This window comes from Streptomyces sp. NPDC004539 (genome assembly GCF_040610055.1).
Lineage (GTDB): Bacteria > Actinomycetota > Actinomycetes > Streptomycetales > Streptomycetaceae > Streptomyces.
Genome location: NZ_JBEXLS010000026.1, coordinates 113,147 through 161,215 on the forward strand (window position 1 = coordinate 113,147; position 48,069 = coordinate 161,215).

At 69.6% G+C, this 48,069-nt stretch carries 43 protein-coding genes (1 of these 43 running past the window's edge); 23 read left to right on the forward strand and 20 right to left on the reverse strand.

Going from position 1 to position 48,069, the window contains the following annotated elements:
- The 4 genes from ABZX85_RS39030 to ABZX85_RS39045 all read left to right on the forward strand — a co-directional run.
- A protein-coding gene (locus ABZX85_RS39030) for a low molecular weight protein-tyrosine-phosphatase (RefSeq protein ID WP_355880062.1) crosses the window boundary here: on the forward strand, window positions 1–180 show its final stretch. Its footprint begins 315 nt before the window's first position; the window shows 180 of its 495 coding nt (coding positions 316–495); its start codon lies off the left edge, out of view; its stop codon occupies window positions 178–180.
- A complete protein-coding gene (locus tag ABZX85_RS39035) occupies window positions 177–1,322 on the forward strand; it encodes a cystathionine gamma-lyase (protein ID WP_355880064.1) in 1,146 nt (381 codons plus the stop codon). The genes ABZX85_RS39030 and ABZX85_RS39035 overlap by 4 nt, the downstream gene beginning before the upstream one ends.
- A 189-nt stretch (window positions 1,323–1,511) precedes the next feature.
- Window positions 1,512–2,417 carry a LysR family transcriptional regulator gene (locus ABZX85_RS39040; RefSeq protein WP_355880067.1) on the forward strand — a complete coding sequence of 302 codons (906 nt, stop codon included), beginning with the start codon at window positions 1,512–1,514 and terminating at the stop codon, window positions 2,415–2,417.
- 132 nt (window positions 2,418–2,549) lie between these two features.
- Entirely contained in the window at window positions 2,550–3,032 is a 483-nt protein-coding gene (locus ABZX85_RS39045; RefSeq protein WP_355880070.1) for an NUDIX hydrolase, read from the forward strand.
- Window positions 3,033–3,038: 6 nt separating this feature from the next.
- Here ABZX85_RS39045 and ABZX85_RS39050 read toward each other — a convergent pair whose 3' ends face one another.
- A complete protein-coding gene (locus ABZX85_RS39050; protein WP_355880182.1) occupies window positions 3,039–5,006 on the reverse strand; it encodes a globin domain-containing protein in 1,968 nt (655 codons plus the stop codon).
- 555 nt (window positions 5,007–5,561) lie between these two features.
- Between ABZX85_RS39050 and ABZX85_RS39055 the strand changes: the two genes are divergently transcribed.
- On the forward strand, window positions 5,562–6,428 hold the full coding sequence (locus ABZX85_RS39055; RefSeq protein WP_355880072.1) for a GNAT family N-acetyltransferase: 867 nt from the start codon (window positions 5,562–5,564) through the stop codon (window positions 6,426–6,428).
- A 71-nt stretch (window positions 6,429–6,499) separates the two neighbouring features.
- Here ABZX85_RS39055 and ABZX85_RS39060 read toward each other — a convergent pair whose 3' ends face one another.
- Window positions 6,500–7,714, reverse strand: a complete 1,215-nt coding sequence (locus ABZX85_RS39060; RefSeq protein ID WP_355880075.1) for an MFS transporter — start codon at window positions 7,712–7,714, stop codon at window positions 6,500–6,502.
- A gap of 155 nt (window positions 7,715–7,869) precedes the next feature.
- Between ABZX85_RS39060 and ABZX85_RS39065 the strand changes: the two genes are divergently transcribed.
- A complete protein-coding gene (locus tag ABZX85_RS39065; RefSeq protein WP_355880078.1) occupies window positions 7,870–8,334 on the forward strand; it encodes a MarR family transcriptional regulator in 465 nt (154 codons plus the stop codon).
- Window positions 8,335–8,357: 23 nt separating this feature from the next.
- Window positions 8,358–8,825, forward strand: a complete 468-nt coding sequence (locus ABZX85_RS39070) for a GNAT family N-acetyltransferase (protein WP_355880081.1) — start codon at window positions 8,358–8,360, stop codon at window positions 8,823–8,825.
- Window positions 8,826–8,881: 56 nt separating this feature from the next.
- On the opposite strand, the gene ABZX85_RS39075 is transcribed toward ABZX85_RS39070, so the two are convergent.
- Window positions 8,882–10,267: a serine hydrolase domain-containing protein gene (locus tag ABZX85_RS39075; RefSeq protein WP_355880083.1), complete on the reverse strand. Its 1,386-nt coding sequence runs from the start codon at window positions 10,265–10,267 to the stop codon at window positions 8,882–8,884.
- Window positions 10,268–10,280: 13 nt separating this feature from the next.
- Entirely contained in the window at window positions 10,281–11,771 is a 1,491-nt protein-coding gene (gene dnaB / locus ABZX85_RS39080) for a replicative DNA helicase (protein WP_355880086.1), read from the reverse strand.
- Window positions 11,772–12,232: 461 nt separating this feature from the next.
- Here dnaB and ABZX85_RS39085 point away from each other — a divergent pair, with 461 nt between their 5' ends.
- On the forward strand, window positions 12,233–13,570 hold the full coding sequence (locus tag ABZX85_RS39085; RefSeq protein WP_355880088.1) for an MATE family efflux transporter: 1,338 nt from the start codon (window positions 12,233–12,235) through the stop codon (window positions 13,568–13,570).
- Between the two features lie 156 nt (window positions 13,571–13,726).
- Here the strand turns inward: ABZX85_RS39085 and rplI are convergent, their stop codons facing one another.
- From rplI to rpsF, 4 genes are all read right to left on the reverse strand, one after another.
- Complete coding sequence (gene rplI, locus ABZX85_RS39090) at window positions 13,727–14,173, reverse strand: 50S ribosomal protein L9 (protein WP_355880091.1); 447 nt, start codon at window positions 14,171–14,173, stop codon at window positions 13,727–13,729.
- An 18-nt stretch (window positions 14,174–14,191) separates the two neighbouring features.
- Entirely contained in the window at window positions 14,192–14,428 is a 237-nt protein-coding gene (gene rpsR, locus ABZX85_RS39095) for a 30S ribosomal protein S18 (protein ID WP_010354088.1), read from the reverse strand.
- 60 nt (window positions 14,429–14,488) lie between these two features.
- Window positions 14,489–15,097: a single-stranded DNA-binding protein gene (locus tag ABZX85_RS39100; RefSeq protein WP_355880094.1), complete on the reverse strand. Its 609-nt coding sequence runs from the start codon at window positions 15,095–15,097 to the stop codon at window positions 14,489–14,491.
- A 76-nt stretch (window positions 15,098–15,173) separates the two neighbouring features.
- Window positions 15,174–15,464 (reverse strand): 30S ribosomal protein S6, encoded by a 291-nt coding sequence (gene rpsF / locus ABZX85_RS39105; protein WP_007383258.1) that lies wholly within the window; start codon window positions 15,462–15,464, stop codon window positions 15,174–15,176.
- A 226-nt stretch (window positions 15,465–15,690) separates the two neighbouring features.
- Here rpsF and ABZX85_RS39110 point away from each other — a divergent pair, with 226 nt between their 5' ends.
- From ABZX85_RS39110 to ABZX85_RS39120, 3 genes are all read left to right on the forward strand, one after another.
- A complete protein-coding gene (locus ABZX85_RS39110; protein WP_355880097.1) occupies window positions 15,691–16,008 on the forward strand; it encodes a hypothetical protein in 318 nt (105 codons plus the stop codon).
- A 191-nt stretch (window positions 16,009–16,199) separates the two neighbouring features.
- The gene (locus tag ABZX85_RS39115; protein ID WP_355880100.1) at window positions 16,200–17,318 is read left to right on the forward strand and encodes a peptidoglycan bridge formation glycyltransferase FemA/FemB family protein; all 1,119 of its coding nucleotides are present in this window, start codon (window positions 16,200–16,202) and stop codon (window positions 17,316–17,318) included.
- 66 nt (window positions 17,319–17,384) lie between these two features.
- Window positions 17,385–18,416 (forward strand): alanine racemase, encoded by a 1,032-nt coding sequence (locus ABZX85_RS39120; RefSeq protein ID WP_355880103.1) that lies wholly within the window; start codon window positions 17,385–17,387, stop codon window positions 18,414–18,416.
- Window positions 18,417–18,534: 118 nt separating this feature from the next.
- On the opposite strand, the gene ABZX85_RS39125 is transcribed toward ABZX85_RS39120, so the two are convergent.
- Together ABZX85_RS39125 and ABZX85_RS39130 are read right to left on the reverse strand one after the other, a co-directional pair.
- Window positions 18,535–20,016 (reverse strand): glycosyltransferase 87 family protein, encoded by a 1,482-nt coding sequence (locus ABZX85_RS39125; protein WP_355880106.1) that lies wholly within the window; start codon window positions 20,014–20,016, stop codon window positions 18,535–18,537.
- A 151-nt stretch (window positions 20,017–20,167) separates the two neighbouring features.
- Window positions 20,168–22,831 (reverse strand): transglycosylase domain-containing protein, encoded by a 2,664-nt coding sequence (locus ABZX85_RS39130; RefSeq protein WP_355880109.1) that lies wholly within the window; start codon window positions 22,829–22,831, stop codon window positions 20,168–20,170.
- Between the two features lie 363 nt (window positions 22,832–23,194).
- Here ABZX85_RS39130 and ABZX85_RS39135 point away from each other — a divergent pair, with 363 nt between their 5' ends.
- The 4 genes from ABZX85_RS39135 (at window position 23,195) to ABZX85_RS39150 (ending at window position 26,998) form a co-directional block, all read left to right on the forward strand.
- Window positions 23,195–23,875 carry a PadR family transcriptional regulator gene (locus tag ABZX85_RS39135; RefSeq protein ID WP_355880112.1) on the forward strand — a complete coding sequence of 227 codons (681 nt, stop codon included), beginning with the start codon at window positions 23,195–23,197 and terminating at the stop codon, window positions 23,873–23,875.
- 45 nt (window positions 23,876–23,920) lie between these two features.
- Window positions 23,921–25,003 (forward strand): inositol-3-phosphate synthase, encoded by a 1,083-nt coding sequence (locus ABZX85_RS39140; RefSeq protein WP_355880115.1) that lies wholly within the window; start codon window positions 23,921–23,923, stop codon window positions 25,001–25,003.
- A gap of 155 nt (window positions 25,004–25,158) precedes the next feature.
- Window positions 25,159–26,421: an MFS transporter gene (locus tag ABZX85_RS39145; RefSeq protein WP_355880118.1), complete on the forward strand. Its 1,263-nt coding sequence runs from the start codon at window positions 25,159–25,161 to the stop codon at window positions 26,419–26,421.
- 118 nt (window positions 26,422–26,539) lie between these two features.
- Entirely contained in the window at window positions 26,540–26,998 is a 459-nt protein-coding gene (locus tag ABZX85_RS39150; RefSeq protein WP_355880120.1) for a hypothetical protein, read from the forward strand.
- Between the two features lie 148 nt (window positions 26,999–27,146).
- On the opposite strand, the gene ABZX85_RS39155 is transcribed toward ABZX85_RS39150, so the two are convergent.
- The gene (locus ABZX85_RS39155; protein WP_355880122.1) at window positions 27,147–28,544 is read right to left on the reverse strand and encodes a CCA tRNA nucleotidyltransferase; all 1,398 of its coding nucleotides are present in this window, start codon (window positions 28,542–28,544) and stop codon (window positions 27,147–27,149) included.
- 282 nt (window positions 28,545–28,826) lie between these two features.
- Between ABZX85_RS39155 and ABZX85_RS39160 the strand changes: the two genes are divergently transcribed.
- The 7 genes from ABZX85_RS39160 (at window position 28,827) to trxA (ending at window position 38,475) form a co-directional block, all read left to right on the forward strand.
- Window positions 28,827–31,211, forward strand: a complete 2,385-nt coding sequence (locus ABZX85_RS39160; RefSeq protein WP_355880125.1) for a DUF6049 family protein — start codon at window positions 28,827–28,829, stop codon at window positions 31,209–31,211.
- A 44-nt stretch (window positions 31,212–31,255) separates the two neighbouring features.
- Window positions 31,256–33,535: a murein biosynthesis integral membrane protein MurJ gene (gene murJ / locus ABZX85_RS39165; protein WP_355880128.1), complete on the forward strand. Its 2,280-nt coding sequence runs from the start codon at window positions 31,256–31,258 to the stop codon at window positions 33,533–33,535.
- 138 nt (window positions 33,536–33,673) lie between these two features.
- Window positions 33,674–35,383 carry a protein kinase family protein gene (locus tag ABZX85_RS39170; protein WP_355880130.1) on the forward strand — a complete coding sequence of 570 codons (1,710 nt, stop codon included), beginning with the start codon at window positions 33,674–33,676 and terminating at the stop codon, window positions 35,381–35,383.
- A gap of 26 nt (window positions 35,384–35,409) precedes the next feature.
- A complete protein-coding gene (gene sigM, locus ABZX85_RS39175) occupies window positions 35,410–36,135 on the forward strand; it encodes an RNA polymerase sigma factor SigM (protein WP_355880132.1) in 726 nt (241 codons plus the stop codon).
- Window positions 36,132–36,989, forward strand: a complete 858-nt coding sequence (locus ABZX85_RS39180) for a hypothetical protein (protein WP_355880134.1) — start codon at window positions 36,132–36,134, stop codon at window positions 36,987–36,989. Before sigM ends, ABZX85_RS39180 begins: the two co-directional genes overlap by 4 nt.
- 147 nt (window positions 36,990–37,136) lie before the next feature.
- Window positions 37,137–38,102 carry a thioredoxin-disulfide reductase gene (gene trxB / locus ABZX85_RS39185; RefSeq protein ID WP_355880136.1) on the forward strand — a complete coding sequence of 322 codons (966 nt, stop codon included), beginning with the start codon at window positions 37,137–37,139 and terminating at the stop codon, window positions 38,100–38,102.
- Window positions 38,103–38,142: 40 nt separating this feature from the next.
- Window positions 38,143–38,475, forward strand: coding sequence for a thioredoxin (gene trxA / locus ABZX85_RS39190; RefSeq protein ID WP_355880138.1), 333 nt, complete (start codon window positions 38,143–38,145; stop codon window positions 38,473–38,475).
- Between the two features lie 56 nt (window positions 38,476–38,531).
- Here trxA and ABZX85_RS39195 read toward each other — a convergent pair whose 3' ends face one another.
- The 9 genes from ABZX85_RS39195 to rpmH form a co-directional block, all read right to left on the reverse strand.
- On the reverse strand, window positions 38,532–39,149 hold the full coding sequence (locus tag ABZX85_RS39195) for a GNAT family N-acetyltransferase (RefSeq protein ID WP_355880140.1): 618 nt from the start codon (window positions 39,147–39,149) through the stop codon (window positions 38,532–38,534).
- Window positions 39,150–39,475: 326 nt separating this feature from the next.
- Entirely contained in the window at window positions 39,476–40,576 is a 1,101-nt protein-coding gene (locus ABZX85_RS39200) for a ParB/RepB/Spo0J family partition protein (RefSeq protein ID WP_355880141.1), read from the reverse strand.
- Complete coding sequence (locus tag ABZX85_RS39205; RefSeq protein WP_355880144.1) at window positions 40,573–41,643, reverse strand: ParA family protein; 1,071 nt, start codon at window positions 41,641–41,643, stop codon at window positions 40,573–40,575. Before ABZX85_RS39205 ends, ABZX85_RS39200 begins: the two co-directional genes overlap by 4 nt.
- Window positions 41,644–41,936: 293 nt before the next feature.
- The gene (rsmG, locus tag ABZX85_RS39210; protein ID WP_355880146.1) at window positions 41,937–42,653 is read right to left on the reverse strand and encodes a 16S rRNA (guanine(527)-N(7))-methyltransferase RsmG; all 717 of its coding nucleotides are present in this window, start codon (window positions 42,651–42,653) and stop codon (window positions 41,937–41,939) included.
- A 139-nt stretch (window positions 42,654–42,792) separates the two neighbouring features.
- Complete coding sequence (locus tag ABZX85_RS39215) at window positions 42,793–43,305, reverse strand: R3H domain-containing nucleic acid-binding protein (protein ID WP_355880149.1); 513 nt, start codon at window positions 43,303–43,305, stop codon at window positions 42,793–42,795.
- A 15-nt stretch (window positions 43,306–43,320) separates the two neighbouring features.
- Window positions 43,321–44,598: a membrane protein insertase YidC gene (gene yidC / locus ABZX85_RS39220; RefSeq protein WP_355880151.1), complete on the reverse strand. Its 1,278-nt coding sequence runs from the start codon at window positions 44,596–44,598 to the stop codon at window positions 43,321–43,323.
- Between the two features lie 3 nt (window positions 44,599–44,601).
- Window positions 44,602–44,955: a membrane protein insertion efficiency factor YidD gene (gene yidD / locus ABZX85_RS39225; RefSeq protein ID WP_355880154.1), complete on the reverse strand. Its 354-nt coding sequence runs from the start codon at window positions 44,953–44,955 to the stop codon at window positions 44,602–44,604.
- Window positions 44,952–45,323, reverse strand: a complete 372-nt coding sequence (gene rnpA, locus ABZX85_RS39230) for a ribonuclease P protein component (RefSeq protein ID WP_355880157.1) — start codon at window positions 45,321–45,323, stop codon at window positions 44,952–44,954. Before rnpA ends, yidD begins: the two co-directional genes overlap by 4 nt.
- A gap of 21 nt (window positions 45,324–45,344) precedes the next feature.
- Window positions 45,345–45,482: a 50S ribosomal protein L34 gene (gene rpmH, locus ABZX85_RS39235; RefSeq protein WP_003975051.1), complete on the reverse strand. Its 138-nt coding sequence runs from the start codon at window positions 45,480–45,482 to the stop codon at window positions 45,345–45,347.
- 377 nt (window positions 45,483–45,859) lie between these two features.
- On the opposite strand from rpmH, the gene dnaA reads away from it, so the two are divergent.
- Window positions 45,860–47,803, forward strand: coding sequence for a chromosomal replication initiator protein DnaA (gene dnaA / locus ABZX85_RS39240; protein WP_355880161.1), 1,944 nt, complete (start codon window positions 45,860–45,862; stop codon window positions 47,801–47,803).
- Window positions 47,804–48,069 lie beyond the last annotated feature (266 nt).

Genomic DNA, 48,069 nt, shown 5'->3' on the forward strand with positions numbered 1-48,069 from the left:
GCCCGCAAGGTACGTCTCCTGCGCTCCTACGACCCCGCGGCGGACCCGGACGACCTGGACGTCCCCGACCCGTACTACGGGGGCCTGGAGGGCTTCGAGGAATGCCTTGAGATGGTGGAGGCGGCGAGCGACGGTCTGCTCGCCGCCGTACGGCAGGACCTGGAAGGACGGACGACATGAGCGACGCAGGAGCCCCCGGGGCGATAGGAGACGGCACGCGCGCGGTGCGTGCCGGGCTGCCCGAGCCCGTCAAGTACGAGCCGTCGCTGCCCGGTCCGGTGTTCGCCGCCCACTACCACCTCCCCGGCGAGCCGACGGGCCCGTACACCTACGGCCGCGACGACAACCCCACCTGGACGCTCCTGGAGCGTGCCGTGGCCGAGCTGGAGGCGCCCGGCGAGGACGGCGTCGAGACCCTCGCGTTCGCCTCCGGGATGGCGGCGATCTCGGCCGTCCTCTTCTCCCAGCTGCGCTCCGGGGACGCCGTCGTCCTCCCCGACGACGGCTATCAGGCGCTGCCCCTGGTCCGCGCCCAGCTGGAGGCGTACGGCATCGAGGTGCGCACCGCGCCGACCGGCGGGGACGCGCAGCTGGAGGTGCTGGACGGGGCGAGGCTGCTGTGGATCGAGACGCCGTCGAACCCGGAGCTGGACGTGTGCGACATCCGGCGGCTGGCCGCCGAGGCGCACGCGCGGGGCGCCCTGGTCGCCGTCGACAACACGCTCGCCACGCCGCTCGGACAGCGCCCCTTGGAGCTCGGCGCGGACTTCTCGGTGGCGAGCGGCACGAAGCAGCTCAACGGGCACGGTGACGTGCTCCTCGGGTACGTCACGGGCCGCGCGGGGGAGGCCCTGACGGCCGTACGCCGCTGGCGCAAGATCGTCGGGGCGATCCCGGGGCCGATGGAGGCGTGGCTGGGGCACCGGTCGCTCGCGACGCTCGCGCTGCGGGTGGAGCGGCAGAGCGCGACCGCGCTGGCCGTCGCCGAGGCGCTGAAGGGGCGTCCGGAGGTGGTCGCGCTGCGGTATCCGGGGCTGCCGGACGACCCCTCGCACGAGGTCGCCTCACGGCAGATGCGCCGCTTCGGGTGCGTCGTGTCGTTCACGCTGGACTCCCGCGAGCGGGCGGAGCGCTTCCTGGAGGCGCTGCGGATCGTGGACGACGCGACGAGCTTCGGCGGGGTGCGCTCCTCGGCCGAGCGGCGCGGGCGCTGGGGCGGCGACGCCGTCCCGGAGGGCTTCGTCCGGCTCTCGGTCGGCGCCGAGGACACCGAGGACCTGGTGGCGGACGTGCTGCGGGCCCTGGAGGAGTCGGCGGGCTGAGTCACGGTGTTCGGCGGACGGTCCGAGCCTCCCCCCTCGTGGTTCGGACCGTCCTCGGTTCCGCGCCGCCCCCCAGCTTTCGCGCGAATAACCGCGCGAACAAGGCTAGTTGACTCTGTGTCAGTGTCCAATCACAGTAGCGGCAGAGACCTATCGGCGTACTTATGGTTGGGCGGGAGGGGGCCGGCCGTGGATCTGGCTTTGCTGCGCACCTTCGTGACGGTGCACCGGGCCGGTTCCTTCACCCGTGCCGCCGCGCTCCTCGGCCTCTCCCAGCCCGCCGTCACCTCGCAGATCCGGACGCTGGAGCGGCAGGTGGGCCGCCCGCTGTTCCTGCGCCAGGCCCGGGGCGTCACCCCGACGACGATCGGCGACGAACTCGCCCACAAGGCCGCCCCGCACCTCGACGCGCTGGTGGAGATCGCCGAGACCGGCCTCGACGAGGACTCCTCGCTGCGCACCCTGCACCTCGCCGGGCCGCCCGAGTTCACCGCCGAACAGGCCCTGCCCGCGCTCACCGAACTCACCGGCGAGGACGGCCAGGGCCTCGCTCTGCGCGCCTCCTTCGGTACCGCCGAGGAGGTCCTGGAGGGGCTCGCGGCCGGGCACCACGACCTCGCGATCAGTACGGCCCGCCCGCGCGGCACGCTGCTGACCGCGACCCCGCTGTGCGACGAGGAGCACGTCCTGGTCGCCGCCCCGCGCTGGGCCGCGCGCGTCGACGCCGGGGAGCCGCACCTCGTCGGCGCCTCCGCGCTGGAGAACCTCCCCGTCGTCGAGGTCCACGAGTCGCTGCCCCTCGTCGCCCGCTACTGGGCCTCCGTCTTCGACTCCCTCCCGGCCGCCGCCGGCACGGTGATCGTCCCCGATCTGCGGGCGGTCCTGGCCTGCGCGGTCGCGGGCGCCGGGCTCGCGGTACTGCCCCGCTATCTCTGCGCGGGCGCCCTGGAGCGCGGGGAGGTCGTCGCCCTGCACGATCCGCCGGTGCCGCCGCTGCGGACGTACTTCCTGGTCGTGCGCACGGGGACGCTGGCGATGCCGCACATAGTGCGGGCGTACGAAAGGCTGCTGCGGGCGGCGGTGGAGTGGCGGTGAAGTCCGCGGTTGGCGAGGGGTGAGGTCTACGGTCGGCGAGGGGTGAGGTCTGCGGCAAATGTCCCGTACCGATGTTTCACGTGAAACCACGAGGGATGTTTCACGTGGAACCAAGCGGGCCACATTCCTCCCATGACCGTCCGACCCGTGGTCAAACGCACCGCCCGCGCCGTCCTGCTGGACGGCGACGACCTGGTCTTGATCAAGCGCACCAAGCCCGGCATGGACCCCTACTGGCTCACCCCCGGAGGGGGCGTCGAACCCTACGACGAGACCGTCGTGGAGGCCCTGCACCGCGAGGTGTACGAGGAACTCGGCGCGAAGATCACCGATGTGGTCCCCTGCTTCGTCGACACCGTCGAGCACATCGGCGCGGACGGCGGCGCCACCGGGGTGAAGGTGCAGCACTTCTTCGTCTGCCACCTCGCCTCCATGGACCCCGCCCTGCGGCACGGCCCCGAGGTCGACGAGCCCATCGGGGAGTACGAGATCGTCCGGGTCCCGTTCACCCGGGTCGGGATCGCCTCCGTGCACCTCGTCCCGCTGTCGCTGCGGCACTACCTGGACGGCAACATCGAGGGCGTCCGCGCGATGCACGCACCCGACCTGGGCTGACAGTCCCTAGCCGACGGCGACCAGTTCGGCCACCGAGTCGTGCCGTATCCGCTCCTTCGGGATGCCCACGCCGCGCAGGGCGTCCACACCGCTGCGGATCATGCCGACCGGGCCGGAGAGATACGCGTCGTACTCGTCCCAGGGGCCGAACGTGCGGATCGCGTCCGGGAGTTGGAGCAGGCCGTGTTTGTCGACGACCGGGCGGACCTCCAGCCAGGAGTGGGACTGCTTGAGCCGGAGCATCGTGTCGATGTCGTAGAGGTCGTGGTCGGTGCGGGCGCCGTAGAAGACCTCCATACGGCGCCGGGTGCCGTGTTCGGCGACGTCCTCGACCAGGGCCTTGATGGGCGCGATGCCGGTGCCGCCGCCGAGGCAGAGCAGTCCGGTGTCGCGGGTGTGGTCGACCGTCATCGATCCGGCCGGCGGGCCCAGCCGGACCACATCGCCGGGCTGGGCGCGGTGCACGAGCGCGTTGGAGACCCACCCCGCCGGGACCGCCTTCACGTGGAACGAGAGCAGTCCGTCGGAGCGGGGTGCCGAGGCGAAGGAGTAGTGCCGCCAGATCCGCGGCCACCACGGCGTCTCCAGGCTCGCGTACTGCCCGGCGAGGAACGGGTACGGCTGGTTGGGCCGGACGGTGAGGACCGCGATGTCCTGCGTCCTCAGCTCGTGGGAGACGACCTCCGCCTGCCACCAGGCCGGGGCGCGCAGTTCGTCGACGGCCGCCGCGTCGATCATCACCTGGGAGATCGTCGTGTACGTCCGCACCCAGGCGGCCTCCGTCTCCGGCTCCCACACGGACTCGGCGTACTTGGCGAGGGCCTCGATGAGGCACTCGCCGACCGCCGGATAGTGCTCGGGCCGGGTGCCGTACTTGCGGTGCCCCCGGCCGAGGTTCTGGAGGTATTCGACGAGCACCGGCGTGTTGTCGACGTGCTCGGCGGCCGTCAGCAGCGCCTTCAGCAGCCGGTCGCGCTGGGCGTCCATGGCGGGCGGGAAGAGCGGGCGCAGGTCCGGGTGGCGGACGAAGAGCAACGCGTAGAAGTACGAGGTGACCTTGTCGGACACCTCGCCGATGGCGGCCATGGTCCGGCGGATCAGCACGGCGTCCGGGGAGCCCTCGGCGACGAGCTGCGGTTCGGCGGCGGGCAGGCTGTCGGAGCCGAACGCCCGGAACGGCTCGGAAGCGGACGGGGGCGGCTCAGGCGCGGACCGGGGTGCTTCGTCTTCGTACGTCCCCGAGGGCTCCGTCGCGAGCGGGTCCGCGGTGGACGGCCGGGGGAAGTCGGCCGCGGGCCGGAAGGCGTCCGGGACGAACGAACCGGCGGCTTCGGGCTGGAGGGGGTTCTGCGGGACGTCCTGGAGGTACCCGGCCTCGGGCCGCGAGGCGTCCTGGGCGGGCACCTGAAGCGCCTCGGCGTCGGACGGGAGGTTCTCCAGGGTCTCCGGGACGGATGCCTGGAAGGGGGCGGCATCAGGGTGCGGGTACGGCTGCGAGGTCGGCTGCGGGGCCTCCGTGAAGGCCGGGCGGGGTTCCTCGGCGGGCGGGGGGCCGCTCGGGGCCGTGCGCTGGGCCGGTACCTGGAGGGGCTCGGACGCGGTGTGCGGAGCGTCGGAGTACGAGCGGGACGGTACGGGGGAGACCAGGGGCGGTACCGCCGTCGCGGGCGACGGTATGAGCTTGGGGAGCACGGTCGTTGCCGTGGGTTCGGAGGGTGCCGGGGTCTGCGGCGCGCCTATTCGGGCCTCGGCAGCGGCCTGGCCGGCGTGCTGCTGGGGGGCGGCCTCGGCGTGCGCTGTCGTGCCGCGGCCCACGGGACGCAGGCCGGCCAGCCGCCTGCCTTCGGTGCCCTGTGGTTCGGCGCCTTGCGGCTCGGTACCGGGGGCCGACGACGGCTGCTTGCGCGGCTTGAACCAACCGTCCCCGCCGCCGGACGTGCCGTTGTCGGCCGACGTGGTGGCCGGAGCATCCATGGTGTGCCTCGCCTCGAACATCTTTCGGTCGGTCCGCACTCCCTACCTCGGGAAGTGCCTGCTCCCCCACAAACGGTCTTGCCCATCGGTCGGGTTCCCCGGCCGCTTCGCCCATAAGGCAGCATCCCACCCCCACCCGGATGCTCTGGCCGTATCACCGCGAATGCGGGTCCTCGATCTCTCCGTCCCTCTAAGCTTCGTCGCCCCAATCGGAGTCGACCATACCGGCCGCAGTGGACCACACAACCCCCGACTTCCCCTCACCGGGGTCTTACCGGGGGGCGATTCGCCGTATCGCTCAACTACCGGGCGCGGCAGGCCAATTCGTAGACATCCTCCAGATCCCTCCCGCCGTCTGCATCGCGATTCCGCCGTCCTGCGGCCCTTCGGCCACCGATGTTTCACGTGAAACGCCCGCTTCCATTGCCGGTTTCACGTGAAACAACAAGTGTCCCTCCTAGTCGCTTGGCACGTTCCCATGGCATGGCCAAAACCGCGTATGCCTCCCGGGAAACAGGTGGACGGCGGACCCGCCGGTCGGACAGCCTGACCTGCGTGTCGACTCCTTCCCCCACCGCTCTTCCCATCCGGCGTCTGACGCGCCGTGACCTTTCCGCGTGCGCGGACTTGTCCGAGGATCGGGGGTGGCCACGCGAGGAACACAAGTGGGGCCTCCTCCTCGCCGCCGGAAAGGGGTACGGCATCGACGCCCCCGACGGCGGACTGCTGGCCGCGTGCGTCGTCACCGAGTACGGCCCTCAGGAGCGCCCCGATCTGGCGGCGATCGGCATGGTGCTGGTCGCCGAGCGGTACGCCCGGCAGGGCATCGGGCGCCGGTTGATGCGGCACGTGGTCTCAGCGTCGGGCACGACTCCTCTGACCCTGCACGCGACACCGAACGGCCGCCCGCTGTACGAGGAGTTGGGCTTCAAGGTGACCGGCCGGGCCGAGATGCTGGTCGGCGACTTCACCCCGGCCGGTCCCCTGCCCTCGGTGGCCACCAGGGCGGCGACGGCCGAGGACCTCGCGGAGATCCTGCGGCTCGACGAGGAGGTGTTCGGCGCCGACCGGACCCACATGATCACCCGACTGCCCGCCTTCGCCGACCGGTTGAGGGTCGCCGTGGCCGACGGCCGGATCACCGGCTACACGGCCGTCTGGCCGAACACGCGCACTCATGTCGTCGGCCCGCTGGTCGCCCACGACACGGAGACCGCGAAGGCCCTCGTCGCCTCCCTCGCCGCCCGCACCGACCGCCCGCTGCGCACAGACATCGACGTACGGCACGAGGAACTGCTGGCCTGGCTGAAGGAACAGGGCCTGGCGTCGGTCGCCTTCAACTCCGTGATGACGTACGGGATCGCGGAACTCCCGGGCGACTGGACCCGGCGGTTCGCTCCGCTGACGGTGGCCGCGGGGTGAGGTGAGACGACGGTGCCGGTCCCCTGTTCTCCGAGGGGACCGGCACCGGTGGTGCGGCGATGCCGCAGGGGTCAGTGGTGGACGGCGGGGCGCTGCGGCGCCTGGTCCGTCGCCGACCCCGCGACCACGGCGCTCGGGGTGCCGTCACGGCGCTCCAGGGCGGCCGAGAGGAGCGCGAGCAGGAGAGCGGACCCGGCGAGGGCGGCGCCGACCCAGTTCGGGGAGGTGTAGCCGTGGCCCGCGTCGATGACGAGGCCGCCGAGCCAGGCCGCGAGGGCGTTGCCGAGGTTGAAGGCGCCGATGTTCACGGCCGAGGCGAGCGTCGGGGCGCCGTGGGCCTGGTCGAGGACGCGCTTCTGGAGCGGCGGCACGGTCGCGAAGCCCAGGGCGCCGATCAGGACGACGGTGACGGCCGTGAGCGCCTTGTGGTGGGCGGTGAGGGTGAAGAGGGCCAGGACGACCGCCAGGGCGCCCAGGGAGACGTACAGCATCGGCATGAGGGCGCGGTCGGCGTACCGGCCGCCGACGAGGTTGCCGGCGACCATGCCGAGGCCGAAGAGGACGAGCAGCCAGGTGACGGAGCCGTCGGCGAAACCGGTGACGTGGGTCGTCATCGGCGCGATGTAGGTGATGGCCGCGAAGACGCCGCCGAAGCCGAGGACGGTCATCGCCATGGCGAGCAGCACCTGGGTGTTGCGGAAGACGGCGAGTTCGTGCCGGAGGCGGACCCCCTCGGGCTTGGGCAGGTCGGGGACGAGCCGGGCGACGCCGGCCAGCCCGATGACGCCCAGGGCGGCGACGAGCGCGAAGGTGGCGCGCCAGCTGACGTGCTGGCCGACGAGCGTGCCGAGCGGGACGCCGACGACGTTGGCGACGGTCAGGCCGGTGAACATCATCGCGATGGCGCCGGCCTTCTTGTCCGGGGCGACCAGGTCGGCCGCGACGACCGCGCCGATGCCGAAGAAGGCGCCGTGGGCGAGCGAGGCGACCACGCGGCCGACGAGCATCACGGAGAAGACGGGGGCGACGGCGGAGAGCACGTTGCCCACGATGAACAGTCCCATCAGCAGCATCAGCATCCGCTTGCGGGAGATCCTGGTGCCGAGGGCGGTCATCAGCGGGGCGCCGATCATCACGCCGAGGGCGTAGCCGGTCACGAGGTAGCCCGCGGTGGGGATGGAGACCCCGTAGTCGGCGGCGACCTCGGGCAGCAGGCCCATGATCACGAACTCGGTCGTGCCGATGCCGAAGGCCCCGATCGCGAGAGCCAGAAGCGCGAGAGGCATGGAGGTGACACCTTCCCTGTCGGCTGCGTGAGCCATTGATTGCGTGAGCGGTTTACCTCCACAGACAATACTTGCAGACGCGCTATATCTGCAAGCGCGCACTATTGCGATGCTGCCCTATCCTGGGAGCCACCGCCCGGGACGGAGGAGAGAACATGGCCGCGACGGACCCCGCACTGACCGCCCTCGCCCAGGGCTGGTGCGCCCTCTCCCTGCTGCACGGCAGGATCGAGGGCCACATCGAGCGCGCCCTCCAGACGGGACACGAGCTGAGCGTCCGCGAGTACTCCCTGCTGGACGTGCTCAGCCGGCAGCACGACGGGGAGGGCGGCCATCTCCAGATGAAGCAGGTCGCCGACGCGGTCGTCCTCAGCCAGAGCGCGACCACCCGTCTGGTGACCCGGCTCGAAGACCGCGGCCTCCTGGAGCGCTACCTCTGCCCCACCGACCGCCGCGGCATCTACACGAACGTCACCGACGCGGGGCTGGAGCTTCTGGAGGAGGCGCGGCCGACCAACGACCGGGCACTGCGCGAGGCGCTCGACGAGGCGGCGAAGGACCCGGAACTGGCCTCGCTCGTGCGGGTCGTGGAGACCCTGAAGGCGCCCGCCGCCGCATAGGGCGCGCACGTAGGCTTCCGGCCATGGGAGATCTTGAAACAGCCGGTCCGACCATCCGGGACGCCGGCGCCGACGACCTTCCCGCGATCGTCGCCCTCCTCGCGGACGACCCGCTGGGCGCCCAGCGGGAGTCGCAGGACGACCTCACGCCGTACCTGGCCGCCTTCGAGCGGCTCGACCGCGACCCCAACCAGCACCTGATGGTCGCCGTCCGCGAGGGACAGGTCGTCGGGACCCTTCAGCTCACGATCGTCCCCGGGCTCTCCCGCAAGGGCAGCACGCGGTCGATCATCGAGGCCGTACGCGTCCGCGCCGACGAACGCGGCAGCGGTCTGGGGACGCGGTTCGTCGAGTGGGCGGTCGAGGAGTCCCGGCGGCAGGGCTGCCAGTTGGTGCAGCTGACCTCGGACGTCACACGGGTCGACGCGCACCGCTTCTACGAGCGGCTGGGGTTCGTGGCCTCGCATGTGGGGTTCAAACTGGCGCTGTGAGGGGGTGGGGGTGTGTTTCACGTGAAACACACCCCCACCCCCTCACACGTCACGCATCAGCCGATACCCCGCCACCCCTCCGGGTCGACCCCGCCGGGCACGGCGGCCTCGTCGTCGTACGGCTGGCGCGTGAACACGAACGAGCCGACGTCCAGGTGGCTCAACGTGCCGTCAGGGCGGCGTACGGGGGTCAGGAGTTCACCGGCGTAGTAGCCCTCCAGACCGGTCCAGGTGCCGTCTCCGTTCGGCTCGAAGCGGGACCGGCGGCCGGCGCGGGCCAGGGGCGCCAGGGACAGCAGGCCGTCGGCGGTCCAGCGCAGGGCGAAGCCGTGCGTTCCCCAGTACCACTGGCCGACCAGCTCCAGGACGGCCGGATCGACGTCCTTGAGCGGCCTCCAGGGCTCGGGAATGCGGGGTTCGGCCTCCGCGACGATCCGGACGAGATCGGCGCCCAGAGAGCCCGTCAGGAGCCCTGAGGTGCAGTTGGCGAGGACGACGGCCGCGACGTCGTCCTCCAGGCCGATCATGAGGCTGGCGACATAGCCGGGAAGCGAGCCGGAGTGGCCCACGAGGAGCCGTCCGTCGTGGTGCTGGACCTGGAGCCCGAGCCCGTACGACGCCCCCGCGGCGAGGTCGGCGGTCTCGGCCGGGGCCGCCGGGGCGCGCATCTCCCGGACCGTCCCGGCGCTCAGCACCCGGTCGTCGCCGTTCGCCAGGAACACGGCGAACCTCGCCAGATCCCGGGTCGTCGACCAGAGCTGCCCCGCCGGGGCCATCCGGCCGAGGTCCTCCACGGGCTCCGGGAGCAGCGCGTCGGCCCAGGGATGCACCGCCCAGCCGCCCGCGTACGGCATATCGGGGTGGGCGCCCGTCCGGTCGAGGCCCAGGGGTTCGAGCACCTCACGCCGGAGCGCCTCCTCCCACGGGACGCCCCGCAACTCCTCGACCAGCGCGCCGAGCAGGGTGTAGCCGGGGTTGGAGTAGTGGAACCGGCGCCCGCTCGGGTGGAGCGACGGACGCTCCCCCAGCACGTCGGCGAGTTCGGGCCGCAGCGTCCCGGGCGTCCGTTCCCACCAGGGCGCCGGCGACTCCGCCGCCAGCCCGCCCGTGTGCGCGAGGAGTTCGGCGACGGTCACCTCCCCCGCACCGGTGCCGGGCAGATGCTTCTCCAGCGGGTCCCCGAGGTCGAGCAGCCCTTCGTCCCGCAGCCGCATCACGAGCACGGCGGTGAACGTCTTGGTGATCGACCCGATCCGGTACTGCACGTTCCCGTCGGGACCGTGCCCGTCGACCGATGTCCGGGCCCCCTCCCACACCACCTGCCCGCCCCGCACGACGGCGGCGACGAGCGACGGGGCCCGGCCTTCGGACTGGGCGAGGGCGATGCGGTGGAGCAGCGCGCGCCGGGTGGCGGGCAGCAGCTCTTCCTGAGGTGTCGTCATGGACCCCAGTGCATCAGGTCTGTGCCATGTCGACGAAACGAGAATAGTGACCCTGGAAGGCGACCGTGATCGTGGCCGTCGGGCCGTTTCGGTGCTTGCCGACGATGATGTCGGCCTCGCCGGCGCGGGGGGACTCCTTCTCGTAGGCGTCCTCGCGGTGCAGCAGGATGACCATGTCGGCGTCCTGCTCGATGGAGCCGGACTCACGGAGGTCGGAGACCATCGGCTTCTTGTCGGTGCGCTGTTCGGGACCTCGGTTGAGCTGCGAGAGCGCGATGACCGGGACTTCGAGTTCCTTGGCGAGGAGCTTGAGGTTACGGGACATGTCCGAGACCTCCTGCTGACGGCTCTCGGAGCGCCCCTTTCCGCCGGACTGCATGAGCTGGAGGTAGTCGATGATGACGAGCTTGATGTCGTTGCGCTGCTTCAGGCGCCGGCACTTCGCGCGGATCTCCATCATCGAGAGGTTCGGCGAGTCGTCGATGTAGAGGGGCGCCGCGGAGACCTCGGGCATCCGGCGCGCGAGCCGCGTCCAGTCCTCGTCGGTCATCGTGCCGGAGCGCATGTGGTGCAGGGCGACCCTCGCCTCGGCGGACAGCAGGCGCATCGCGATCTCGTTGCGGCCCATTTCGAGGGAGAAGATGACGCTGGCCAGGTTGTTCTTGATCGACGCCGCGCGCGCGAAGTCCAGCGCGAGCGTCGACTTGCCCATGGCGGGGCGGGCCGCGATGACGATCATCTGACCGGGGTGCAGTCCGTTGGTGAGGGAGTCGAGGTCGGTGAAGCCGGTCGGCACACCGGTCATCTCCCCGCTGCGCGACCCGATCGCCTCGATCTCGTCGAGCGCGCCCTCCATGATGTCGCCGAGCGGGAGGTAGTCCTCGCTCGTGCGCTGTTCGGTGACGGCGTAGATCTCCGCCTGGGCGCGGTTGACGATCTCGTCGACGTCGTCGTCGCCCGCGTATCCCATCTGGGTGATCCGGGTGCCCGCCTCGACCAGCCGGCGCAGCACCGCCCGCTCGTGCACGATCTCCGCGTAGTACTCGGCGTTCGCCGCGGTCGGCACGGTCTGGACGAGGGTGTGCAGATACGACGCCCCGCCCACCTTGTTGATCTCGCCGCGCTTGGTCAGCTCGGCGGCGATCGTGATGGGGTCGGCGGGCTCGCCCTTGGCGTAGATGTCGAGGATCGCCGTGAAGATCGTCTCGTGGGCCGGCTTGTAGAAGTCGTGGCCCTTGAGGATCTCGACGACGTCGGCGATGGCGTCCTTGGAGAGGAGCATGCCGCCGAGGACGGACTGCTCGGCGTCGAGGTCCTGCGGCGGGACGCGCTCGAAGGCCGCCGCGCCGTCCCACTCGCCGTCCTCCCGGCCCCGCTCGTGCTGGTCGTCACGTCCCCGGCGCCGGTCGCCTCCGCCGCCCTCGCCCCGGCGGCGCGTCGAGGGGAGACGATCGCTGGGGCCGCTGTCCGCCCACGGGTCGTCCAAGGGCTCGGAAATGCTCACCGAGCGACCTCCTCCCGTCCGCCGAGCGGACCTCGCAGTGCCTTTCATTTCTACGGCACGGCACTGACAAAATGAGAGGCCCTGCTCCGGTTGTGGCGCGTCGGTTTTGTGGGGGTTTCCCAGACCACCGGACAGAGCGGGCGCCGGACCACGTTAGGCCCCTGGGCACCGTCAGCCAATCTGGTTATCCACAGGCCATGTGGACGACGGCCCCGATGCTGTGGACAACTCCCCGAAACCTGTGCACGAGCCGGTGGACAGTGCTGTGAACAAGCCCTCGACTTTTTCTGACGAACCCCTCTGACCTGCGGTTTCCCCATCCACCGTCTGTGCAGAAGAAAAACTTCCCCAGTCGGCCCAAGATGACCTCGAACAGCGCACGAAAGGACACGGAGCGAGACGATCAGTAAGGACTCAAGCCGTATTGCAACACTTACCTGTGGACGATTAGATTGGTGTTCATGACATCGGCCCCCACGACCACCAAGGCCACCAGACGCCGGCACGACCGAGAGATCGTCGCGCTGGCCGTCCCGGCCTTCGGCGCACTCGTCGCCGAGCCCCTCTTCGTCCTCGCCGACAGCGCGATCGTGGGCCACCTCGGCACGGCACAGCTCGCCGGGCTCGGTGTCGCCTCCGCCCTGCTGACGACCGCCGTCAGCATCTTCGTCTTCCTCGCCTACGCCACCACCGCCGCCGTCGCGCGCCGGGCGGGCGCCGGTGACCTCTCCGCCGCGATCCGCCAGGGCGTGGACGGCATCTGGCTCGCCCTGCTGCTCGGCGCCGGCGTGATCATCGCCGTCCTCCCCTCCGCGCGTGCCCTGGTCGACCTCTTCGGCGCCTCGGCGACGGCCGCACCGTACGCGACCACCTATCTGCGGATCTCTGCCCTCGGCATACCGGCCATGCTGATCGTCCTCGCCGCGACCGGTGTCCTGCGCGGCCTCCAGGACACCCGGACCCCGCTGTACGTCGCCGTCGCGGGCTTCGTCGCCAACGCGGGCCTCAACGCCGGACTCGTCTACGGCGCCGACCTGGGCATCGCGGGTTCCGCCTGGGGCACCGTCATCGCCCAGTGGGGGATGGCCGGCGCCTATCTCGTGGTCGTCGTACGGGGCGCCCGGCGCTACGGCGTCTCCCTCCGGCCGGACGCCGCCGGGATCAGGACCTCCGCGCAAGCCGGGGCTCCGCTGCTGGTCCGTACGCTCTCCCTGCGGGCAATGCTGATGATCGCGACCGCGGTCGCCGCGCGGCTCGGGGACGCGGACATCGCCGCCCACCAGATCGTGCTGTCCCTGTGGAGCCTGCTCGCCTTCGCGCTCGACGGCATCGCGATCGCGGGGCAGGCCATCATCGGCCGCTATCTGGGGGCCGGTGACGCGGAGGGAGCCCGGCACGCCTGCCGACGCATGGTGGAGTGGGGGATCGCCGTGGGGGTGGCCCTCGGCATCGTCGTGATCCTCGCGCGCCCCCTGTTCCTCCCCCTGTTCACCAGCGACGCCACGGTGAAGGACGCCGCGCTTCCGGCCCTGATCCTTGTCGCCCTCTCCCAGCCGGTCAGCGGCATCGTCTTCGTCCTGGACGGCGTCCTGATGGGAGCGGGGGACGGCCCCTACCTGGCCGGAGCGATGCTGGTGACCCTCGTGGTCTTCGCTCCGATCGCCCTCCTGGTCCCCACGCTGGGCGGCGGCCTCACGGCCGTATGGGGAGCCATGACGCTGATGATGACGATCCGCCTGCTGACGCTGTGGCTGCGCACCCGCTCGGGCAGATGGATCGTGACGGGAGCGACCCGATAACCCGGGCGCGCGAATCCCACGACGAACCCGCGCCCGCTGTTTCACGTGAAACGTCGCCTGGTTTCACGTGAAACGTCGCCCACTCCGGGGACATGAAAAGGGGCCGTACCCAGCGGGTACGGCCCCTTTCTCAGCTACTCGAGCCGAGCGCGGCGGTCAGGCCGCGACAACCTCGATGCTGACCTTGGCGGCCACCTCGGGGTGCAGACGCACGGTCGTCTCGTGGGCGCCCAGGGTCTTGATGGGCGAGCCGAGCTCGACACGACGCTTGTCGACCTTCGGGCCACCGGCCGCGGCGATCGCCGTGGCGACGTCGGCCGGGGTCACGGAACCGAAGAGACGGCCGGCGTCGCCGGAGCGAACGGCCAGACGGACCTTCACGCCTTCGAGCTGGGCCTTGACGCTGTTGGCCTGCTCGATGGTCTGGATCTCGTGGATCTTGCGAGCACGACGGATCTGCTCGACGTCCTTCTCGCCACCCTTGGTCCAACGGATCGCGAAGTTCCGCGGGATCAGGTAGTTGCGAGCGTAGCCGTCCTTGACGTCGACGACGTCGCCAGCAGCGCCGAGGCCGGAGACCTCGTGAGTGAGGATGATCTTCATGTGTCGGTCACCCTTCCCTTATCGCGCCTGGGCGGTGTACGGCAGCAGCGCCATCTCACGGCTGTTCTTGACGGCCGTGGCGACGTCACGCTGGTGCTGCGTGCAGTTGCCGGTCACGCGGCGGGCACGGATCTTGCCGCGGTCGGAAATGAACTTCCGCAGCATGTTCGTGTCCTTGTAGTCCACGTACTGGACCTTGTCCTTGCAGAAAGCGCAGACCTTCTTCTTAGGCTTGCGCACAGGCGGCTTCGCCATGGTGCTTTCTCTCCTGTGTGATCAAGAAGTGTGAGTACGACCCACCCTTCGGCCCAGGGCCTAGAAGGGGGGTTCGTCCGAGTAGCCGCCGCCACCGCCCTGGCCGCCGCCGGAGTTTCCACCCCAGCCGCCGCCACCGCCGCCGCCCTGGTTGCCACCGGCGGGAGCGCCGGTGGCCCACGGGTCGGCTTCCGGAGCGCCGCCCTGCTGACCGCCGCCGGAGTTTCCACCCCAGCCGCCGCCACCCTGGCCGCCGCCGTAACCGCCCTGGCCGCCGCCACGGGCACCGCCGCCACCGCCACCACCACTGGTCTTGGTGACCTTGGCCGTGGCGTTGCGCAGGCTGGGGCCGACTTCCTCGACATCCAGCTCGTAGACCGTGCGCTTGACACCCTCACGGTCCTCGTAGGACCGCTGCTTCAACCGGCCCTGCACCATGACGCGCATGCCTCGCTGGAGCGACTCCGCGACGTTCTCCGCCGCCTGGCGCCAGACCGAGCAGGTCAGGAAGAGGCTCTCGCCGTCCTTCCACTCGTTCGTCTGGCGGTCGAAGGTGCGGGGAGTGGACGCGACACGGAACTTCGCGACCGCCGCACCGGAGGGGGTGAAGCGCAGCTCGGGGTCGTCGACAAGATTGCCGACGACCGTGATGACGGTCTCGCCTGCCATGGGGAACCTCTCGGCGGGTTTGCTGCTCTGGCTGCTTGTTGCTGCTACTCGAATCCCGGGACCGCTGAGCCGAGGCTCAGTGGGTCTCGGGGCGGAGGACCTTGGTCCGGAGGACCGACTCGTTCAGGTTCAGCTGGCGGTCGAGCTCCTTGACGACCGCAGGCTCAGCCTGAAGGTCGATGACCGAGTAGATGCCCTCGGGCTTCTTCTTGATCTCGTACGAGAGACGACGACGGCCCCAGGTGTCGACCTTCTCGACCTTTCCGTTGCCCTCACGGACGACGGAGAGGAAGTTCTCGATCAGGGGGGCGACAGCGCGCTCCTCCAGATCGGGGTCGAGGATGACCATCACCTCGTAGTGACGCATGTGGAACCCACCTCCTTTGGACTCAGCGGCCACGGTCGATCCGTGGCAGGAGGGTTGTGATGCGTGCGCAACGGCGCCTCTGGCAGGCCAGGACAGACACCGGTGCAGACGGTACACACTACCCGCACCCCCGCTTCCGGTTGAAATCAGGCCCCGACGACCGTCAATCTGTACACATCGGGTGTGTACGGCGCTACGATGCGCCGCCTTCCGCAGGAGGTGCCCCATGGCACAGGCATTGCGACCCAACACCGCCGGCTCCCTCTTCGCCACCGACGGCAAACCCCACCCCCTCCAGGACACGCTGCTCGCGGTGACCCTGGTCCTCGGGGTGACGGCGTTCGTCACGGCGATGTTCCACAACCTGCATCTGCTCAGCTCCTGGACCGGTCTGGTGGGGATCTTCACCGGCGCCTACGGACAGTGGGTCTCCGAGACCACCCGTGAGCGGTTCGGCCTGATCCTGGGCCTCGGCCTCAGTGCCGTCGGCTTCTTCCTCGGCATGGCCCACGGCGGCCTCTTCGGAGGCGTGATCGGCGGCTGACCCCGCCCACCCGCCCCGCGCGGGCAACGCGTAGGGCGGGTACGACACCTGACGGACCGCGTCGGCCGTACTCCGGCCCGAACGTAGGTTCCGTACGCCCAGTCGAGGCGCTCGCAGGGCGCAGTAGGCTTCGGCGCTAGAGCCGGAGCCCCTGTACCCATGGGGACAGCCCAGCCCGAGGAGCGCCCCGAATGAGCCTGACCCTGAGGACGATCAGCCGCGAGCAGCATCTGGCGTACATCCAGAGCCTGCCTTCGGCGAGCCACATGCAGGTCCCCGCATGGGCTGACGTCAAGGCGGAATGGCGTTCGGAGAGCCTCGGCTGGTTCGACAGGTCCGGTGAGCTGGTCGGTGCGGGTCTCGTGCTCTACCGCCAGCTCCCGAAGATCAAGCGCTACCTCGCCTACCTCCCCGAGGGTCCGGTGATCAACTGGTACGCGCCGAACCTGAACGAGTGGCTGGAGCCGATGCTCGCGCACCTCAAGCACCAGGGCGCGTTCTCGGTGAAGATGGGTCCGCCGGTGATCATCCGCCGGTGGGAGGCCAATTCCATCAAGGCCGGTATCCAGAGCCCGGACGTGAAGCGGCTGCGCGACATCGAGGCCGACTTCATCGAGCCGCGCGCCTTCGAGGTGGCCGACAAGCTGCGCCGGATGGGCTGGCAGCAGGGCGAGGACGGCGGCGCGGGCTTCGGTGACGTCCAGCCGCGGTACGTCTACCAGGTGCCGCTGGCGAACCGGTCGCTGGAGGACGTCCACAAGAACTTCAACCAGCTGTGGCGCCGCAACATCAAGAAGGCCGAGAAGGCCGGCGTCGAGGTCGTCCAGGCCGGCTACCACGACCTGGAGGAGTGGCAGCGGCTGTACGAGATCACGGCCGTCCGCGACCACTTCCGGCCGCGCCCGCTGTCGTACTTCCAGCGCATGTGGTCGGCCCTCAACTCCGAGGACCCCAACCGGATGCGGCTGTACTTCGCCCGCCACAACGGGGTGAACCTCTCCGCGGCGACGATGCTGATCGTCGGCGGGCACGTCTGGTACTCCTACGGCGCCTCCGACAACATCGGCCGCGAGTTCCGGCCGTCCAACGCGATGCAGTGGCGGATGCTGCGCGACGCGTACGCCCTCGGCGCCACGGTCTACGACCTGCGCGGCATCTCGGACTCGCTGGACGAGACGGACCACCTCTTCGGCCTGATCCAGTTCAAGGTCGGTACGGGCGGCCAGGCGGCCGAGTACCTGGGCGAGTGGGACTTCCCGCTCAACAAGCTGCTCCACAAGGCCCTCGACATCTACATGTCGCGCCGCTGACGTCCCGTTCAGTGCTTCGATGACACCTGACACTCCGCAGCCCCGAGAAAGGTCCCAGGTCCGGCCATGGCGCTCACCCTCTACGTCGACACCGCGCGCTGGCGGGCGCACCACAAGCACGTGCAGGACCAGTTCCCGGGGCTCGTCCCGGTCTGCAAGGGCAACGGCTACGGCTTCGGGCACGAGCGGCTGGCGGAGGAGGCGACCCGGCTGGGCTCGGACGTCCTGGCCGTGGGCACGACCTACGAGGCCGCGCGGATCAAGGACTTCTTCGGCGGCGACCTACTGGTGCTGACGCCCTACCGGCGCGGCGAGGAGCCCGTCCCGCTGCCCGACCGGGTGATCCGCTCGGTGTCGTCCGTGGACGGCGTGTACGGCCTGGTGGGCGCCCGGGTGGTGATCGAGGTGATGTCCTCGATGAAGCGGCACGGCATCAGCGAGCAGGATCTGCCGCAGTTGCACGCCGCGATCGAGAACGTCCGCCTGGAGGGCTTCGCGATCCACCTGCCGCTGGACCGCACCGACGGTTCGGACGCGGTCGAGGAGGTCATCGGCTGGATGGACCGGCTGCGCGCGGCCCGGCTGCCGCTGCACACGATGTTCGTCAGCCACCTCAAGGCCGAGGACCTGGGCCGGCTCCAGCAGCAGTTCCCGCAGACCCGTTTCCGGGCCCGGATCGGCACCCGGCTGTGGCTGGGTGACCACGACGCCACGGAGTACCACGGCTCCGTCCTGGACGTCACGCGCGTCGCGAAGGGCGACCGGTTCGGCTACCGGCAGCAGAAGGCGGCCTCGGACGGCTTCCTGGTGGTCGTGGCGGGCGGTACGTCGCACGGCGTGGGCCTGGAGGCCCCGAAGGCGCTGCACGGCGTCATGCCGCGCGCCAAGGGCGTCGCCCGCGCCGGTCTCGCGACGGTGAACCGGAACCTCTCGCCGTTCGTCTGGGGCGGCAAGCAGCGCTGGTTCGCCGAGCCGCCGCACATGCAGGTGTCGATCCTGTTCGTCCCCTCCGACGCCCCGGAGCCGAAGGTCGGCGACGAGCTGGTGGCCCATCTGCGGCACACCACCACGCAGTTCGACCGCATCGTCGACCGCTGACGGCAGCCGGCGGCCACGCCGTTGACGCCGTTCACATCGAGAAGGCCGTACCCGGGAGTTCCCGCGTACGGCCTTCTGCGTACCCCATCAGGGCTGTTCGCCCAGAGCGAACAGCCCGCTAGCTCTCCTTGCCCCAGCTGACCTGCGGTCCGTCGAGGGGTTCGTCCTTGCGCATCGAGGCCGCCACCCCGCTGAGCACGAACCGGTCCTCCGCGCCGTCGAGCACCCCGCCTGACGGATCGTCGTCCCCGGCCTGGCGTACGACGTCCCGTTCCGGCATGAGGATGTCGCGGACCACCATCCCGCAGAAGTAGAGCGTGCCCAGCAGATGGAAGGCGATGGCCCAGTGGTAGCCGTCCATCGACAGGCCCTTGTGGGCGTCTCCGCTGGTCGTGTACGCGAGGTACATCCAGATCCCGAGGAAGTACGCCACCTCGCACGCCTGCCAGACGAGGAAGTCCCGCCACTTGGGCCGGGCGAGCGCCGCGAGCGGCACCAGCCACAGGACGTACTGCGGTGAGTAGACCTTGTTGGTGACGATGAACGCGGCCACCACCAGGAAGGCGAGCTGGGCGAAGCGCGGCCGGCGCGGGGCGGTCAGGGTGAGGATCGCGATGCCCAGGAAGCACAGCAGCACCAGCAGCGTGGCCAGGGTGTTGACGCTCTCGGTGGTGAGCGGGTCGGAGGAGTTCTGGGCCAGGATCAGCCAGAAGGAGCCGAAGTCGACGCCGCGTTCCTGGCTGAACGTGTAGAACTTCGACCAGCCGTCGAAGGCGAAGAGCATCACCGGCAGGTTCACCACGAGCCAGGCGACGACCGTGCCGGCGAGGGCCTTGCCGAAGTCCCGCCACTTCCCGGCCCGCCAGCACAGCAGGAACAGCGGCCCGAGGAGGAAGACGGGATACAGCTTGGCGGCCGTGGCGAGCCCCAGGAGCACCCCGAAGGCCAGGGAGCGGCCCCGCGCCCACATCAGCATCGCCGCGGCCGTCAGAGCGCCCGCCAGCAGGTCCCAGTTGATGGTGGCGGTCAGCACGAAGGCGGGCGCCAGGGCGACCAGCAGACCGTCCCAGGGACGGCGGGCGTGGGTGCGGGAGACACAGATCGCGATGACCGCGGCGCAGATCATCAGCATCCCGGCGTTGACCATCCAGTACCACTGTTCCTGGTGCTGGATGGTGCCGCTGTGCGGGGTGAGCCAGCTGGCCACCTGCATGAACACGCCGGTCAGCACCGGGTATTCGAGGTACTTCATGTCGCCGGAGAACTGGTCGAAGTACGGCACGAGTCCGTCGGCGAAGCCGCGTCCCTGGTACAGGTGCGGGATGTCCGAGTAGCAGGCGTGCGTGTACTGCGTGCTGGCGCCGAAGAACCAGCCGCCGTTGTAGCAGGGCGCCTTCTGGATCAGCCCGAGGGCGAACATCCCGATCGCCACGAGCGCGACGACCCGGACGGGGGTCCACCAGGACGTCCCGATCCGGGCCCGCCGTCCGATGGGGCCGCCGATCAGCTCACTGCCGGCCGCGGCGATCCGGTCTTCCTTGGTGGGCCGTACGGGGTCCGGCTCGTGCACGCTCGTTCGCGTCGATTCTGCACTGGGCATGGCGCACATCCTGCCGTACCTCCCTAGGAAAAAACCGAGGGCCGTTGCACCTCGTCCGGTGCGACGGCCCTCGTGGTCCGGGGACGCTCTTCGTTTCACGTGAAACATCGCGATGTTTCACGTGAAACGCCCGAGTCGGGCAAGAGCGCCGCTATCCGGTGGTGGTACTTCCTCCGCTGTTCCCGCCGAAGAGACCCGAACCTCTGGAGGTCTCTCCGGTGTCCCCGGTCGGTGACGGTGACGAGCTGGAATCGGTGCCGCCGTCGGTGCCACCGTCCGTGGTGCCCGCGTCCGTTCCGCCGTCGTTGCATCCGAAGCCGAAGGCACCGCAGGTGTTGGACGGGCTCGGCGCCGAGGGCGACGGGCTGTTCTCGGCAGGCGTCGGGGACGGCGACTCGCTCTCCTCCTCGCTCTCGCTGGCCGAGGGGGTCGGGGACGGCGACGGCTCCGGGTTGAGGACCTCACCGATCGGCTCCGGCGTCGGGAACGACTCCACGGGCTGGCCCTTCATGGCCTCTTCCATGTAGTCGTGCCAGATCTCGGCCGGGAACGAGGCGCCGTGGATCTTCTCCTGGCCACCCGTGCCGAACATCTCCAGGAACTCGCGGTTCTTGTTGGTCTCGTCGTCGTCGTACCGGAACATCGTGATCGCGGTCGACAGCTGCGGGGTGTAGCCCACGAACCAGGCCGACTTGTTGCCGTCGGTGGTACCGGTCTTGCCCGCCACGTCACGGCCCGTGAGCTGGGCCGCGGTGCCGGTGCCCTTGTCGACGACGGTCTTGAGGATGTCCGTGACGTTGTCGGCGACCTTCTTGGTGAAGGCGTCCTTGGTGACGGTGTCGTGCTTGTAGTTGACGCCCTGGCCCGTGGCCTCCAGGACGGAGAACGGGTCACGCTGCTTGCCGCTGGCCGCGAAAGTGGCGTACGAGGACGCCATGCGGATGGCGCTGGGGTCGGAGATGCCGATGGAGAACGACGGGAAGGTGGTGCCCGCCAGGCTGTTGGGCTTCAGGCCGGCGCTGACCGCGGCCTCCTTCACCTTGTCCAGGCCGACGTCCATGCCGAGCTGTACGAAGGCGGAGTTCACGGACTCGCGCATCGCCTCGCGCAGGTCGACCTTGAAGTCCGGCGGGTTACCGAGCGAGACGTTGCCGTCGTTGGTCTGGAGCCACTCCTCGCCCTTCTCGTTCTTCCAGACGCTTCCGTCGTACTCCTGGATCTTGAGCTTGTTCTTGCCGCTGAACATGCTCTTGGGGGAGACGATGGTGCGTTCGTCCTGGGCCTGCGAGGAGCCGAGCTTCGGGTCGCGCACACCCCACGTCATCGCGGCGGCCAGCACGAACGGCTTGAAGGTCGAGCCGACCTGGGCACCGGTCTGGTCGGCGTTGTTGGTGAAGTGCTTGGTGGAGTCCTCGCCGCCGTAGATCGCCTCGATGGCGCCGGACTCCGGGTTGACCGAGGCCCCGCCGAACTGGACGTGCGTGTCCGTGTCCGGGCGCTTGTCGGGCTTGATGTTGGCTTCCTGGACCGCCTTGACCGACTTCTCCAGCTCCAGGACCTTCTTCTTGTCGAAGGTCGTCTTGATGGAGAGGCCACCGCGCTGGAGCCGGTCCGCGTTGATCCCGGTCGTCTCCTCGTTGGTCACGAGGTAGGCGTTGGCGAGGTCGACGAGGTAGCCGACCTGGCCCTTCAGGTTGGTGTTCGAGCGGGGGTTCTGCCACGGCGGAAGCGTCGTGTACTTCGCCCGGGTCGCCGCGTCGAGGTGCTGGTACTCGACCATCTTGTTCAGGGTGTCCTGCATCTGGCGCAGGGCCCGGCCCTGGTTGGCCTCGGCGGTGGCCGCCGGATCGACAGACGGCAGCCCGGCCGGGTCGTAGTACGTGGCGCCCTTCAGCACCGCCGCCAGGAAGGCGCACTCGCCCGGGTTGAGGTCCTTGGCCTTCTTGTTGAAGTACGCATGCGCGGCGGCCTCGATGCCGTAGGCGTTGCGCCCGTAGTAGGCCGAGTTGAGGTACCCGGCCATGATCTCGTCCTTGGAGACGTTGTTGCCCACCTTGATCGCGACGAAGATCTCCTTCAGCTTCCGGGAGATCGTCTGCGACTGGTCGGCCAGCATGGCGTTCTTCACGTACTGCTGGGTGATGGTGGAGCCACCCTGCGTCTGACCGCCCCGAGCCATGTTGAAGACGGCACGGCCGATGCCCTTGGGGTCGATGCCGCTGTCCGTGTAGAAGCTCTTGTTCTCCTGCGAGATCACCGCGAACTGCATCGCCTTGGGGATCTGGGAGAGATCGACGATCTGCCGGTTGGTCTCACCACCGGAGGCGACCATCTGGGTGCCGTCGCTCCAGTAGTACACGTTGTTCTGCGCCCTGGCGGTCTTGTCGATCTCCGGGATGCCCACGAAGGCGTACGCGACGCTCGCCGCGGCCATCAGGCTGCCGAAGAAGGCGAGGCACAGACCCGTGACGAGTTTCCAGGACGGCATCCAGCGCTGCCAGCCGTACTTGTCCTGCCGCGGGTAGTCGATCAGGCGCTTGCGGCCGGAGGGCTGACGTCCTCTGCCGCGCCCGGGACCGGGATCGGGTGCCCTGCGGCGTCCTCCCCCGGTGGCTCTCTGCGCCGCGCGCCGGGCGTCGGCGCGACCGCCGTACGGCTGCTCCTCGGCCCCTGACTGGTACAGACCGTCGGAAGGGGACCCGAGGTCTCCTCCCGGTGCCGCGCGGCGGCCGGAGGACGCGCCGGACTGGCCGCGCCGGGCCGCGGCACGTCCGCCTCCTTGCGGCTGCGACTGTTTGCGACGGTGCTCGCTCATCGAACGACTACTCCTCGGGCAGGCGCACCCGTGCGCGCCTGGAAACAACGGCGGCTTTTTTCCGGTCCCCCCGATGTACGGACGCGGCCGGTTTCGCATTCATCCGTACGGCACCGGAGGCGACAGCGCCCTCTGGCGTCACGTGGCTCCCGGTGGTCTGCATGGCGCACAGACTACGCACCGTCAAAACCCGTCGAGCTCCGAAGTTCACCCCAAATCAGGCAAGTTGCTTCCAACGTTTCGGTGATGTGATCCCGTTCACCGATCTCCCTCTTGTCGGGTCCGGAAGGTCGTTCTATCGTCGTGATGTATCGAGTCGATACATCGGAGCGACATAGACGTCCGGGAAGCGGAGGAGGAGTGGTGAGCCGACGGTCCGGAATCCTTGAGTTCGCCGTCCTCGGCCTGCTCCGCGAGTCCCCGATGCACGGCTATGAGCTGCGCAAACGGCTCAACACCTCGCTGGGCGTGTTCCGGGCCTTCAGCTACGGCACGCTCTATCCCTGTCTCAAGACGCTGGTCGCGAACGGCTGGTTGATCGAAGAGGCGGGGAACACCCCCGAGGAAGCCCCAGCCGCCCCGCTCACGGGCCGCCGCGCCAAGATCGTCTACAGGTTGACGGCGGAGGGCAAGGAACACTTCGAGGAACTCCTCTCCCAGACCGGTCCCGACGCCTACGAGGACGAGCACTTCGCGGCTCGGTTCGCGTTCTTCGGGCAGACCTCCCGTGATGTGCGCATGCGCGTCCTGGAGGGCCGGCGCAGCCGTTTGGAGGAACGGCTGGAGAAGATGCGCGCCTCGCTCGCGCGCACCCGGGAGCGCCTCGACGACTACACGCTCGAACTCCAGCGCCACGGGATGGAGTCCGTGGAACGCGAAGTGCGCTGGCTGAACGAGCTCATCGAGAGCGAGCGGGCGGGCCGGGATCTCAAGAGCCCCGCCCACGGAGAACCCGCTCGCGACACCACAGAGGGAGCGCCGGGCGTCCTGCCCCGGACCGGGGACGCCCCCGGTCCGGATACGCCCGGCGACACCACCACGTGAAGCCCCTGCCAGGGCCTCACTCATACAACACAGGGAGCAACCGGAATGGGTTCGGTTCGCGTAGCCGTCGTCGGTGTGGGCAACTGCGCCGCGTCGCTGGTGCAGGGAGTCGAGTACTACAAGGACGCCGACCCGGCGTCGAAGGTCCCCGGACTGATGCACGTCCAGTTCGGTGACTACCACGTCAAGGACATCGAGTTCGTCGCCGCGTTCGACGTGGACGCCAAGAAGGTCGGCCTCGACCTCGCGGACGCCATCGGTGCCTCCGAGAACAACACCATCAAGATCTGCGACGTCCCGCACACCGGTGTGAAGGTCCGGCGTGGCCACACCCTCGACGGCCTCGGCAAGTACTACCGCGAGACCATCGAGGAGTCCGAGGCCGAGCCGGTCGACGTCGTCAAGATCCTCAAGAAGAAGCAGGTCGACGTCCTCGTCTGCTACCTGCCCGTCGGCTCCGAGGACGCGGCAAAGTTCTACGCCCAGTGCGCCATCGACGCCAAGGTCGCCTTCGTCAACGCGCTCCCGGTCTTCATCGCCGGGACGAAGGAGTGGGCGGACAAGTTCACCGAGGCCGGTGTCCCGATCGTCGGTGACGACATCAAGTCGCAGGTCGGCGCCACCATCACGCACCGCGTCATGGCGAAGCTGTTCGAGGACCGGGGTGTCGTCCTGGACCGCACGATGCAGCTGAACGTCGGCGGCAACATGGACTTCAAGAACATGCTGGAGCGCGACCGCCTGGAGTCCAAGAAGATCTCCAAGACGCAGGCCGTCACCTCCCAGATCCGCGACCGTGAACTGGGCGCCGACAACGTCCACATCGGCCCGTCCGACTACGTCGCCTGGCTCGACGACCGCAAGTGGGCCTACGTCCGCCTGGAGGGCCGTGCGTTCGGCGACGTCCCGCTGAACCTGGAGTACAAGCTGGAGGTCTGGGACTCCCCGAACTCCGCCGGTGTCATCATCGACGCCGTCCGCGCCGCGAAGATCGCCAAGGACCGCGGTATCGGCGGCCCGATCCTCTCCGCGTCCTCGTACTTCATGAAGTCCCCGCCGGTCCAGTACTTCGACGACGAGGCCCGCGAGAACGTCGAGAAGTTCATCCGCGGCGACGTCGAGCGCTAGAACGCACCTCCGGCGGGTCATGTTTCACGTGAAACACGGCCTGCCGCAGCACCAAAATTCGCTCCTGCCAGGGCTCAGAAGGAAGGTCCCCGAGTCACCCGACCCGGGGACCTTCCTCCGTGTGGAGACACGTGAGCCTGTGTGAGGCTGTGCCCATGTCCGTCGTCCGTGATCTGCGTGTCCTGCTGCGCCTCGGGAACTTCCGCCGTCTGCTCGCCGTACGACTGCTCTCCCAGTGCGCCGACGGCGTCTACCAGGTCGCGCTGGCGACGTATGTGGTCTTCTCACCGGAGAAGCAGACCTCGCCCGGCGCGATCGCCTCCGCGATGGCGGTCCTCCTGCTGCCGTACTCCCTGGTCGGCCCCTTCGCCGGCGTCCTGCTCGACCGCTGGCGCCGCCGTCAGATCTTCCTGTACGGCAACCTGCTGCGCGCGGCCCTCGCCTCGGTCACGGCCGTGCTGATCCTGGCGGACGTGCCGGACTGGCTCTTCTACGGCTCCGCCCTGTGCGTCACCGCCGTCAACCGGTTCGTCCTCGCCGGACTCTCCGCCGCGCTGCCCCGTGTGGTCGACGCCGAGCGGCTGGTGATCGCCAACTCCCTCTCCCCGACGGCCGGTACGCTCGCGGCGACCGCGGGCGGCGGCCTCGCCTTCGGCGTACGGATCGTGGCCTCCGACTCCGACGCGGCGGTGGTCCTGCTGGGCGCGGCGCTGTATCTGTGCTCGGCGCTGATGTCGCTGCGGATGGCCGTCGAACTGCTCGGCCCGGAGCAGGGGCCGGTCCAGCCCCGGCTCTCGGCCGCCCTGCGCGGTACGGCCCGGGGACTCGCGGCGGGCATCCGCCATCTCGCGGCGCCGCAACGGCGGACGGCGGCCTGGGCGCTGGGCTCGATGACGCTCATGCGGTTCTGCTACGGCGCGCTGACCGTCACGGTGCTGATGCTCTGCCGCTACGCCTGGTCCTCGAACCCGGACGACGGTCTCGCGCTCCTCGGTCTCGCCGTCGGCATCTCCGGCGCGGGCTTCTTCGTGGCCGCCGTGGTGACCCCGTCCGCGGTGGGGCGGCTCGGCCCGGTCCGCTGGATCGTCGCCTGCGCCGCCGCTGCCGCGGTCCTCGAACCGGCGCTCGGCCTGCCGTTCGCCGAACTCCCCATACTGGTGCTGGCGTTCCTTCTGGGCCTCGTCACCCAGGGCGCGAAGATCGCCACCGACACGATCGTCCAGTCCGCCGTCGACGACGCCTACCGCGGCCGGATCTTTTCGCTCTACGACGTCCTCTTCAACGTCGCCTTCGTCGGCGCGGCCGGTGTAGCGGCCCTCATGCTCCCGCCGGACGGCCGTTCAATCGCGCTGGTGATAACAATCGCCGTTATCTACGCGGTAATAGCTACGGCTATGCGGCGATTTACCCGTTCTTAAGTTTCACATCAAGGTCACAGATCGTTTTTACGTCACGGCAGTGTCAGTGGTGGCCTGTACTTTACGTGGGTCTTATCTCGCGCCATGGCGCATCCACGTTCCAGGGGGGACTCTCAGCATGACCACTCCGCCTCCGCAGGGCCAGAACCCGTACGCCCAGCAGCCCGCGCCGATGGGGCAGCAGCAGCCCCAGCCGTACGGCCAGTTCCCGGGCCAGGGCGCGCCGGTTCCGCCGCCCGCGCCGCCGAAGCGGAACAAGAAGCTGGTCCGCGTTCTCGGCATCCTCGGGGTGATCGTGGTCGCCGCCGTCGTCAAGGTGGGCATCGGCTCGGTGTTCAACAGCGACAGCGAGGCCGAGACCACCTCGGTCGGCGCCTGCATGCACAACGACGGCGACAACTCCAACCCCGACCTCAGCGAGGTCGACTGCACGTCGGACAAGGCCCAGTACAAGGTGGTCCAGAAGTTCGACAACACGAGCGACGACTCGAAGTGCGAGGCCGTCAAGGACTCCACCATCGCCTACTACCAGATAGGCACGGGCCACAACGTCGTGCTGTGCCTGAAGGAAGTCTGAGCCGGTAGGCAGACGGCTGGTGCCCAAAGCTTGACGGGCAGCCAAGAGGGGCGATGTTTCACGTGAAACATCGCCCCTCTTCATGTCCTGACACGGTGGCCCGCCGACGCATGTTTCACGTGAAACACGGCCCCGGCGAGCCCCCGTCTCAGCCCTGTCCCGCCCACCACTCCTTCAACGCGGCCACCGCAGCCTCATGCTCCATCGGCCCGTTCTCCAGCCGCAGTTCCAGCATGTGCTTGTACGCCTTGCCGATCGCCGGTCCCGGAGTGATGCCCAGGATCTCCATGATCTGGTTGCCGTCGAGGTCGGGGCGGATCGCGTCCAGCTCTTCCCGCTTGCCGAGTTCGACGATCCGCTCCTCCAGCTCGTCGTAGGTACGGGAGAGGCTCGCGGCCTTGCGCTTGTTGCGGGTCGTGCAGTCGGAGCGGGTCAGCTTGTGGAGCCGGTCGAGGAGCGGACCGGCGTCGCGGACATAGCGGCGGACCGCGGAGTCGGTCCACTCGCCGACGCCGTAGCCGTGGAAGCGCAGGTGCAGTTCGACGAGCCTGGAGACGTCCTTCACCTGGTCGTTGGAGTACTTGAGGGCCGTCATCCGCTTCGCCGTCATCTTGGCGCCGACCACCTCGTGGTGGTGGAAGGAGACGCGGCCGTCCTTCTCGAAGCGCCGGGTGCGGGGCTTGCCGATGTCGTGGAGCAGGGCCGACAGGCGCAGGACGAGGTCGGGGCCGTCCTGCTCCAGGTCCATCGCCTGCTCCAGGACGATCAGGGTGTGCTCGTAGACGTCCTTGTGCCGGTGGTGCTCGTCGCTCTCCAGGCGGAGCGCGGGCAGTTCGGGCAGGACGCGGTCGGCGAGGCCGGTGTCGACGAGCAGGGTGAGGCCCTTGCGGGGGTGGGCGGAGAGGACGAGCTTGTTCAGCTCGTCACGGACCCGCTCGGCGGAGACGATGTCGATCCGCTCGGCCATGTCCGTCATCGCGGTGACGACCTCGGGGGCGACCTCGAAGTCGAGCTGGGCGGCGAAGCGGGCGGCCCGCATCATCCGCAGGGGGTCGTCCGAGAAGGAGTCCTCCGGGGTGCCCGGGGTGCGCAGGACGCGTGCCGCGAGGTCGTCGAGGCCGCCGTGCGGGTCGATGAACGTCTTCTCGGGGAGGGCGACGGCCATCGCGTTGACGGTGAAGTCCCGCCGGACGAGGTCCTCCTCGATGGAGTCGCCGTAGGACACCTCAGGTTTGCGGGAGGTTCGGTCGTACGCCTCGGAGCGGTAGGTGGTGACCTCGATCTGCCAGCCGTCCTTCTGCGCCCCGACGGTCCCGAAGGCGATCCCCACCTCCCAGACCGCGTCCGCCCAGGGCCGGATGATCTTGAGAACGTCCTCGGGGCGGGCATCGGTGGTGAAGTCCAGGTCGTTGCCGAGCCGGCCGAGCAGCGCGTCCCGGACCGAGCCGCCGACCAGGGCGAGAGAGAACCCGGCCTCCTGGAAACGGCGGGCGAGGTCGTCGGCGACGGGCGCGACGTCGAGGTTGTCTTTGTTGGCGTTCGGCACAACAGAAAAGGGTACGTGGCCCCGCGAGCCCGAGGCTCCCCGATTACGGTCGGCGGACCCCGTGAAGACGGCCCGCCCGATACCTGCACAGAACCCGCGCCCGCCCCGGCCGAACGCGCTCCCCTATATAAGGGCCCCTTTATACAACTGCATTAGGGACAGTCCGCCCCCACTTTCCGATCTTGTGGACCAGTCCGCGGCACTTACCTTCAGCGCGCATCGTTACCATGCGTGGACGCACATTTCGACGACCACTGACGACGACGAGGGACGGGCGAACGCGTGGCCGAGGCGGCAGACATCCCGGGGTCGACCCCCTCACCTGCCCGCCGCTGGCTGCGGCGCACCGGAGCACTGCTCGCGGGCGCGCCTCTGCTGGCCGGGCTGCTGCTGCCCGCTGCCACGACGGCGCAGGCAGCCGCGCCCGAGGCCCCCAAGGAGGCGGCGGGCACCGGAACGGTCTCCGTCGCCCTGGACTCCCTCACGCCGAACGTCCCCACCGACGGCGACACGCTGACCGTCTCCGGCACGGTGACGAACAACGGCAAGCAGGCCGTCACCGACGCCCACGTCGATCTGCGCGTGGGTTCCGTGCTGACCACCCGCTCGGCCATCGCCGACGTCGCCAAGCGCTCCGACGCCCTGTCCGGCGCCACCGGGAGCCCGGTGGGCGGCGCGTACACCGCCAAGTTCGCCGAGCTCACCCCGGGCGTGGCCCAGCCGTTCACGATCAGCGTCCCGGTCGACAAGCTGAAGCTGGACGGCGACGGGATCTACCCGCTGGGCGTCACCCTCTCCGGCGAGACGGCCTCGCAGTCCTGGGACCAGGTGCTGGGCGCGCGGCGGACGTTCCTGCCGTGGCAGCCCGACGAGCCGGACGCGAGCACGAAGACGACGGTCCTGTGGCCGCTGGTCTCGACCGTGCACGTGACGGCGGAGACGGGCTCGAACCAGCAGCAGACCCCGGTCTTCCTCAACGACGACCTCGCCGCGGAGATCGCCCCCGGCGGCCGTCTGGAGCAGCTCGTCGCGCTGGGCAAGACCCTCGACGTCACCTGGGTGATCGACCCGGACCTGCTGGCCTCTGTCGACGCGATGAGCGGCGGCTACCGCGTCCAGGGCGCCGACGACACCACCGTCGCGGGCACCCACCAGGCCGCCGCGAAGGCGTTCCTCGCCGAGCTCCAGGGCGCCGTCACCGGCAAGGAGGTCGTCGCGCTCCCGTTCGCCGACCCCGACCTGGCCGCCCTCGCCCACAACGGCACGAACGTCACCGGTTCGCTGAACCAGCTCAAGGCCGCCACCGACGTCGCCGCGACGACCGTCGAGACCGTCCTGCACGTCACGCCGAGCACCGACTTCGCCTGGCCGGTGAACGGCGCCGTGGACCCCTCGATCGTCAAGGTCGCCACCTCCGCGGGCGCCGACAAGGTGATCGCCCGCAGCGACAGCCTGGAGGAGTCCGGCGACCTGCCGTACACGCCCTCCGCGGCGCGTCCGATCGGCGGCGGCACCACGGCGGTCGTCGCGGACTACCGGCTGTCGACGGCGTTCCAGAGCGACCTGACGAACGCCTCCGACGCCACGCTCGCCGTCCAGAACTTCCTCGCGCAGAGCCTCGCCCTGAACCTCCAGACCGACAAGCAGCGCAGTGTCGTCGTCGCACCGCAGCGGATGCCGAACGCGAGCCAGGCGCAGGCGTTCGCGAAGGCCGTGACGGCGCTCCAGGGCAGCTCCTGGTCGCAGGCGCAGGGGCTGACGGCGACCGCGGCGGTCAAGCCCGACCCCGGTGCCGCCACGGCCGTGCCCGGGAGGTCGTCGTACTCGTCCTCGCTGCGCAAGCAGGAGATGTCGAAGACGGCGTTCCAGGACATCGCGAACACGCAGGACAAGCTCGACAACTTCATGGTGATCCTGACCGACGAGTCGCGGGTCGTGACCCCCTTCGGGCGGGCCATAAACCGTGAGATGTCGACGTCGTGGCGCGGGCGCGGCACGGCGGCGAGCGCCTACCGGCAGAGCGTCGCGTCCCATCTGACGACGCTCACCGACCAGGTCAGGCTGATCGACAAGTCGGAGACGAAGCTCTCCGGGCGCAGCGCCACGATCCCGGTGACCGTGCAGAACAGCCTCGTACAGGGCGTCGACCACCTGATCCTGCGGATCACCTCGACGAACCCGACCCGCCTGGAGATCGCGGGCAACGACTACGAGGAGAAGAGCATCACGGTCTCCGGCGGGCACAGCACGAGCGTGAAGTTCACCACGTCCGCCAACACCAACGGCAAGACGGCGGTCGTCGCGCAGCTCTTCACCGAGAACGGCCAGCCGTACGGCAAGGAGGTCGTCTTCGACGTCCGGGTCACCGAGATCACGGCCACGGTCATGCTGGTCATCGGCGGCGGTTTCCTGCTGCTGGTGCTGGCCGGCTTCCGGATGTACACCCAGCGCAAGCGCGCCGCCGCCCGCGCGGCGCAGGCCGGCGAGGACGGCACCTCGGAGAACGCCGAGAACACCGAGAGCCCCGAGGGCGCCGCCGCCGGGCCCGCCGAGGAGTCCGCCGCCCGGTCCGGGGCAGCCGACCCGGAGCAGCCGAGTGACGAGACACCGGACACCGCAGCGGAAAGCACGGACCCGTCCGGCACGGGTGAGAGAGTGGACCGTTGAGGATGTCGTGGCCGGTCGGCCCGGGACGATGAGGTGGGGTAACCATGAACGCGCCGTACGACGGTGACCGCGGCCAGGGTGTGGGCGGCTCGGGCCACCCCGAGGGCACGCCGCCGCCCGAGCACGGCCAGGTGCCGCAGCAGCCCGCCGACACCTACCTCCAGGACGCCTTCGCCCAGGACCCCTACCGCGCGCAGGACCTCACCGCGCAGGACCCGGTCGCCGAGGCGCTCTACGACCGCGCCGCGCACCCCCCGCCGCCCCCCGGCACCTACCCCTCCCAGCCGCTCTACGGACAGCCGCAGCAGTCCCCGTACGCCCCCGACCCGCAGGTCTGGGCCCAGCCCCCGGCCCCCGAGCCGGAAGGGCCCACGCAGTACCTGCCGTACGGCGACGACGCGCGCACCACGCAGTTCGTGGGCGTCGACGACCTCGTCACGCACTCCGGCGAGGAACGGCACGAACCCGACGCATTCGCCCACCTCTTCCGCGACCAGCAGCAGGGCGGCAGCCCCCGCCCCGCGCCGGGCCCGCAGTACCAGCCGCCGGCGCCGCAGTTCCAGAAACCGGCTCCCGTCGTGACCCAGGGCCCCGTGGACGACCGGACGATGAACCTCGGTACGACGGTCCCCGAGCCGTCGGCCCCCGTCGAACCGGCCCCCGCGCCCGCCGCCCCCGCCGCCGCCAAGAAGGGCGGCAAGGCGGCCGGGCTGCTGAAGTCCAGCGCGCTGATGGCCGCCGGCACGATGGTCTCCCGCCTCACCGGCTTCATCCGCTCCGCGATGATCGTCTCGGCGCTCGGCATCGGCGTCCTCGGCGACACCTTCCAGGTCGCCTACCAGCTCCCGACGATGATCTACATCCTGACCGTCGGCGGCGGCCTCAACTCCGTCTTCGTGCCGCAGCTCGTGCGCGCGATGAAGGAGGACGACGACGGCGGCGAGGCGTTCGCCAACCGGCTGCTGACCCTCGTCATGGTCGCCCTCGGCGTGCTGACCGCCGCGTCGATCTTCGGCGCGCCGCTGATGATCCGCCTGCTGTCGGACTCCGTCGCCAGCGACCCGGCCGCCAACAGCGTCGGTGTCACGTTCGTCCAGTACTTCCTGCCGTCCATCTTCTTCATGGGCGTCCACGTCGTGATGGGCCAGATCCTCAACGCGCGCGGCAAGTTCGGCGCGATGATGTGGACGCCGGTCCTCAACAACATCGTCATCATCGTGACGCTCGGCATGTTCATCTGGGTGTACGGCACCGCCGCGCGCTCCGGCATGGAGGTCACGAACATCCCGCCGGAGGGGCAGCGCCTGCTCGGCGTCGGCATCCTGCTCGGCCTCGTCGTGCAGTCGCTGGCGATGATCCCGTACCTGCGGGAGACCGGCTTCCGGATGCGGCTGCGGTTCGACTGGCGGGGCCACGGCCTCGGCAAGGCCGTCACCCTCGCGAAGTGGACGTTCCTGTTCGTCCTCGCCAACCAGGCGGGCGCACTCGTCGTCTCCCAGCTGTCGACCATGGCGGGCAAGGACTCGGGGATCGAGGGCACCGGTTTCTCCGCCTACGCCAACGCCCAGCTGATCTGGGGCCTGCCGCAGGCCATCATCACCGTCTCGCTGATGGCCGCGCTGCTGCCGCGCCTCGCGCGCTCGGCCGCCGAGCACGACGCGGGGGCGGTCCGCGACGACATCTCGCAGGGCCTGCGCACCACGGCCGTCGCCATCGTCCCGATCGCCTTCGGCTTCCTCGGCCTCGGCATCCCGATGTGCACCCTGATCTTCGGCTCCGCGGGCACCTCGTCGGCCACGAACATGGGCTTCATGCTGATGGCCTTCGCCCTCGGCCTGATCCCCTACTCCGTGCAGTACGTCGTCCTGCGCGCGTTCTACGCGTACGAAGACACCCGCACGCCCTTCTACAACACCGTCATCGTCGCCGCCGTCAACGCGGGCGCCTCGGTGCTCTGCTACCTGCTCCTGCCGTCCCGCTGGGCGGTCATCGGCATGGCCGGCGCGTACGGTCTGGCGTACGCGATCGGCGTCGGGGTCGCCTGGGCGCGGCTGCGCAAGCGGCTCGGCGGGGACCTCGACGGCGCGCGGGTGCTGCGGACGTACGCGCGGCTGTGCATCGCCTCGGTGCCGGCCGCGCTGCTCAGCGGCGCCGCCTGCTACGGCATCGCCCATGTCCTCGGGCAGGGCGTCACCGGCTCGCTGGTCGCGCTGGTGGCCGGTGGTGTGGTCCTGCTCGGCACCTTCTTCGTCGCCGCACGCCGGATGCGGATCGAGGAGCTCAACTCGCTCGTGGGTATGGTGCGCGGACGACTCGGTCGCTGATCGAGGACCGAGCGCACAACCATCGTCCGCCGCCGTGTGTCGTGCATAGCGGCGGACTGTGGGCACAATTGGTTCGGCGTCGAACGACGCGCACGACGGCCGGGCGTGCGCGATGACTTGGGGAGGCAGGGAACGACGGTGGCGGAACGGAGCACGGCTGCCGTCGACGTGGCAGCGAACGGCGGCGAAGAGCAGCCGACCGCACAGGCGGACGAGTCCACGGCCGACGGCGTGGCCCAGAACCGGGAGCGGGACACGGACAGCGACGAGGTACAGGGGAGTGACGGGACGGAGCGTCCCGGGAAGACCTCGGCACCGGAGCTGCACAGCGGTCACAAACTCGCCAGACGGTACCGTCTCGAAGAGTGCGTCACCCGTCTGGACGGGTTCAGCAGTTGGCGCGCGGTCGACGAGAAACTCCGCCGTGCGGTGGGCGTGCACATCCTGCCCGCCGAGCACACGCGGGCGCGTTCCGTGCTGGCCGCGGCCCGCTCGGCGGCCCTGCTGGGCGACCCGCGGTTCGTGCAGGTGCTGGACGCCGTCGAGGAGAACGACCTCGTCTACGTCGTCCACGAGTGGCTGCCCGACGCGACCGAGCTGACCGCGCTCCTGGCAGCCGGGCCGCTGGAGCCGCACGACGCGTACCAGATGGTCAGTCAGCTCGCCGCGGCGATGGCCGCCGCCCACCGCGAGGGTCTCGCGCATCTGCGGCTCAACCCGAACGCCGTCCTGCGCACCTCCACCGGGCAGTGGCGCATCCGCGGCCTCGCCGTGAACGCGGCGCTGCGCGGCATCACCTCCGACACCCCGCAGCGCACCGACACCGAGGCGATCGGCGCCCTGCTGTACGCGGCGCTCACCCAGCGCTGGCCGTACGAGAACGACGCGCACGGTCTGGCCGGGCTGCCCAAGGACATCGGTCTGATCGCCCCCGACCAGGTCCGCGCCCATGTCCACCGGGGCCTGTCCGAGCTGGCGATGCGCGCCCTCGTCAACGACGGCGCGACCGCCTCCCGGCACGAGGCCGCCTGCACGACGCCCGAGGAACTGGTCAAGGCGATCGGCGAGATGCCCCGCATCCGCCCCCCGGAGCCGGTCTTCACCGCGCCCCCGGAGTACCAGCGCACCACCTACCAGCAGGGCACGTACGGCCGTCCGCCCCACCCCGGCGTCACCCAGCCGGTCCCGACCCCGCCGCCCCCGCTCCAGAGCCGCACCGGCAAGGCCCTGAAGTGGACGGTCTCCGCCCTCCTCATCGCCGCCCTGGGCCTCGGCAGCTGGCAGCTCGCGGAAGTCCTCCTCGACTCACGCGGCTCGGACACCAACCAGACGCAGACCGAGGACGACGGCAACAAGCCGAGCAGCACACCGAAGCCGGTCAAGACGCTCACGATCGAGGACGCCGCCGAGTACTACCCGGACGGCAAGGCGCAGCACCCTGACGACGTGGGGCTGACCTACGACACGAAGGGCTCCACCTACTGGCGGACGTACACGTTCACCGGCGGCCCCACCCTCGCCCCGTTCAAGCAGGGCGTCGGCATCGTCTACGACCTCGGCTCCGAGCAGGAGCTGTCGGGTGCGTCGATAGAGCTGCTCTACGGCGGTGACCACACGACCGGTGCCCTGTACGCCACCGACTCGCTCTCCTCCTCCACGCCTGTCGGCTCGATGACGAAGATCGCCGAGAAGGAGACCACGAGCAACCAGCTCACGTTCTCCGCCAAGACAGCGGTGAAGACGCGGTACGTTCTCGTATGGCTGACGGCGCTGCCGTACTCCGGCAAGGACGAGTACAACGGCGCCGGCTACAAGCAGGCCATAACGAACGTGAAGTTCACGGGCTGACATCTCACCGGAGGGGGAGGAGGCCGATGGCGGAAGGCGCCGGGTTCGACGGTGTGAGCGATCAGGACCTGCTCGCCCGCCATGTGAAAGGCGACCCCGACGCCTTCGGTGAGATCGTGCGGCGGCATCGTGACCGGCTCTGGGCGGTCGCCCTGCGGACGCTGGGGGACCGGGAGGAGGCCGCTGACGCCGTGCAGGACGCGCTGGTGTCGGCGTACCGGGCCGCGCACACCTTCCGGGGGCAGTCCGCCGTCACGACCTGGCTGCACCGCATCACCGTGAACGCCTGCCTCGACCGGGCCCGCAAGGCCGCCTCGCGGAAGACCTCGCCGGTCGACGACACCGAGCGGCTGGAACAGCTCCTGGAACCCCACGAGTCCGCCTCGGCGCCGGTCGAGCGCGGCGATGTGCACCGGCAGCTCATCGAGGCGTTGGGCACCCTCCCGCCGGACCAGCGCGCGGCCCTCGTCCTCGTGGACATGCAGGGCTACCCCGTCGCCGAGGCGGCCAAGGTGCTCGACGTCCCCACCGGCACGGTGAAGAGCCGCTGCGCCCGAGGCCGCGCCAGACTCCTCCCCCTGCTCACCCATCTCCGACCGGAAAACAGCGGTGACGGGAAAGGGCCGGGTACGAGACGGAACCGGGTAGAGGGGACATCCGTCCCACCGACAGCGGATTCCTGCGGCGAGAATCCGGACGGAGCCGGCACCGGCGATTCAGCTACCGCGAAGGGCGGAGGTGGGCGAACGTGACATCGACGACGGACACGACCGGGCACCCGGACATCGCTGAGCTCTCCGACCTCACCGAGGGCCTCCTCACCCCGTCCCGGAGCGCCGAGCTGCGCCATCATCTGGACGACTGCGAACTGTGCGCCGACACCCACGCCTCCCTGGAGGAGATCCGCAGCCTCCTCGGCACCTTCGCGGAGCCGGTGACCATGCCGGACGACGTCGCGTCACGCATCGATGCCGCGCTCGCGGCGGAAGCGGCGTCGAGCGCCCCCGATGTTTCACGTGAAACACCGGTCACCGACCGTCCCTCCGGCCACGCCCGCGCCTCCACCACCGGCCCCGGCCGCAAGGACAAGAACAAGAGCAGCAGCAAGGCCGGCGGCAAGGACCGCCCCCGTATCCGCCGTAAGACCGCGGTCCTCGGTGTCTTCACCGCCGCGGCTCTCGGTCTCGGCTCGGTTCTCCTCTCCTCCCTGCTCGGCGGCAGCAGCGGCACAACGGCGAGTGAGGAACCCACCGCCGCGGACACGATCGCGAAGAGCACCCTGGAGAAAGACGTCTCCAAGCTCGTCTCGGGCCAGACCACGCTCCGCACCCCGAGCGGCGAGGTCGGTATCCAGGGCAGGGTCGAGAGCCCGCACGTGTACCAGGCGCCGAACGTACCGCCCTGCGTCCAGGAGGGCACCGGCCGTACGGGAGCCCCGCTCGGCGCCAAGGAAGGCGTCTACCACGGCAAGGACGTGCTCCTCGTCGTCTTCCGCGACACCGAGGACACCACCCGCGTCGATGCCTACGTCGTCGACACCGCCTGCCGGACCCACCCCTCCGTCAAGGCGACCGTCCTGCTCAGGGCCTCCTACACACAGCCCTGATCCACCGCACCGCCTCGTCTCCGCCGACGCCCAGCCGTGTGCCCGGACACACCGGGAATGCACGCCCCTTAGTATCCGTTGGGTGGGGTGAGAGTTCATTGATGCTCCCACCGGTCGAACGACGCAGCAGAGACGAGGAATCAAGCCGTGAGCGACGTCCGTAACGTGATCATCATCGGCTCCGGGCCCGCCGGATACACGGCGGCCCTCTACACCGCGCGCGCGTCGCTGAAGCCGCTGGTGTTCGAAGGCGCCGTCACCGCGGGCGGCGCCCTGATGAACACCACCGAGGTGGAGAACTTCCCCGGCTTCCAGGACGGCATCATGGGCCCCGAGCTCATGGACAACATGCGCGCCCAGGCCGAGCGCTTCGGCGCCGAGCTGATCCCGGACGACGTCGTGTCCGTCGACCTCACCGGTGAGATCAAGACCGTCACGGACACCGCCGGCACGGTCCACAAGGCCAAGGCCGTCATCGTCACGACCGGCTCCCAGCACCGCAAGCTCGGCCTGCCGAACGAGGACGTGCTCTCCGGTCGCGGTGTCTCCTGGTGCGCCACCTGTGACGGGTTCTTCTTCAAGGACCAGGACATCGCCGTGATCGGCGGCGGCGACACCGCGATGGAGGAGGCCACCTTCCTGTCGCGCTTCGCCAAGTCCGTGACGATCGTCCACCGCCGGGGCTCCCTGCGCGCCTCCAAGGCGATGCAGGAGCGCGCCTTCGCCGACCCGAAGATCAAGTTCGTCTGGGACAGCGAGGTCGCCGAGATCCAGGGTGAGCAGAAGCTCGCCGGGCTGAAGCTGCGCAACCTCAAGACGGGTGAGCTGTCCGACCTCCCGGTGACCGGCCTGTTCATCGCGATCGGCCACGACCCGCGCACCGAGCTCTTCAAGGGCCAGCTCGACCTGGACGGCGAGGGTTACCTGAAGGTCGACGCACCGTCGACCCGGACCAACCTGACCGGTGTCTTCGCCGCGGGCGACGTCGTCGACCACACCTACCGCCAGGCGATCACCGCCGCCGGTACCGGCTGCTCCTCCGCGCTCGACGCCGAGCGTTTCCTCGCCGCCCTCGCGGACGAGGAGCAGGCCGCCGAGAAGACCACCGTCTGATCCCCCTCTCCCCCTGCACAGAAGAACTAAGGAGCCCCCTGTGGCCGGCACCCTCAAGCAAGTGACCGACGCCGACTTCGAAGAGGTCGTCCTCAAGAGCGACAAGCCCGTCCTGGTGGACTTCTGGGCCGAGTGGTGCGGCCCGTGCCGTCAGATCGCGCCTTCCCTGGAGGCGATCGCCGCCGAGTACGGCGAGAAGATCGAGATCGTCAAGCTGAACATCGACCAGAACCAGGAGACGGCGCTCAAGTACGGCGTCATGTCCATCCCGACCTTGAACGTCTACCAGGGCGGCGAGGTCGCCAAGACCATCGTCGGTGCCAAGCCGAAGGCCGCGATCCTGCGCGACCTGGAGGAGTTCATCGCCGAGTAGGGCGATGTTTCACGTGAAACACGAGGGCCGGCCCAGTGGGTCGGCCCTCTTCTCTCTTACAGCGGCCTGAGTACGGGTTCCTTCTGTACCGCCCCCAGCAACCGGTCCAGCGCCAGCTCCACGTCTTCCTTCCAGGAGAGCGTGGTCCGCAGCTCCAGCCTCAGCCGCGGATGAATGACATGCGGGCGGACGGTCTTGAAGCCGACGGCCAGCAGATGGTCGGCGGGGAGCATGCAGGACGGCCCGTTCCAGCGGGCGTCGCCGAACGCCTCGATCGCCCTGAACCCCCGGCGCAGCAGATCCTTGGCCACCGTCTGGACCATCACCCGGCCGAGCCCCTGCCCCTGATACCCCGGCAGGATGAACCCGGTCATCAGCTGCACGGCGTCCGAGGAGACCGGACTCGTGGGGAACGCCGTGGAGCGGGGGACATAGGCGGGCGGCGCGTAGAGCACGAAGCCGACGGGCACCTCGCCGACGTAGACGACCCGGCCGCAGGAGCCCCAGTCGAGCAGGACGGCGGAGATCCACGCCTCCTTCTCCACGGCCGGCGTACCCGCCTTTACAGCGGCCTCTCCGCTGACGGGGTCGAGCTCCCAGAAGACGCACGAGCGGCAGCGCTGGGGAAGGTCCTGGAGGTTGTCCAGCGTGAGCGGTACGAGCCGGCGCCCCATGGAGGCTGTTCCTCGCTTCCTTCGCCCGCGGCACTGCGGGCGGCTGCCAGAGCGCTGCGCTCTCTGAGCAGACTGCCGACGAACCCGCCGACCGCGCCCAGCCCGAGGCCCGCGCTCACCAGTCCGGTCCGGCTCATCGTTCGCATGGCCTCCGCCTCCCCCTCAGAGGTGTCGCCGGTGGATGCGCCATACCGCTCGCATCGTATCCATGAAGCGATTGCCTCGATACGACAGAAAGGCAAAGAGCGGGCCGTGTTCCGGTGGGCACCGGACACGGCCCGCTCACGCTCTCGACAGGGCGTCACGCTCCCCTGTCCGCCGGAGACCTACGCCTCCGCTTCCTCACCGCCGCCACCCTCCAGAAGCCCCTTCTGGAGAGCCGGGCCCTCACCGGGCGCGAGGCTGTCGAGGATGCGCTCCAGATCCTCCATCGAGGCGAACTCGACGGTGATCTTCCCCTTCTTCTGCCCGAGGTCGACCTTCACCCGGGTGTCGAAGCGGTCCGACAGCCGCGTCGCGAGATCCGAGAGCGCCGGGGAGACCCGGGCACCCGCACGCGGTCCCTTGGCGCGCTGCGGGGTCTGCGGACGGGACCCCATGAGGGTGACGATCTCCTCGACCGCGCGCACCGAGAGCCCCTCGGCGACGATGCGGTGCGCCAGCCGGTCCTGCTCCTCCGAGTCCTCCACGGAGAGCAGCGCGCGGGCGTGTCCGGCGGAGAGCACCCCTGCGGCGACCCGGCGTTGGACGGCGGGCGAGAGCTTCAGGAGCCGCAGCGTGTTGGAGACCTGAGGACGGGACCGGCCGATGCGGTCCGCCAACTGGTCGTGCGTGCAGTTGAAGTCCTTCAGCAACTGGTCGTAGGCGGCGGCCTCTTCCAGCGGGTTGAGCTGGGCCCGGTGGAGGTTCTCCAGGAGGGCGTCCAGGAGAAGCTTCTCGTCGTCCGTGGCCCGCACGATCGCCGGGATCGCCTCAAGTCCCGCCTCGCGGCAGGCCCGCCAGCGCCGCTCACCCATGATGAGCTCGTACTGCGCGGGGCCCGTCTGCCGTACGACGACCGGCTGGAGGAGACCGACCTCCTGGATCGAGGTGATCAGCTCGTGCAGCGCGTCCTCGTCGAAGACCTCGCGCGGCTGACGCGGGTTGGGCGTGATCTCGTCGAGCGGGATCTCGGCGAAGTGCGCGCCGATCGGCGGGGCCGGCAGCTCCGGAGCGGTCGGCTCTTCCGATGTTTCACGTGAAACAGGCGCCGGGAGCGTCGCCACCTTCGCCGCGGCCACCCCCCGGTCGGTCGCCAGCAGCGGGAGTGCCGAGGGGGACGCGGAGCCCGCGCCTCCCACGGCCGCCTGCGCCGGGGTCTTCTCCGTCGGGGCAGCGGGGATCAGTGCGCCTAGTCCACGTCCCAGCCCCCTCCGTCGCTCACTCACTGAATCCCCTCCACCAAGTTCGGGTTGTTCTGAGCGCCGATGTGGGCGTGGGGCTCATAGCTGAGACCGACACCCTTCAGCGCGAGTTCTCGTGCCGCCTCAAGATAGGAGAGGGCGCCGCTCGATCCCGGATCGTAGGTCAGCACCGTCTGCCCGTAGCTCGGCGCCTCGGAGATACGGACCGAGCGAGGAATGCTCGTCCGCAGCACCTCCTCACCGAAGTGGGTGCGCACCTCCTCCGCGACCTGCGACGCGAGACGCGTCCGGCCGTCGTACATGGTGAGCAGGATGGTCGACACGTGCAGGGTGGGGTTGAGGTGCCCCCGTACCAGGTCGACGTTGCGCAGGAGTTGGCCCAGGCCCTCCAGGGCGTAGTACTCGCACTGGATCGGGATGAGGACCTCGGCGCCGGCCACCAGCGCGTTGACGGTCAGGAGGCCGAGTGAGGGCGGGCAGTCGATGAGGACGTAGTCCAGCGGCTGCTCGTACGCCTGGATCGCCCGCTGGAGCCGGCTCTCGCGGGCCACCAGGGAGACCAGCTCGATCTCCGCGCCGGCGAGGTCGATCGTGGCGGGGGCACAGAAGAGGCCCTCGACGTCCGGGACCGGCTGGACGACCTCGGACAGGGGACGGCTGTCGACCAGCACGTCGTAGATCGACGGGACCTCGGCGTGGTGATCGATGCCCAGGGCGGTGGAGGCGTTGCCCTGTGGGTCGAGGTCGACCACCAGGACACGGCCGCCGTGCAGAGCCAGGGACGCGGCCAGGTTGACAGTCGTCGTCGTCTTGCCCACGCCGCCCTTCTGGTTGGCGACCACGATGATGCGGGTCTGCTCGGGGCGGGGCAGCCCCTCACCGGCACGACCCAGCGCCTCTACCGCAAGTTGGGCAGCACGACCGATCGGGGTGTCGTCCATCGGGGGCGGTGTTTCACGTGAAACATCGTCCCCCGACGGTTCGGTACGGGGACCGGGGACCGGATCGGTCATCGGTCCCGCGATGTTGGCGTCGGACCGCAAGGATTCACTCTCCTCGACATCAGGCTCGCTATGCACAGAGCCTCCCATGCCTGCGGGGTCATGAACCAGTGAGGTCTGGTCTTCTGTGGAGAAATCCACCTCTGTGGACAACTCCGTTCCCTCATCGAGTGAACCGAGAGGCTTACGGTCGCGGGGTTCAGCCGCGGCGCGGCCACGGCTGATGATGCCGTGCAGCAGGGAGCGACGTTTCACGTGAAACACGATGCCCAGCGCCGGGCGCCGAACGGCCGCGACACTCCGTCAGATATCCACTCAAACGCCGGAGAACGGCAAGCGCCCCGCCTCTGGCCGCAAGCGCCTCGCCTCTGACAGCAAGCAGCTCACCTCCGGCGGCGAGCCCGCCCCGTCCGTGCCGCCTTGGCCCGCTTCGCCGCGAACCGCACGCCGCCGGGGCTCTCCCCGACCTCGACCTTCACAACCGTGGAGAGCGGATCGACGATGCCCTCACCGACGTGGAGGATCGACGTCCCGACCGCACCCAGCTTCGCCAGGGCCGTCGCCGCGCTCTTGAGCTCCTCCTCCGCGGCGTCGCCCTTCAGCGCGAGCATCTCGCCGTAGGGACGCAGCAGGGGGATGCCCCAGGTGGCGAGGCGGTCGAGGGGGGCCACCGCACGGGCGGTCACCACGTGGACGGGCTGGAGCTTGCCCATGACCTCCTCGGCACGTCCCCGCACAACGGTCACATGGTCGAGGCCGAGCAGCTCGACGACCTCACTCAGGAAGTTGGTCCGGCGCAGCAGCGGCTCCAGCAACGTGATCTTGAGGTCGTCCCGGACCAGCGCGAGCGGGATACCGGGCAGCCCGGCGCCCGAACCGACGTCGCACACCGTCACGTCCTCGGGCACGGCCTCGGAGAGCACCGCGCAGTTGAGGAGGTGCCGCTCCCAGAGCCGGGGCACCTCACGGGGGCCGATGAGCCCGCGCTGCACGCCCGTCTCGGCCAGCAGCTCGGCGTAGCGGACCGCGTCCGCGAAACGATCGCCGAATACCTCACGAGCCTGCTCGGGCGCAGGGGGGAGTTCCGCTGCCTCCGTCACGGGGACCGTCCTTCCGTACCGCACCGGCGCACCGAGCACCGGCCGAAACCACCAGGCTGACAAAAGACCGGCCCCGTCTGCACCACAGGACAGACGGGGCTGGGAAAAACGCGTTGACCGAAGCGGTGTTCTACCGCTTTCAGTGAGGGAGCACGACGACGAAGCGCTGGGGCTCCTCGCCCTCGGACTCGCTGCTCAGGCCGGCCGCCTTGACCGCGTCGTGGACGACCTTGCGCTCGAACGGCGTCATCGGCTTGAGGCGGACCGGCTCGCCGGAGTTCTTCGCGTCGGCCGCGGCCTTGGCGCCCAGCTCGGAGAGCTCGGCGCGCTTCTGGGCGCGGTAGCCCGCGATGTCCAGCATCAGCCGGCTGCGGTCACCGGTCTCCCGGTGCACGGCCAGCCGCGTCAGCTCCTGGAGCGCCTCCAGCACCTCGCCGTCCCGGCCGACCAGCTTCTGGAGATCGCGCCCGCTGGAGTCGCTGATGATCGACACAGAGGCACGGTCGGCTTCGACGTCCATGTCGATGTCGCCGTCGAGATCGGCGATGTCGAGCAGACCCTCAAGGTAGTCCGCCGCGATCTCGCCCTCCTGCTCCAGGCGGGTCAGGGTGTCTGCACCCTCGGCGGCGGCGGAGGTGGTGCCTTCCGTCACGGGATGGGCTCCTTCTTACTTCTTGGAGGGGGACTTGGGGCGCTGCTGGCCACCCTTGCGCTGCCCGGACTGGGCCTTGCTGCGGCCACTGCCGGTGCCCGGCTTGGGACCGGCGGGCTTGGCGGCGGGCGGGGTGTCCTGCGGCTCGTCGGACTTGGTGAGCGAGGTCGTCGGAGCGGGTTCGTCGGCGGCCTTGGCGGGGGCGCCGGACTGCCGCTGGGACTTCGACTGCCGCTTGGGCTGCTGGCGCTTGGGGGCGCCGGCGGGCGTCGTCGTACCGTCCTCGTTCTCGATCATCTCGACGTCGCTCTTGGCCACGCTGCCGTCGGCCTGCGCGGCGAGACCGAGCTTGGTCAGGCCGTTGATGAACTTGCGCTCGGCGTCGTTGCGGTCACGGCCCTTGGCGACGATCGCCTTGACGATGACCTTCTCGCCCCGGCGGCGGATCTTGCCGTGGTGCTCGACGTGCTTCGAGAGCCGCTCCAGGTACGCCGCCTGCGCCTTCGAGCCCGGCGTCGGGTTGTTGCGGATGACGAACATCTGCTGGCCCATGGTCCACACGTTGGTGGTCAGCCAGTAGACGAGGACACCGACGGGGAAGTTGATGCCGAAGAAGGCGAACATGACCGGGAAGATGTACATGAGCATCTTCTGCTGCTGCATGTACGGCGTCTTGACCGTGGTGTCGACGTTCTTCGTCATCAGCTGGCGCTGCGTGAAGAACTGCGAGGCCGACATCAGGACGATCATGATGGCGGTGACGACACGGACGTCCGTGAGGGAGGCGCCGAGCTTCTGGACCGTCGCCTCGCTGTCCATGAACTTCACGGCCAGCGGGGCGCCGAAGATGTGCGCCTGACGCGCGCTCGCGAGGAGGTCGTTGTTGATGACCCCGATGGTCTTGCCCGAGGCGATGGCGCTGAGGACGTGGTACAGGGCGAAGAAGAACGGCGACTGGGCGAGGATCGGAAGGCACGAGGACAGCGGGTTGGTACCCGTGTCCTTGTACAGCTTCATCATTTCCTCGGACTGGCGCTGCCGGTCGTTCTTGTAGCGCTCCTGGATCTTCTTCATCTCGGGCTGGAGCGTCTGCATGGCGCGCGTGGCCTTGATCTGCTTCACGAAGAGCGGGATCAGGCAGATCCGGATGAGGATCACCAGAGACACGATCGACAGGCCCCAGGCCCACCCGGTGTCGGGGCCGAAGATAGCCCCGTACACCTTGTGGAACTGGACGATGACCCAGGACACAGGTGTCGTGATGAAGCTGAACAGGCTGGCAATCGTGTCCACTAATCATGCTCCTTGGGCATGGGACGGGGGCTCTGCGGCCGGGCCCGAAGGGCTGGTGCCTTCGGTGGCCGGTTCGGCGGCGGAGGTCCCGCCCGTGCGCGCACGCCAGGCGTCGCGCAGCATCTCGTGCCACCTCGGTCGTTTCCGTGGTGGCACGTGGTCCACACCGCCCAGGGACCACGGGTTGCATCGCAGGATGCGCCAGGCGGTGAGCGCCGTGCCCTTGACCGCGCCGTGCCGGTCGATGGCTGTGTATCCGTAGTGGGAGCACGACGGGTAGTACTTGCACACCGGCCCGAGCAGCGGACTGATCGTCCACTGGTACAGCTTGATCAGGGCCAGCAGCGGGTACTTCATCGCGTGCCCCCTCCCAACAGCCGTCGAAGGGCGGCATCGAGGTCCTGGGCCAGTTGTGCGTGGCCGACGTCACCCGAACCGGGCAACGCTCGTACGACTACCAGGCTACCGGGGGGCAGCAGGGCGAGCCGCTCGCGCATCAGGTGACGCAGCCTGCGCTTCACCACGTTGCGCACGACCGCCTTGCCCACGGCCTTGCTCACGACGAAACCCGCACGCGTCGGGGGAACGCTCTCCCCAGGCGTGTGCGGGTCCGTTGCATCACTGCGAAGGTGGACGACGAGCGTCGGGCGTCCGGCCCGACGGCCTCGTCGTACCGCGGTCGCGAAGTCCTCGCGCCGCCTCAGCCGGTTCTCGGTGGGCAGCACGACGGCATGACCTGACCGGGATCAGGCGGACAGGCGGGCGCGGCCCTTGCTACGGCGGGTCGCGAGAATCGCGCGGCCGGCACGGGTACGCATCCGCAGACGGAAGCCGTGGGTCTTGGCACGACGGCGGTTGTTCGGCTGGAAGGTGCGCTTGCTCACTCGGGGGCTCCAGAAATCAAATCGGGGGCGGCGGGTGCCGTCCTGGCTGTCACCGTGCGCCCACGAGTAGCTCTCGCTTACGCCCGAGTGCACCGCTTCACCGATCACGTGATGCGATCTGTGCCCATCGGAGGCAGGCGGCAGCAGCCATCGACAACTCGACCTGTTTACGGTACGCGGGGCTACGCCATCCGGTCAAACCAGGGGGCCTCGGGAGACACTGTCCACAGCCTGGGGACAACAACTTGAACCGCACCCCACGCGCTGACTACCGTGACTGGACTCCGATTCGTTCCCTTGTCCCCCGACCCACCCGATTTACATCCCGACCCGTCCCGAGATCACACGATCGTGGGACCTTCGAGAGAGCGTGCCCTGTGGCTGACGTACCTGCCGATCTTGCCGCAGTGTGGCCGCGAGTACTGGAGCAGCTCCTCGGCGAAGGTCGTGGCCAGGGGATGGAGACCAAGGACGAACGGTGGCTGCGGCGCACCCAGCCGCTCGCGCTGGTGGCGGACACCGCGCTGCTCGCCGTGCCGAACGAGTTCGCGAAGAACGTCCTGGAGGGGCGGCTCGCGCCGATCGTCAGCGAGAGCCTGAGCCGGGAGTGCGGGCGGCCGATCCGGATCGCGATCACCGTCGACGAGTCCGCGGGCGAGCCCCCGGCTCCGCCGGTCCCGCAGTCCCGGTACGACGAACCCGAGCCGCAGCCGTCGTACGAGAAGCCCGCGTACGACAAGCCCGCCGGCTACGAGCCGCCGTACGAGGACCCCTACGAGGGCGGCTACGGCCGGCGGCGGCCCGAGCCGGGCGCGGAGCGGCCCCTGCCCAGCGTCCGGCCCGCCTACCCCGCCGAGTACCAGCGGCCCGAGCCGGGCGCCTGGCCGCGCGCGGAGCGGGCCGACGAGTACGGCGGGTGGCAGCAGCAGCGGCTCGGCTTCCCCGAGCGCGATCCGTACGCGAGCGCGCCGCCCGAGCCGTACGGGCAGGAGTCGTACGGCCAGGACACGTACCCGCCCGCGCCCGAGCGCCGCGCCGCGCCGGAGCCCTACCGGCCGCCGACGCCGGAGCGACCGCCGTACGAAGCACCGGACCGGCCCGCGTACGACGCTCCCGAGCGGCCTTCGTACGACGCACCCGAGCGGTCCTCCTACGAGGCGCCCGCGCGGCCCGACTACGACCAGCGTGATCCCGTGCGGCGGGAGTTGCCCGAGCCCGCGCACCGGCCCGGGGGGGCGCCCGCGCCGTCCGGCGGTGGGGCCGCGCCCGGGAAGGGGCCCGGGGAGCCGACCGCTCGGCTGAACCCGAAGTACCTCTTCGACACGTTCGTCATCGGCGCGTCCAACCGGTTCGCGCACGCCGCTGCCGTCGCCGTCGCGGAGGCGCCCGCCAAGGCGTACAACCCGCTGTTCATCTACGGCGAGTCCGGGCTCGGGAAGACGCATCTCCTGCATGCCATCGGGCACTACGCGCGGAGCCTGTACCCGGGGACGCGGGTGCGGTACGTGTCGTCCGAGGAGTTCACGAACGAGTTCATCAACTCGATCCGGGACGGCAAGGGGGACAGTTTCCGCAAGCGGTACCGGGAGATGGACATCCTGCTCGTCGACGACATCCAGTTCCTCGCGGACAAGGAGTCGACGCAGGAGGAGTTCTTCCACACGTTCAACACGCTGCACAACGCGAACAAGCAGATCGTGCTGTCCAGTGACCGGCCGCCCAAGCAGTTGGTGACGCTTGAGGACCGGTTGCGGAACCGGTTCGAGTGGGGGCTGATCACGGACGTCCAGCCGCCCGAGCTGGAGACGCGGATCGCGATCCTGCGGAAGAAGGCGGTGCAGGAGCAGTTGAACGCGCCGCCGGAGGTGCTGGAGTTCATCGCCTCGCGGATCTCCCGGAACATCCGGGAGCTGGAGGGGGCGTTGATCCGGGTGACCGCGTTCGCGTCGCTGAACCGGCAGCCGGTGGATCTGGGGCTCACCGAGATCGTGCTCAAGGACCTCATCCCGGGGGGGGAGGACTCCGCCCCGGAGATCACCTCGACCGCGATCATGAGTGCCACCGCGGACTACTTCGGGCTGACCGTCGAGGATCTGTGCGGGACCTCTCGGGGGCGGGCGCTGGTGACCGCTCGGCAGATCGCGATGTATCTGTGCCGGGAGCTGACGGATCTCTCGTTGCCCAAGATCGGGGCGTTGTTCGGGGGGCGGGACCATACGACCGTCATGCACGCCGACCGCAAGATCCGGAATCTCATGGCCGAGCGGCGGTCCATCTACAACCAGGTGACGGAACTGACGAACCGGATCAAGAACGGCTGATTCGGGTACGACGCTGAGGGCGCCCTTCCGTTGTTCGGGGGCGTCCTTCGTCGTTCCCTCCGCGTCTCTCCACAGCCTGTGGGTTTTTTCTCGCCCCCGCCGCCCCTACCCATCCCGTCCCCCAGGGGCTGCCGCCCCTTCGACCCCGCCGCACCCCTCCGGGGGAGGTTGTGGCGTCCCTCGCCGCAAGTGGACAGCGATCGGCCCTGAAGGGGCCTCGTCCTCAAACGCCGGACGGGCTGGAGAGGGGTGGGCTGGGAGGGAGG

Excerpts from the sequence above, each read along its gene's own strand:
- ABZX85_RS39130 (WP_355880109.1), bottom strand. The coding sequence starts at position 22,831 with ATGAGCGAGCACCGTCGCAAACAGTCGCAGCCGCAAGGAGGCGGACGT.
- ABZX85_RS39110 (WP_355880097.1), top strand. The coding sequence starts at position 15,691 with ATGGCACAGGCATTGCGACCCAACACCGCCGGCTCCCTCTTCGCCACC.
- murJ (WP_355880128.1), top strand. The coding sequence starts at position 31,256 with ATGAACGCGCCGTACGACGGTGACCGCGGCCAGGGTGTGGGCGGCTCG.
- yidD (WP_355880154.1), bottom strand. The coding sequence starts at position 44,955 with ATGAAGTACCCGCTGCTGGCCCTGATCAAGCTGTACCAGTGGACGATC.
- rplI (WP_355880091.1), bottom strand. The coding sequence starts at position 14,173 with ATGAAGATCATCCTCACTCACGAGGTCTCCGGCCTCGGCGCTGCTGGC.
- ABZX85_RS39045 (WP_355880070.1), top strand. The coding sequence starts at position 2,550 with ATGACCGTCCGACCCGTGGTCAAACGCACCGCCCGCGCCGTCCTGCTG.
- ABZX85_RS39100 (WP_355880094.1), bottom strand. The coding sequence starts at position 15,097 with ATGGCAGGCGAGACCGTCATCACGGTCGTCGGCAATCTTGTCGACGAC.
- ABZX85_RS39150 (WP_355880120.1), top strand. The coding sequence starts at position 26,540 with ATGACCACTCCGCCTCCGCAGGGCCAGAACCCGTACGCCCAGCAGCCC.
- ABZX85_RS39120 (WP_355880103.1), top strand. The coding sequence starts at position 17,385 with ATGGCGCTCACCCTCTACGTCGACACCGCGCGCTGGCGGGCGCACCAC.
- ABZX85_RS39140 (WP_355880115.1), top strand. The coding sequence starts at position 23,921 with ATGGGTTCGGTTCGCGTAGCCGTCGTCGGTGTGGGCAACTGCGCCGCG.
- ABZX85_RS39125 (WP_355880106.1), bottom strand. The coding sequence starts at position 20,016 with ATGCCCAGTGCAGAATCGACGCGAACGAGCGTGCACGAGCCGGACCCC.
- ABZX85_RS39035 (WP_355880064.1), top strand. The coding sequence starts at position 177 with ATGAGCGACGCAGGAGCCCCCGGGGCGATAGGAGACGGCACGCGCGCG.
- ABZX85_RS39060 (WP_355880075.1), bottom strand. The coding sequence starts at position 7,714 with ATGCCTCTCGCGCTTCTGGCTCTCGCGATCGGGGCCTTCGGCATCGGC.
- ABZX85_RS39195 (WP_355880140.1), bottom strand. The coding sequence starts at position 39,149 with ATGGGGCGCCGGCTCGTACCGCTCACGCTGGACAACCTCCAGGACCTT.
- ABZX85_RS39050 (WP_355880182.1), bottom strand. The coding sequence starts at position 5,006 with ATGGATGCTCCGGCCACCACGTCGGCCGACAACGGCACGTCCGGCGGC.
- rpsF (WP_007383258.1), bottom strand. The coding sequence starts at position 15,464 with ATGCGTCACTACGAGGTGATGGTCATCCTCGACCCCGATCTGGAGGAG.
- ABZX85_RS39115 (WP_355880100.1), top strand. The coding sequence starts at position 16,200 with ATGAGCCTGACCCTGAGGACGATCAGCCGCGAGCAGCATCTGGCGTAC.
- ABZX85_RS39205 (WP_355880144.1), bottom strand. The coding sequence starts at position 41,643 with ATGGGAGGCTCTGTGCATAGCGAGCCTGATGTCGAGGAGAGTGAATCC.
- ABZX85_RS39145 (WP_355880118.1), top strand. The coding sequence starts at position 25,159 with ATGTCCGTCGTCCGTGATCTGCGTGTCCTGCTGCGCCTCGGGAACTTC.
- ABZX85_RS39085 (WP_355880088.1), top strand. The coding sequence starts at position 12,233 with ATGACATCGGCCCCCACGACCACCAAGGCCACCAGACGCCGGCACGAC.
- ABZX85_RS39075 (WP_355880083.1), bottom strand. The coding sequence starts at position 10,267 with ATGACGACACCTCAGGAAGAGCTGCTGCCCGCCACCCGGCGCGCGCTG.
- sigM (WP_355880132.1), top strand. The coding sequence starts at position 35,410 with ATGGCGGAAGGCGCCGGGTTCGACGGTGTGAGCGATCAGGACCTGCTC.
- ABZX85_RS39070 (WP_355880081.1), top strand. The coding sequence starts at position 8,358 with ATGGGAGATCTTGAAACAGCCGGTCCGACCATCCGGGACGCCGGCGCC.
- rpsR (WP_010354088.1), bottom strand. The coding sequence starts at position 14,428 with ATGGCGAAGCCGCCTGTGCGCAAGCCTAAGAAGAAGGTCTGCGCTTTC.
- ABZX85_RS39065 (WP_355880078.1), top strand. The coding sequence starts at position 7,870 with ATGGCCGCGACGGACCCCGCACTGACCGCCCTCGCCCAGGGCTGGTGC.